Annotated in this window: 54 protein-coding genes, 1 pseudogene and 1 riboswitch (1 of these 56 running past the window's edge); of the genes and pseudogenes, 15 read left to right on the top strand and 40 right to left on the bottom strand. The window is 45.8% G+C overall.

Going from position 1 to position 57671, the window contains the following annotated elements:
* From Ga0451573_RS11090 to thiS, 12 genes are all read right to left on the bottom strand, one after another.
* Positions 1 to 450 carry the 5' portion of an amino acid ABC transporter permease gene (locus Ga0451573_RS11090; protein ID WP_231684187.1) on the bottom strand. Its footprint begins 210 nt before the window's first position, so the window shows 450 of its 660 coding nt (coding positions 1–450); the start codon lies at positions 448 to 450; the stop codon falls past the left edge of the window.
* Positions 451 to 559: 109 nt separating this feature from the next.
* Positions 560 to 1396, bottom strand: coding sequence for a transporter substrate-binding domain-containing protein (locus tag Ga0451573_RS11085; protein ID WP_231684185.1), 837 nt, complete (start codon positions 1394 to 1396; stop codon positions 560 to 562).
* A 582-nt stretch (positions 1397 to 1978) separates the two neighbouring features.
* The gene (ypeB, locus tag Ga0451573_RS11080) at positions 1979 to 3328 is read right to left on the bottom strand and encodes a germination protein YpeB (RefSeq protein ID WP_231684184.1); all 1350 of its coding nucleotides are present in this window, start codon (positions 3326 to 3328) and stop codon (positions 1979 to 1981) included.
* Positions 3329 to 3393: 65 nt separating this feature from the next.
* Positions 3394 to 4092: a spore cortex-lytic enzyme gene (gene sleB / locus Ga0451573_RS11075; protein WP_231684182.1), complete on the bottom strand. Its 699-nt coding sequence runs from the start codon at positions 4090 to 4092 to the stop codon at positions 3394 to 3396.
* Positions 4092 to 4541 (bottom strand): DUF892 family protein, encoded by a 450-nt coding sequence (locus Ga0451573_RS11070; RefSeq protein ID WP_231684180.1) that lies wholly within the window; start codon positions 4539 to 4541, stop codon positions 4092 to 4094. The genes sleB and Ga0451573_RS11070 overlap by 1 nt, the downstream gene beginning before the upstream one ends.
* 189 nt (positions 4542 to 4730) lie before the next feature.
* Positions 4731 to 5573: a 4Fe-4S binding protein gene (locus Ga0451573_RS11065; protein ID WP_231684179.1), complete on the bottom strand. Its 843-nt coding sequence runs from the start codon at positions 5571 to 5573 to the stop codon at positions 4731 to 4733.
* Positions 5574 to 5776: 203 nt separating this feature from the next.
* Positions 5777 to 6652, bottom strand: a complete 876-nt coding sequence (locus Ga0451573_RS11060; RefSeq protein ID WP_231684178.1) for a hypothetical protein — start codon at positions 6650 to 6652, stop codon at positions 5777 to 5779.
* On the bottom strand, positions 6649 to 8196 hold the full coding sequence (locus Ga0451573_RS11055; protein ID WP_231684177.1) for a DUF4179 domain-containing protein: 1548 nt from the start codon (positions 8194 to 8196) through the stop codon (positions 6649 to 6651). Before Ga0451573_RS11055 ends, Ga0451573_RS11060 begins: the two co-directional genes overlap by 4 nt.
* Entirely contained in the window at positions 8189 to 8719 is a 531-nt protein-coding gene (locus Ga0451573_RS11050) for an RNA polymerase sigma factor (RefSeq protein ID WP_231684175.1), read from the bottom strand. The genes Ga0451573_RS11055 and Ga0451573_RS11050 overlap by 8 nt, the downstream gene beginning before the upstream one ends.
* A gap of 169 nt (positions 8720 to 8888) precedes the next feature.
* Entirely contained in the window at positions 8889 to 9992 is a 1104-nt protein-coding gene (gene thiH, locus Ga0451573_RS11045) for a 2-iminoacetate synthase ThiH (protein ID WP_231684173.1), read from the bottom strand.
* A 58-nt stretch (positions 9993 to 10050) separates the two neighbouring features.
* Positions 10051 to 10824 carry a thiazole synthase gene (locus Ga0451573_RS11040; RefSeq protein ID WP_269438236.1) on the bottom strand — a complete coding sequence of 258 codons (774 nt, stop codon included), beginning with the start codon at positions 10822 to 10824 and terminating at the stop codon, positions 10051 to 10053.
* A gap of 2 nt (positions 10825 to 10826) precedes the next feature.
* Positions 10827 to 11036, bottom strand: a complete 210-nt coding sequence (thiS, locus tag Ga0451573_RS11035) for a sulfur carrier protein ThiS (RefSeq protein ID WP_231684171.1) — start codon at positions 11034 to 11036, stop codon at positions 10827 to 10829.
* Between the two features lie 61 nt (positions 11037 to 11097).
* Positions 11098 to 11203, bottom strand: a riboswitch (TPP riboswitch).
* A gap of 194 nt (positions 11204 to 11397) precedes the next feature.
* Here thiS and Ga0451573_RS11030 point away from each other — a divergent pair.
* The 4 genes from Ga0451573_RS11030 to Ga0451573_RS11015 all read left to right on the top strand — a co-directional run bounded on the left by Ga0451573_RS11030 (position 11398) and on the right by Ga0451573_RS11015 (position 14724).
* Positions 11398 to 11607, top strand: coding sequence for an ATP-binding protein (locus tag Ga0451573_RS11030; protein WP_231684169.1), 210 nt, complete (start codon positions 11398 to 11400; stop codon positions 11605 to 11607).
* A gap of 581 nt (positions 11608 to 12188) precedes the next feature.
* Positions 12189 to 12464 (top strand): DUF4212 domain-containing protein, encoded by a 276-nt coding sequence (locus Ga0451573_RS11025; RefSeq protein WP_231684167.1) that lies wholly within the window; start codon positions 12189 to 12191, stop codon positions 12462 to 12464.
* Between the two features lie 2 nt (positions 12465 to 12466).
* Positions 12467 to 14161 carry a sodium:solute symporter family protein gene (locus Ga0451573_RS11020; protein WP_231684166.1) on the top strand — a complete coding sequence of 565 codons (1695 nt, stop codon included), beginning with the start codon at positions 12467 to 12469 and terminating at the stop codon, positions 14159 to 14161.
* A gap of 86 nt (positions 14162 to 14247) precedes the next feature.
* Complete coding sequence (locus Ga0451573_RS11015; protein ID WP_231684165.1) at positions 14248 to 14724, top strand: hypothetical protein; 477 nt, start codon at positions 14248 to 14250, stop codon at positions 14722 to 14724.
* 307 nt (positions 14725 to 15031) lie between these two features.
* Here Ga0451573_RS11015 and Ga0451573_RS11010 read toward each other — a convergent pair whose 3' ends face one another.
* Both Ga0451573_RS11010 and Ga0451573_RS11005 read right to left on the bottom strand, forming a co-directional pair.
* Positions 15032 to 19291 (bottom strand): 2-hydroxyacyl-CoA dehydratase, encoded by a 4260-nt coding sequence (locus Ga0451573_RS11010; RefSeq protein ID WP_231684163.1) that lies wholly within the window; start codon positions 19289 to 19291, stop codon positions 15032 to 15034.
* Between the two features lie 87 nt (positions 19292 to 19378).
* Positions 19379 to 19954 (bottom strand): TetR/AcrR family transcriptional regulator, encoded by a 576-nt coding sequence (locus Ga0451573_RS11005; RefSeq protein WP_231684161.1) that lies wholly within the window; start codon positions 19952 to 19954, stop codon positions 19379 to 19381.
* A gap of 332 nt (positions 19955 to 20286) precedes the next feature.
* Here Ga0451573_RS11005 and Ga0451573_RS11000 point away from each other — a divergent pair, with 332 nt between their 5' ends.
* Entirely contained in the window at positions 20287 to 21939 is a 1653-nt protein-coding gene (locus Ga0451573_RS11000; protein WP_231684160.1) for a glutamine--tRNA ligase/YqeY domain fusion protein, read from the top strand.
* Here the strand turns inward: Ga0451573_RS11000 and Ga0451573_RS10995 are convergent.
* A complete protein-coding gene (locus Ga0451573_RS10995) occupies positions 21929 to 23872 on the bottom strand; it encodes an aldehyde ferredoxin oxidoreductase family protein (RefSeq protein ID WP_231684158.1) in 1944 nt (647 codons plus the stop codon). The genes Ga0451573_RS11000 and Ga0451573_RS10995 overlap by 11 nt on opposite strands.
* Positions 23873 to 24091: 219 nt before the next feature.
* On the opposite strand from Ga0451573_RS10995, the gene Ga0451573_RS10990 reads away from it, so the two are divergent.
* Positions 24092 to 24997: an RluA family pseudouridine synthase gene (locus Ga0451573_RS10990; protein ID WP_231684157.1), complete on the top strand. Its 906-nt coding sequence runs from the start codon at positions 24092 to 24094 to the stop codon at positions 24995 to 24997.
* Between the two features lie 51 nt (positions 24998 to 25048).
* On the opposite strand, the gene Ga0451573_RS10985 is transcribed toward Ga0451573_RS10990, so the two are convergent.
* The 8 genes and pseudogenes from Ga0451573_RS10985 to Ga0451573_RS10950 all read right to left on the bottom strand — a co-directional run bounded on the left by Ga0451573_RS10985 (position 25049) and on the right by Ga0451573_RS10950 (position 34161).
* Positions 25049 to 25888, bottom strand: a complete 840-nt coding sequence (locus tag Ga0451573_RS10985; RefSeq protein ID WP_231684156.1) for a 1,4-dihydroxy-6-naphtoate synthase — start codon at positions 25886 to 25888, stop codon at positions 25049 to 25051.
* Entirely contained in the window at positions 25885 to 26625 is a 741-nt protein-coding gene (locus Ga0451573_RS10980) for a futalosine hydrolase (protein WP_231684154.1), read from the bottom strand. The genes Ga0451573_RS10985 and Ga0451573_RS10980 overlap by 4 nt, the downstream gene beginning before the upstream one ends.
* Before the next feature lie 62 nt (positions 26626 to 26687).
* Positions 26688 to 27059 carry a VOC family protein gene (locus Ga0451573_RS10975; RefSeq protein WP_231684153.1) on the bottom strand — a complete coding sequence of 124 codons (372 nt, stop codon included), beginning with the start codon at positions 27057 to 27059 and terminating at the stop codon, positions 26688 to 26690.
* A 43-nt stretch (positions 27060 to 27102) separates the two neighbouring features.
* A pseudogene (locus Ga0451573_RS10970) lies at positions 27103 to 27252 on the bottom strand (helix-turn-helix transcriptional regulator); the annotation flags it as partial.
* Positions 27253 to 27279: 27 nt separating this feature from the next.
* Positions 27280 to 29175, bottom strand: a complete 1896-nt coding sequence (gene abc-f, locus Ga0451573_RS10965) for a ribosomal protection-like ABC-F family protein (protein ID WP_231684152.1) — start codon at positions 29173 to 29175, stop codon at positions 27280 to 27282.
* Between the two features lie 34 nt (positions 29176 to 29209).
* On the bottom strand, positions 29210 to 30001 hold the full coding sequence (locus Ga0451573_RS10960; RefSeq protein ID WP_231684151.1) for an alpha/beta fold hydrolase: 792 nt from the start codon (positions 29999 to 30001) through the stop codon (positions 29210 to 29212).
* A gap of 55 nt (positions 30002 to 30056) precedes the next feature.
* The gene (locus tag Ga0451573_RS10955) at positions 30057 to 30677 is read right to left on the bottom strand and encodes a TetR/AcrR family transcriptional regulator (protein WP_231684150.1); all 621 of its coding nucleotides are present in this window, start codon (positions 30675 to 30677) and stop codon (positions 30057 to 30059) included.
* A 637-nt stretch (positions 30678 to 31314) separates the two neighbouring features.
* Positions 31315 to 34161 (bottom strand): cytochrome c family protein, encoded by a 2847-nt coding sequence (locus tag Ga0451573_RS10950; protein ID WP_231684148.1) that lies wholly within the window; start codon positions 34159 to 34161, stop codon positions 31315 to 31317.
* Positions 34162 to 34404: 243 nt separating this feature from the next.
* Here Ga0451573_RS10950 and Ga0451573_RS10945 point away from each other — a divergent pair, with 243 nt between their 5' ends.
* On the top strand, positions 34405 to 35499 hold the full coding sequence (locus Ga0451573_RS10945) for an ABC transporter substrate-binding protein (RefSeq protein WP_231684147.1): 1095 nt from the start codon (positions 34405 to 34407) through the stop codon (positions 35497 to 35499).
* A 77-nt stretch (positions 35500 to 35576) separates the two neighbouring features.
* Here Ga0451573_RS10945 and Ga0451573_RS10940 read toward each other — a convergent pair whose 3' ends face one another.
* From Ga0451573_RS10940 to Ga0451573_RS10920, 5 genes are all read right to left on the bottom strand, one after another.
* Positions 35577 to 36404 (bottom strand): FAD/NAD(P)-binding protein, encoded by an 828-nt coding sequence (locus Ga0451573_RS10940; RefSeq protein ID WP_231684145.1) that lies wholly within the window; start codon positions 36402 to 36404, stop codon positions 35577 to 35579.
* Complete coding sequence (locus Ga0451573_RS10935; protein ID WP_231684143.1) at positions 36391 to 37428, bottom strand: 4Fe-4S dicluster domain-containing protein; 1038 nt, start codon at positions 37426 to 37428, stop codon at positions 36391 to 36393. Before Ga0451573_RS10935 ends, Ga0451573_RS10940 begins: the two co-directional genes overlap by 14 nt.
* Positions 37429 to 39462 (bottom strand): formate dehydrogenase subunit alpha, encoded by a 2034-nt coding sequence (fdhF, locus tag Ga0451573_RS10930; RefSeq protein ID WP_231684253.1) that lies wholly within the window; start codon positions 39460 to 39462, stop codon positions 37429 to 37431.
* A 34-nt stretch (positions 39463 to 39496) separates the two neighbouring features.
* Entirely contained in the window at positions 39497 to 39922 is a 426-nt protein-coding gene (locus Ga0451573_RS10925) for a helix-turn-helix domain-containing protein (protein ID WP_231684142.1), read from the bottom strand.
* A gap of 85 nt (positions 39923 to 40007) precedes the next feature.
* Positions 40008 to 40205 (bottom strand): hypothetical protein, encoded by a 198-nt coding sequence (locus Ga0451573_RS10920; protein WP_231684140.1) that lies wholly within the window; start codon positions 40203 to 40205, stop codon positions 40008 to 40010.
* 138 nt (positions 40206 to 40343) lie between these two features.
* Here Ga0451573_RS10920 and Ga0451573_RS10915 point away from each other — a divergent pair, with 138 nt between their 5' ends.
* Both Ga0451573_RS10915 and Ga0451573_RS19830 read left to right on the top strand, forming a co-directional pair.
* Entirely contained in the window at positions 40344 to 40727 is a 384-nt protein-coding gene (locus Ga0451573_RS10915; protein WP_231684138.1) for a helix-turn-helix domain-containing protein, read from the top strand.
* 78 nt (positions 40728 to 40805) lie between these two features.
* Complete coding sequence (locus Ga0451573_RS19830; RefSeq protein ID WP_269438235.1) at positions 40806 to 40934, top strand: hypothetical protein; 129 nt, start codon at positions 40806 to 40808, stop codon at positions 40932 to 40934.
* A gap of 137 nt (positions 40935 to 41071) precedes the next feature.
* Here the strand turns inward: Ga0451573_RS19830 and Ga0451573_RS10910 are convergent, their stop codons facing one another.
* Both Ga0451573_RS10910 and Ga0451573_RS20305 read right to left on the bottom strand, forming a co-directional pair.
* On the bottom strand, positions 41072 to 42271 hold the full coding sequence (locus Ga0451573_RS10910; RefSeq protein WP_231684252.1) for an anaerobic nitric oxide reductase flavorubredoxin: 1200 nt from the start codon (positions 42269 to 42271) through the stop codon (positions 41072 to 41074).
* Positions 42272 to 42308: 37 nt separating this feature from the next.
* Entirely contained in the window at positions 42309 to 42407 is a 99-nt protein-coding gene (locus Ga0451573_RS20305; RefSeq protein ID WP_353740075.1) for a diguanylate cyclase domain-containing protein, read from the bottom strand.
* 201 nt (positions 42408 to 42608) lie between these two features.
* On the opposite strand from Ga0451573_RS20305, the gene Ga0451573_RS10905 reads away from it, so the two are divergent.
* Both Ga0451573_RS10905 and Ga0451573_RS10900 read left to right on the top strand, forming a co-directional pair.
* Positions 42609 to 44375, top strand: coding sequence for a sensor domain-containing diguanylate cyclase/phosphohydrolase (locus tag Ga0451573_RS10905; protein ID WP_231684137.1), 1767 nt, complete (start codon positions 42609 to 42611; stop codon positions 44373 to 44375).
* A gap of 62 nt (positions 44376 to 44437) precedes the next feature.
* Positions 44438 to 44596: a DUF6618 family protein gene (locus Ga0451573_RS10900; RefSeq protein ID WP_231684132.1), complete on the top strand. Its 159-nt coding sequence runs from the start codon at positions 44438 to 44440 to the stop codon at positions 44594 to 44596.
* Between the two features lie 189 nt (positions 44597 to 44785).
* On the opposite strand, the gene Ga0451573_RS10895 is transcribed toward Ga0451573_RS10900, so the two are convergent.
* Positions 44786 to 45784: an Abi family protein gene (locus tag Ga0451573_RS10895; RefSeq protein WP_231684131.1), complete on the bottom strand. Its 999-nt coding sequence runs from the start codon at positions 45782 to 45784 to the stop codon at positions 44786 to 44788.
* Between the two features lie 277 nt (positions 45785 to 46061).
* Positions 46062 to 46541: a 23S rRNA (pseudouridine(1915)-N(3))-methyltransferase RlmH gene (gene rlmH / locus Ga0451573_RS10890; RefSeq protein WP_231684130.1), complete on the bottom strand. Its 480-nt coding sequence runs from the start codon at positions 46539 to 46541 to the stop codon at positions 46062 to 46064.
* Between the two features lie 284 nt (positions 46542 to 46825).
* On the opposite strand from rlmH, the gene Ga0451573_RS10885 reads away from it, so the two are divergent.
* From Ga0451573_RS10885 to Ga0451573_RS10870, 4 genes are all read left to right on the top strand, one after another.
* Positions 46826 to 48166 carry a sensor histidine kinase gene (locus Ga0451573_RS10885; protein WP_231684129.1) on the top strand — a complete coding sequence of 447 codons (1341 nt, stop codon included), beginning with the start codon at positions 46826 to 46828 and terminating at the stop codon, positions 48164 to 48166.
* 15 nt (positions 48167 to 48181) lie between these two features.
* The gene (locus Ga0451573_RS10880) at positions 48182 to 48823 is read left to right on the top strand and encodes an accessory gene regulator ArgB-like protein (protein ID WP_231684128.1); all 642 of its coding nucleotides are present in this window, start codon (positions 48182 to 48184) and stop codon (positions 48821 to 48823) included.
* A gap of 12 nt (positions 48824 to 48835) precedes the next feature.
* Positions 48836 to 48970 (top strand): cyclic lactone autoinducer peptide, encoded by a 135-nt coding sequence (locus Ga0451573_RS10875; RefSeq protein WP_231684126.1) that lies wholly within the window; start codon positions 48836 to 48838, stop codon positions 48968 to 48970.
* Between the two features lie 82 nt (positions 48971 to 49052).
* Positions 49053 to 49811: a LytR/AlgR family response regulator transcription factor gene (locus Ga0451573_RS10870; protein WP_231684124.1), complete on the top strand. Its 759-nt coding sequence runs from the start codon at positions 49053 to 49055 to the stop codon at positions 49809 to 49811.
* Positions 49812 to 49830: 19 nt separating this feature from the next.
* Here the strand turns inward: Ga0451573_RS10870 and Ga0451573_RS10865 are convergent, their stop codons facing one another.
* The 8 genes from Ga0451573_RS10865 to Ga0451573_RS10830 all read right to left on the bottom strand — a co-directional run bounded on the left by Ga0451573_RS10865 (position 49831) and on the right by Ga0451573_RS10830 (position 57544).
* The gene (locus tag Ga0451573_RS10865) at positions 49831 to 50952 is read right to left on the bottom strand and encodes a S1C family serine protease (protein ID WP_231684123.1); all 1122 of its coding nucleotides are present in this window, start codon (positions 50950 to 50952) and stop codon (positions 49831 to 49833) included.
* Between the two features lie 14 nt (positions 50953 to 50966).
* Positions 50967 to 51758 carry an MBL fold metallo-hydrolase gene (locus tag Ga0451573_RS10860; protein ID WP_231684122.1) on the bottom strand — a complete coding sequence of 264 codons (792 nt, stop codon included), beginning with the start codon at positions 51756 to 51758 and terminating at the stop codon, positions 50967 to 50969.
* Positions 51759 to 51761: 3 nt separating this feature from the next.
* Positions 51762 to 52391, bottom strand: a complete 630-nt coding sequence (locus Ga0451573_RS10855) for a class I SAM-dependent methyltransferase (RefSeq protein WP_231684120.1) — start codon at positions 52389 to 52391, stop codon at positions 51762 to 51764.
* Between the two features lie 139 nt (positions 52392 to 52530).
* Positions 52531 to 53811 carry a methyl-accepting chemotaxis protein gene (locus Ga0451573_RS10850; RefSeq protein WP_231684118.1) on the bottom strand — a complete coding sequence of 427 codons (1281 nt, stop codon included), beginning with the start codon at positions 53809 to 53811 and terminating at the stop codon, positions 52531 to 52533.
* Between the two features lie 114 nt (positions 53812 to 53925).
* Positions 53926 to 55176: a UDP-N-acetylglucosamine 1-carboxyvinyltransferase gene (murA, locus tag Ga0451573_RS10845; protein WP_231684116.1), complete on the bottom strand. Its 1251-nt coding sequence runs from the start codon at positions 55174 to 55176 to the stop codon at positions 53926 to 53928.
* 164 nt (positions 55177 to 55340) lie between these two features.
* The gene (locus tag Ga0451573_RS10840; RefSeq protein ID WP_231684115.1) at positions 55341 to 55784 is read right to left on the bottom strand and encodes a BON domain-containing protein; all 444 of its coding nucleotides are present in this window, start codon (positions 55782 to 55784) and stop codon (positions 55341 to 55343) included.
* Between the two features lie 72 nt (positions 55785 to 55856).
* The gene (locus Ga0451573_RS10835; protein ID WP_231684114.1) at positions 55857 to 56741 is read right to left on the bottom strand and encodes a peptidase MA family metallohydrolase; all 885 of its coding nucleotides are present in this window, start codon (positions 56739 to 56741) and stop codon (positions 55857 to 55859) included.
* A 203-nt stretch (positions 56742 to 56944) separates the two neighbouring features.
* Positions 56945 to 57544: a tetratricopeptide repeat protein gene (locus Ga0451573_RS10830; RefSeq protein ID WP_231684251.1), complete on the bottom strand. Its 600-nt coding sequence runs from the start codon at positions 57542 to 57544 to the stop codon at positions 56945 to 56947.
* Positions 57545 to 57671: the final 127 nt, after the last annotated feature.

Genomic DNA, 57671 nt, shown 5'->3' with positions numbered 1-57671 from the left:
GTTTCCCAGAGGCGGAATCGCTCGTTTCAAAGCCTGAGGCAGGATGATGCGCCGCATAGCCTGAAATTGTGTCATCCCAAGTGAGCGCGCTGCTTCCATCTGCCCGATATCAATGGACTTGATGGCCCCGCGGAATATTTCCGCTATATATGCACCATTATGGGTTCCGAAGGCAATTACCGCAGAAGGAAAGGGGTCCAGCCTGACAATCTCAGACAGACCGAAATATACGATAAACAGCTGTAGAAGAATAGGTGTTCCCCTGATAACTGTAATATACAAAGTGGCCGGGTAGTAAAAGAGTCTTGACTTTGAAATCCTGCCAAGAGCAACAACCAAACCTAAAATAACCCCAAAAACAATTGATGTCGCCGTAATTTTAAGAGTCTGCACTGCTGCCGGGATAAAAATCGGAAACTTTTCTACTACTATGCTAAAATCATATACCAAAAAGCACTACCTCCTATTTGAAGCTCACCACTTATACCTTCAATCAACAGAGTTCCTGCGCCAGACAAAAACCGGGTGCACAGCACCCAAGCTGTGCACCCCGGAATCTCTATTTCAGGTTCTCTGGCCCGGTAATGGTTGAATCCTCCCGGACTATCAACTGTGCCCCAGAATAATAATAAGGATCGGTAAAGTCAACAACCTCCAGTCTCTCATCGGTAATTGCCATACTGCCGAAAATACCGTCATAACGACCGGCCCTGAGACCCTCAAGAATCCCGCTCCAGTCTGTGGTTACCGGCTCATACTCGACCCCAAGCCTCTTGGCAACTTCTTTCCCGACCTCAACATCAAAACCTGTCAGTTCATCATTTTCAGTAAAATAGTTGAATGGGGGATAGCCACCGCTCATAGCAAACTGCAGCTTCCCTGCCTCTTTTACTCTGTCCAGGCTGTCGTCTGCAGCGCTTTCTTCATCAGGAAAAGTCTCTTTATATTCGATACCTTCCATAATATCACGGCCAAAATATTTTTTGCTTATTTCTGCATAAGTACCGTCAGCTATCATTTCTCCAAGGGCTTCATTAATTGCCTGCCTTAGGGAATCATCCTCTTTTCTGACAGCTACCCCGATAGTTTCGGTATAGAGCAGGTCACCCGCCAGTTTAAGGTTGTCATAGCCTCCCTCTTTGATCCCTGTCAGCCCGACCAGCTTGTCCGTAATCACACCGTCAATCCTGCCGCTGGACAGTTCCTGAAGGGTAAAGTTATCATCCTTATATAATTTAACCTCATCCACCTTGGAAAATTTGTTTGCTTCCTGCTCAAAAGTTGTCCCGGTAACAACTCCTATTTTAATCCCGTCATCACTGCATCCTGCCGCCAGAACCCCTGTCATCACAACCAGCAAGGCCAGGCAGATATATCTGAAATACCTTTTAAACATTTTGTTTATTCTCCTCCTTTTTCATTTTTATGTGTTTTCCCCTCCGCTGTGGCTCGGCTATTTCCGAGAGCGGGCGCCATTTATCCCTCCTTTTCATAAAAAATAAAAATGGGCACTCTGACTCTCTTCTATTAATAGAAGAGAGTTAGAGTGCCCAGGTTTCGCCTCACCGACTCACCCCAGACCATTTGCATGATCTATCTTTAGCCCTGTTTATTCAGAACTAAAAAAAGCCCCAGCTCTCAGGTTTTAGCTGATTTTTCGATTCCGGGTTCGGTGAACCGGTAACAATTTCGACTTAGGGTGTTATCACTGTTATATCTAAACACTTACAGATATCCGCTCCAGTCAAAGCATATACCTGCTCGCATTTACACCTACTGCCCGGAACTACTTCACCATCTCAAGCCGCTAAAATTTAAAATTAAGCCCTTGTTGGGATAGTACAATTATAGCTTGTTTTTTTGGGAAAGGCAAAAATGCTAAGAGGGGTTATGCGCGCGAAACACCGGATGAACCTGAACCCACGCCCAATACCCCCCAAATACCTATGAATCCTCGTCCTATGGCCTTTTCACTGTATTACATCATCATTGGTCCACCATTGGTTTCAATGACTTTGAGTATTTGCTCCTCATCACCTGTCATAGCATTAATGTAAATAATGAAGCTGTCTTCCTCGAGGGTGCCCTTGAATTCATATACCAGCACTTCCTCCAGGTTTTCCCGGGGAATCACCGCCAGCCTTTTGGAACTTATTTTCAGGTCAGGATTTACTTTTGATAGGGCTTCCCGCTCACTCAATTTCGGTTTGGGAAGCTGCCTGTTTTGGTGATTCATCAGAAACCCGGTGCCTTCGAAGCCGACTATTTCTCCGGTATCCAGAGCGACTTTTACTTTCATCAGGTCGGGGTAAATCAGTATCCCGTCCTGTTCATATTCAAAAATAACTATTCCCGTATTTTGCTGTTCAATAAAGTATGTCGGCGCCATATTATCTATATTCCGCTTTTCCAGAAAACTCCGGGCCAGTGAAACAGCCTTATCGGAAGATGTCGCGGCCTTGTTAACCACTCTGTTGTTCAGCATAAACAGCGTATGTCCGCCTTTTTTGGATATATCAACCGTTACCGATGGTTTTACCTGCCGCTGTGAAGCCAGATAAATCCTGTAGGCAGGAATGATGCCATTAACCTCTTCAGTATTTACCACCCTGAATTTTTTGGAAGTCCCTGTCTCCACGAATCTCCGGGCAGCGGTCCCGGCCTGATCCCTGCTGACTGCGCTGCCGGTAAGACTCTGGGGCTTTCTATTGATAATGTGGTCTGAAAATGGACCGTCATAAATCAAGGTGGGAAAGTCCTCCATTTTCCGGTTAATATTTTCAAGTCCCCTGGGAACATTGACATCTTGGCCCATATCTTCAGACTTTGACTTGATTTCCCCCCAGGTAAGCCTCCTGTCAGCAGCCATTTTCTCTATGTTCTCCAACTCAGCGGCAAGATACCCGGCTTCAGTATGCAGCCTGTTCAGTTTGTCGATTTCTTCAGCCTTGATCTCATCACCCCTGACAAATCTCTTGGCCAGTGACCAGACATAATCTCCGGTCTGGGTAAGGAAGGTAGAGGTTCGGGTCAGGCTGGGTCCTGTGACCGGTATCTGTGCCAGGGTTTCCCTGGCTGCATAGGATTCCTGCCAAACATCGGAAAAAATCATCATCCGCTGTGAGGGTGAGTTTGAGACCAGGCCCTTGGAAAGCATGACCTCCATATTTTCCACATGGTCCACCAACTGGTAGAACGCCCTTTGGTTATTGTTGTTCATATAAGTGACAATCTGGTCCCTGTCCTGAGCTAATCCGTATCCCCAGTATGCCAGCCCGCCTATGGCCAGCACAGCAGCCAGGGCAGGAATCATCCACCATTTCCTCAAAGTAAAAGTCCCCTTTCTAACTCAAATTATTGACAGCCTTAGGCGCTAAACCTTAACTCCTGGCTTTACCTGGCGAACACATGACCTCCTATTTCGGTTATAATGGGCCTTGACCATATCCAACTGCTCACGGGTTTCGCGGGATTCCAAAAAAACAATGCCCCCTGAGAAGGATCCCATCCATTCATGGCATCCTGAGCAGCCTTGACCGAATCCTGGGAGGGCTGCGCATTGGCTATTCCATTGGTTATGGATTCAAAGGCATGTGGCTGGTAAATAACCCCTGCCAGAGTATTGGGAAACTTATCGCTTTCGACCCTGTTTAAAATCACTGCTGCCACCGCAACTTTTCCGAGGTGTGGTTCATTTGCCGCTTCCCCGTTGACTACCCTTGCCAGGAGATATATATCATCCCTGGCGGAAATACCCCTTGAAGGCTGGTATCCGTCTGGACGGCTTACAGTAAACCCCAGGGCTTCCCATGTGGCAGGACCAACTATCCCGTCTGCAGCCAGGCCGTTTTTGGCCTGAAATTTTTTTACCGCATTTACAGTACCACCGCCGTATACCCCGTCAACCGCCCCTTTGTAATAACCCCAGTCCCTGAGTTTTGTCTGGACCTTGGAAACATCAGCTCCGGAGGAACCCCAGTTCAGCTTTGGAGTCTGGGCTGAAATAGTCCGGGAATATATTAATCCTCCCGAAAAAACCGTCAACACCAGCAAAGAAACTACTAATAACCTACTAAGTTTAAACTCCCGCATCAATGACCTTCTCCTTTCATTTTCATCAATTCAGCATTCATCCACGATGTATGCAGTTCCTCATCAATCATATTGCTCCAAAGGGTCTCCCTGATGTCATCATCACCAACCAATCTCATTAACGCCTTATAATCGGATATTGCCTTTGTCTCCAGGGCAATATTAAACCTTAATGTCTCTTCACGGGTCGGAAGACTTGAAAGGGTGCCTGTAACAGCGCCGGATATCTCCCCGGCAATTTCCCATAAAAAAGATGGGTTGGCCCCCAGCCGCTCAATTGTGCTGCAAATATTTTCGACATGACCCTGTTCAATCTCGGCAAATTTGTTGAGCGCCCTGGCAAGATGCGGGTCTTCAGTCTTTTTGCTCTGCTTCCGGTACATATCCACCTGATTAATTTCCAGGGAATAAAACCAGTTAAGCTTCTCCAGCAAACGATGTTTGTCCATTAGCACACTCCCATGAAACCCTCTTATAAAATATGGTTTCCCTTAAAGAGTCCATCTATGTATTTTCCCCTGCTCATTTATTGCCGCCAAACGGCTAAAAAAGCAGGAAAAAACCTCCAGGACACCGTTGGACGCCCTGGAGGAAAATTATACTCCTTGCTTTAAATTTAAATATCATAATCTATCAGGTTATTTGGATAGTTTCCCCTTCGATGTATGCAGTAGTTTATACCCCCCAGCCAGGGGCAGGATTACTGCCAGAAAGACGGTATACATCAGGAATCTTGCGGCTCTGCCGGGCAGCATCACAGGTTTCCGGTCCTCCCGCACCACCATTTGTATCGCGTTGTGGGGGCAGTTGTCAAAACAGTTTCCACAGCCAAGGCACTTCGCCGCATCAATTGTTCCCTGATCAATATCAATGGCGTCTTGGGGACACTTATCCAGACACCTGCCGCATTTGAGGCAGCTTCCGGTATTGATTTGAGCCGCATAAAACCCATCCTCCACGGCGCTTCTGATGCCATACTCGCTTCTTAGCCTGTAAGGCACACAGCAGCAGGTACAGCAGTTGCAGATAACGTATTGGTCAGGTAACACACAATGGGTGATTGACCTTATCAGACCATGGTCCGGTGCTTCCCTTACAATCCGCACTGCTTCCTCTATCGAAACAAGCTGCTCTTTTCTTAGGCTGCCCAGGACTTCAGCCCCGGTATTTATGGCGATACAGGTCCTGATCGGTTTATCACAATTGTCGTATTTAACCCTGCAGGAACAGTCCATAATAGCAATCTGTCGTGCCCCTGCCAGCACCCCGATACATTCATCTGCCGTTGCCGCCCTGCCTCCGTGCATATATTTGCCGTATTGTTCCGCAAAAAAATGCACCACCCTGCCGATCAAAGGAACCCTGGTCATTCTCCCCAAAAAGAGGTAATAATCCAGAGTGTCATCTACCCATTTCCCGTAGGCAAGCAGCATCAGCTTTTTCATCCAAAACGGTTCCCTAACCGTATGTTCTTCACACATGTGTCATTGCCCCCTGCTAATTTGGTTGTGTACCCTGCTAATAGTTACCATAAGCGCCGTAAAGCCCCTAGCTTTAGCCATGGGGATATAAGGCACAGTGACCGAGGGTCGATGCCCCGAAAGTTGCTATATTATTTTAAAGGCGAACATATTTTCCCCGAACATAGGTTTTGTATGGTATAATATTCCTATGGAGGGGAGGTTTAATCACCCAAGAATCCCCTGCCTTTAGGTATGGGAAGTGTCAACACACTGATCTGCTTTTTAACAGTACCTTCCTTGCTGCGGACCTTAAGCTCAACAGGGCCTTCCGGCAGTGGTACGGGGTCCTCAAATGCTGCCTCCCCGGTATATTCTTCCCCATCTCCGCTCAGAGAGCCAAATGCGCTCCGGTAGGTTTTCCCTGTCGTTAAATCAGTAAGGGTGAATTCCATGTCCCGCCATGCAAAACTTGACCGGGTTTGGTATTGGACAGCCGTATAGGTCAGCCCAAAACTGATTTCCCGGATCTCCAGCCGCTTCCCCTCAAGGTCTGCCTTCCAGTTAACCGGAACCACCTTTACTTTATCCTTAAGGTTTTCTTTAACCGGTATCTCCAAAACTACCTTCTCACCTGGCGAAGTATAAAACACCATATTAAATCCCGGCTGACTCAGGTCAAGGCCATGGGGAAACCTGACAGAAAATCTGTCACCCGCCGGATGCCACCACTTCCCGCCCGACCAAAGCCCGTGCATTCCCCACTCCAGTTCCGTACCCGGCAGCGCTTTTGGCTGCTGCCCGCTATCGTTGACTTTATCAGCTGCTTCGGGGTCATTCTTGTCGGTTACTTCCAGGGCAACAATTTTTTCTTTACCCCTGACAGTGCCGTTGACATATATGGTATTAAGGTCAAGAAATACTTCCGTGACCGTTATCTCTAGCCCTTCAGCCTTGACAGTGCGGTTTATTTTCTGTAAAAACTCCCGACGGGTTTCCGCGTCAACTGTCTGTAAAGCAATATTCGAGGCAGGCAGCAACTGCAGCATAAAGCCCAAGGCAAGCACAGCCAGGACTATAATCAACAGTCTTTTTTTCATCTCTCCCCCTCCCGTCCCAAAGGAATAGCAACTCTCCATGTGCTGTCTATATTAATGTTTGCCTCCCGGATGACCATGGTAAACCTACCCGCTGGGTCTGCAGCAGGGGTATTGAAAACGATTTCCTGTACCATCCCTGTTTGAACCCGGTCACCGGTCCCAATCCTGACCTTGTCGACAAAACTCATACTCACGGCGTTATATTGTTTTCCGGCGGTATCTGTTAAAAACACCGAATAAACGCTGTTTACGGCTCCGTCACCTGTGAGGATACGAACCTTCAACTGCCCGTCGGCAGCAGCGGCGCTGTCAATGGTCACAGTGCCGTCCAAAAACTCATGTTTCATAGGGTATTCAACTTTAAGGTCCAGAGGCACAAGCACTTCCATACCGGATTTATCTACTGCAAACCCGGCTCCTTCCAGGTTAAGCCGACCGGCATCAGAAAACAGGACCGGGCTGAAGTTTAACACTCCATTACCGGTAATTTTCCCCAAAGCAGAGGAAGTTCCTCCCCCTCCCCCCAGGCGGCTGTATTCCCTGCCGGAATCATCAATCAGTTTAACCTGGCGCAGCAACTCTTCGCGATGCCTCCATTCCCTGCCGGCCCTATCAGGCTCTTTAGATTTATACTCATAAAATACTGCAGTCTGGCTGGGAGCAAGGACTGCCTTGGTAAAGTGAATATCCACCCCGTCAACAGAAAACTCCCGGTCAATTTTGATCTCTCTGGTTACCCTTTTGGCAAGCAGAGGGTCAACTGCGAAATCAAATTCCCAGTTTCCCAAAATATAATGTTGTTCTTTGTCTCTGTGTATATTAAGCGCCGTTGTCCGGAAGGTCAGTTTCCTGGCCCAGGTCTTCAGCGGCGGGAATTCCAGAACACCTGAAATCTCTTTTTTTTCTGTGGAGGCTTCAGCCGAAGCACCGCTGAACCGGTATGAATAGCCAAACTGGTCTTCCAGGACAACATCTTCCGGCATCCCGCCATCAAATTCAACATACTCCGGCAGTTTTATCCGGAATAACAGCAGGGTTCTGGCCTGGTCAATGATAACTTCATCCACCATAAAAGCGGCCCCGTTAATGGTCCTGGTTTTTCCCACCCGCTGCCCAAAACCCTCTTCATGTGCCACCAGGGCCCCTTCATCCACAGTAGTGAATACCTGGCCAAGGACGGGAATTTTGGAGGCATAATAGGCTGCGGTCGGGGAAATATATGTGCTGAAAAAGAGGATTACCACAACGGCACAGGCTGCAGCATATTTCAGGCCAAAAACTTCCCGGAACACGGGCAGCCGGAGCCCCCGTCTCCTGTATTCCGGCAGTTTTAGGTATCCAGCGCCTGCCGGAATTGGGATACCCTCTTTCATTTGCCCGAAAAAAACGTTACCGAAACCATACAACTCCCGGAGCCGCTCCTTCTCCTGATTGCATTCCGGACATTCCCGCAGGTGCCGGCAAATACGTTGTGTTGTTTCATCATCCAGTTCTGCCAAAGCATATTCCGGCAGCAAATTTTGCACTGACCTGCAATCAATCACAGCCAGCCCTCCTTTCAGCTTTTTCCCGGAGTTCCCTGAGCCCGTAGTTTAAACGCGATTTGACCGTACCCAGGGGACATTTCAGTATTTCACTGATTTCAACAAGGGTATATTCTCCCAAGTACTTTAAAATTAGCACTTGGCGGTACTTTTCATCAAGGGAATCAAGCATACCGGTTATATCAGCCTTGGCTTCAGCCAAAATGAAATTCGGGTCAACATAACTTCCTGCGGGCTGCCCTCCATCTAATCTGACAAATTTATACCTTCTTTTTAACTGGCTGCAGCATAGATTTATCAGAATTCTGGTCAGCCAAGTAAAGAAAAATTCAGGGTTCTTAAGCTTATTTAAAGACAAGTATGCCTTTAAATAGGCCTCCTGAAGCATATCCTGGCAGTCAGCTTCATTGCCCACATATGCTAAAGCAATCCTGTAGAGATTCTCCCGCTTCATTTCTATAAGCCTGGCATAAGCCTGTTCGTCTCCGGCCCGGGCCATTTTTACCAGTCCTGTTATATCCATTGCCACACCACCTGACTGCTGTCTATCTATTAGACACCATATCCCCTGAAAACGGTTCGAAAATTCTAAAAAAAACAGGTCTGCCCCACAAACGGCTGCAGCCGCCGAAAAACAGTCCCATTACATTGATTGCTGACCACTTATACTCAACTCAATTTATCAGCCGGTCTTATATTATCAGCCAGTCTTTGGAGACAGGTTGGTATCCGTGTTGTAAAATAGCAGCCTTCATTTCGGCCACAGAACGCGTATCGGAAATTTCAAACTGACCTTCATGGCCATCCCCATCCAGCCGCCCTCCCACTTCAGTGCAGGAACCGGCAGACATTTTGGTTACCCCAAGCCTGATGAGGTTGTCCCGAAAATCGGAGTTTTCTCTTGTAGAAAGGGTAATCCCCGCCCGGGGCAAAAACAGCCTTATCGCTAATATCATCTGAACCAGTGCCCGGTCAGTTACCTCTACCGCAGGCCGGAATTGTCCGGCTGCGGGCCTGATGCGTGGAAATGACACACTGATTTCGGTATCGGGGTATTTATCCTGAAGGTATTTTGCATGAAGCCCAAGGGCAAAAACCTCGCTTCTCCAGTCTGCAAGCCCCAGCAATGCCCCCAGGTTGACAGTCCGCATGCCGGCCTGACAAGCCCGCTCCGGTGCATCAAGCCTGAAGAGATAGTTTTTCTTAGGCCCTTTAATGTGGAGCCGGTCATAAATTTCCGGGTCATATACCTCCTGGTAAACAGTCATTCCATCAACCCCTGCGGCAACAAGGGTCTGATATCCTGCTGTTTCCATGGGATATACTTCAATAGAAACTGAGGAGAAGTACTTCCGCAATCTCCCGGTACACTCGGCCAGGTATTCCACAGATGCCTGGCGCGGCGCTTCTCCCGTGAGGATAAGCAGGTGTCTCAATCCCGTTCCGGCAATCATCCGGCCTTCCCGTTCAACCTCTGCAACACTTAGAGTCCTGCGGCGCATAGGGTTTTTGGTATTAAAGCCACAGTAAACACATTCGTTGGTACAAAAGTCCGAAAGATACATCGGTGTATACAGGCCGATTACCCGGCCAAAATTCTTTAAGGTCAGGTGATGTGCCTTCCGGGCCATAGGCTCCAGCCTTTCGCCGGCAGCCGGAGACAACAGCCGCAGAAACCCGGTATCACTAACCGTGTTTTCCCCGATTACCCTCTCTGCTTGCTGAACTGTCACCTCTTTAAGCAATCCGGCAAAGTCTGTATCTTTAATTTCATTATATATTTCATAAAAGCCCATCTGTAATCATTCCAATCAATTTCAATAATTTATCAGACATAAACTTTCTTTTCATTTGTTATTCAAAATCCCGCAGGAACCCGGTCAGAGGCGATGAAGCCTCTGCATACAGCTTTGCAGCCCCAGGTCCAGCCAAGTAACCCTGACGGCCCGCCTTTACTGCCATACTGAAGGCTGCAGCCATAGATACAGGATCATCAGCCACCGCAATTGCGGTATTCACCAGCACTGCAGCAGCGCCCATTTCCATTGCTTCTGCGGCCTCCGAAGGCCGGCCAATCCCAGCGTCAACAATTATCGGAAGGTCAATTTCATCAATAAGTATCCGCACCAGTTCCCGGGTTTGCAATCCCCTGTTGGAACCTATGGGCGAACCCAGGGGCATAATAGCTGCAGCCCCGGCATCCCTCATCTGACGGGCTGCCATCAGGTCCGGGCTCATGTATGGGAAAACCGCAAACCCCTCACGGGCAAGGATCTCGGTTGCCTTCAGGGTCTCAGTATTATCAGGAAGCAGGTATTTGTTGTCTTTTATGACTTCAATTTTAACCCAGTTACCACATCCGGCAGCCCGGGCAATCCGGGCAATCCTGACTGCCTCATCAGCGGTCCGCGCCCCTGAGGTATTGGGCATCAAAACACATTCCTTATCTATATAATTCAGCATATTATCCTGCTCGTTTTCAAAATCAACCCTGCGCAGAGCAACAGTCACCACCTGCACCCCGGAAGCCTTGATCACATCAGGAATGAGCGCATCTGAAGCAAATTTCCCTGTGCCCAGAAACAGCCGGTTGTGAATTTCCTGCCCTCCAATTTTTAAGATGTCCATTATTAGCCCCCCCCTACAAAACGAAGTATTTCCAATTCATCATTTTCTTTAAGTACAATTTCGGTCCAAAAGCCCTTATCAACAATATCCCCGTTGTACTGGACAACCACTGCCCCCGACTTAATCCCGCGGGTCTGCATGAGGCCGGCAAGAGTCAGCAAAGGCTCTATTTCCGTCACCTTGCCATTAATTTTTAGCTGCACAATTACCATCACCCTATTAATTTATTCGCTGAAAACAGCTGCAGGCTTACCAAATGGCAAGCCTGCTTTGTTAACAAAACACTAGCTTCCCTTCGCCGGTATTATCCGGGATTCAGGTTCCAAGGGTTGGTTTCTGACAAAACCTCTCAGCCTTTTGGGCACCCCTAGCTAAAAACAATTTGAGTCTCTGTTATTATTTAATTATTATATAATTTTTTAACGGGTTTGTAAATGAAACTTTTTTCTGCTATACTGAGTATACCCCCCTAGGGTATGTTGTATGGTTTTAATTATACTTGGTTTGATAGCAGCCTATTGTTGATTTGATCTAAACTGTTGATTTGATATTACTTATATGGAGGTTTTTGAATTGGCAAAGAAGAAAAAAGCTGTACTTAATGAAAAACTGTGTGACCATTCACCGTTCTGTGCCGCCAAAAGAGTCTGCGGCCTTGGGGCTATCACCCAAAAAACGCATTGGCTCTTTAAGGCTGAGGTCCCCCAAATCGACGGGGATAAGTGTGTCGGCTGCGGAAAGTGTGTTGCTTACTGCCCCCATCGTGCCATCAAAATGAAATAGGTGATAACAGTAGAATCCTAACCGTTCGCCAATAATCTGCTGTTTTTTAAAGGCCCGGACCTTGCAAAAAGGTTCGGGCCTTTACTGTTGAGGGCATTGGCAGTGCTTTCGGCTCTTCGGCATTAATATCTAAAATTTCTGAAATTTTGCTATTTTACCGGCGTGGACGGTCTATATTAACCGCCAACGGTTCTATCATCAGGTAAGCAGTCAAAGGAGTTATTGAAAACAGCCCCTAATAAATGCTTTAACCAATAAAAGAATTATATCTCCAAACGGATGCTTTTTTTGATTCCTAAAGGATTTTTTAATTATTATTTCCCCGACACCCCTTACAATTAGAATAGGAATTACCATCAGACATATTAACCAAAGGAGGTGATTCAGGCTCTGTCCTGGATAAGATGACATGGGGGGATAAGAGAACAACAGATAAATCCTAGGAAGGGAGGAATGTTAGTTCAATTCGCTTTCAGGATTACGGAAGAAACCTTTAGAAAAAGATCAGGTAAATAAAACCTGACAATTAGAATTTGGAGTTATTCCTATTAACTTTTGAACCTAAATTAAGGAGGATGGGTATGAACGAAGAACGTTTAAAGGTCTACTGGAAAAAGAACCTCACCCTAATTATCGGCTGCCTGATTGTCTGGGCAGCAGTAAGTCTCGGTGCTGCAATTATCTTTGCTAACCCTCTATATAACATCAAGTTGGGCGGTGTCCCGCTTTCCTTCTGGTTTGCCCAGCAGGGTTCTATCATCATTTTTGTGTGCCTGATATTCTTCTACTGCTGGAAAATGGACAAAATGGACAAAGAATTTGACGTACAAGAAGTCAAATTGAAGAAGGGGGCATAAGGATGAGCGTTGAAACCTGGACTATTATATTTGTTATAATCACTTTTAGTCTGTACATTTACGTCGGCTGGATGTCCCGGGTTAAGGAAACGGCCGGTTTCTATGTTGCCGGTCGGGGTGTCTCCGCATTAGCCAACGGCGCCGCCACCGCTGCAGACTGGATGTCGGCTGCCTCCTTTATCGGTATGGCCGGTAGTATCTCGGTGCTCGGTTATGACGGAGCCGTATATCTGATGGGCTGGACCGGAGGCTATGTGCTCCTGGCTCTGCTCCTGGCTCCTTACCTGCGTAAGTTTGGCCGGTACACAGTTCCCGACTTTATCGGTGACCGTTACTACTCCAAGTACGCGCGTGCCGTTGCCGCCGTATGTACCGTGTTTGTATCCATGACCTACATTGCCGGCCAGATGCGCGGTGTTGGTATCGTTTTCAGCCGTTACCTGCAGGTTGACATTGTCGTCGGAGTTCTTATAGGTACGGTTATCGTCGCCTTTTTCGCCACTATCGGTGGTATGAAAGGGGTTACCTACACCCAGGTTGCCCAGTATGGCGTACTTATGTGTGCCTATGCAATCCCGGCTATCGCTATCTCCCTCAAGCTGACCGGCAACCCGATTCCTCAGCTTGGCCTGACCTTTACAGATATTGCCCAGCGCCTCAGTGACCTCCAGTTAACCCTGGGCATGAATGAATACATCAAACCCTTTACCAACCTGAGCGCACTTAACGTGTTTGCCATTACCCTCTCACTGATGGTAGGTACTGCGGGACTGCCTCACGTTATCATCCGGTTCTATACAGTTCCAACTGTACGTGATGCCCGTTACTCAGCAGGCTGGGCCCTCCTCTTCATCGCCCTGCTGTATACCACAGCTCCTGCAATCGGCGTTTTTGCCAGGTACAACCTGATTGATACTCTTGCCAACAAGCCCCTTGCCGAGGTCCAGAAAATTTCCTGGGTTGAGAAATGGGGAGCTGCAGGACTGCTCAAGCTAGAAGACAAAAACGGTGACGGCATGATTAATATGACCAATGCCAAAGACCCTGCCAATGAAGTTACCATTGACAATGATATGATCGTTCTCTCAACCCCTGAGGTTGCCAAACTGGCTCCCTTTATCGTTGCCCTGGTGGCCGCCGGCGGTCTGGCAGCAGCCCTCTCGACAGCGTCAGGCCTGCTGATAGCGATGTCCTCTGCGGTATCCCACGACCTCTATTACCGTATCTTCAGGCCTGATGCCTCTGAAGCACAGCGGATGAAGATAGGTCGGGCCATGGTACTGGTCGGCGTATGTTGTGCCGCCTGGTTCGGTGTTCACCCGCCGGGATTCGTTGCCGAGGTGGTGGCCTTCGCCTTCGGTCTTGCGGCAGCTAGTATCTTCCCGGTTATTATCCTGGGTATCTTTGATACCAGAACGACCAAGGAAGGCGCTATCGTGGGAATGATTGTCGGTCTTGTGTTTACACTCTCCATGATAGTAATGATGCAGTCAATGAAAGTATTAGGTACCGAAGCCCCACTACTCACCGATTTCATGGGTGTCAACGCCCAGGGTATCGGAATGGTGGGCATGATCTTCAACTTTGTGCTGACCTTCGTAATCTCACGGCTTACCCCGCCGCCGCCGCTTGAAATTCAACAGCTTGTCAATGACGTACGGACACCGTCCGGCGTAGGGGAAGCACAGGCTCACTAAAACAATGGTTCAATAACAGGTACTTTACAGCCCTGGGGCCAGGTTACCGCCCCGGGGCTTCCTTAAAAAAGGGGGGAGTTGAAACTATGACTACCGGTATCGCAATTGGGGGGAGATATAAGTTGAATTCCGCAATTATTTTATGGATTGTACGCAGGGCCCTGGGGATCTCCTTTTTCGTTGACCTTTTCTACCTGGCAGGCCATTATATCTGGGGTTGGGACTTCCCCACACCTTTGGTTCTCGCCCAGATATTAATCACCGTTACCCTGGGTCTCATTATCGGGGCCATCTTTGCCAAGATATGGCCTATTCCCCGCCAAAAAGGTTTTGAACGGGTCATTCGCACACTTCTTATCAGTATTCCTGCTGTAGGCCTGGGTTTTGGAGTTAACTTCATTCTCCAGGGGTTGGTGCTTACCCACGCACTTTGGATGATATTCGCTGTTTCGGCCTGGCTGGGGTCAGGAATCTTTATGAGGACTGTCGAACAAGAAAGAGAAGAACAGGAAAGAAGAGCAGCACAAAAGGCAGAAAGAGAAGCCCGCAGAAGGAAGAAATAAAAAAAACAGGCGGCTCCAATTCACTTATTGGGCTGCCTGTCTAAATTTAACCAATAAAGGCCAGGAAGCGGTAGATAAATTCCTCCAGGATGGACCCCCAATCCGTTACCGAAACCCCGGCTCTTCGAAAGCCGCCGTTTCGACGGATTGGGGGGTCCCCCGACAACTCAGTCGGCTTGCCACTCGCGCAAAGCGCTCGTGGGCCGACTGACGTCAGACTCATCCTTCCGGAAAATATCTACCGCTTCTTGCTTTATGACTTCAAATTAGAACACGCACCCCATAAGTTGCGGAGCTGCCTGTTTTTTTATCCTATTTCGGTACTCATTACTGTACCTGATTCCATGTTTTTTACAGCAACAGACAGCATCAGTTTAATCCGGTTGAGCTGATTGACTTCACTGGCCCCTGGGTCATAATCAATTGGGGCAATATTGGCCATGGGATATGACCTCCTGAGTTCCCTGATCATACCTTTCCCGGTAATATGGTTTGGCAGACAGGCAAAGGGCTGCAGGCACACAATATTTTGTACGCCGCTGTGAATAAGTTCAACCATTTCACCTGTCAGGAACCACCCCTCACCTGTCTGATGTGCCAGTGAAAGATGTTTTTCCGCGAACCGGGCTATTTCTTCAATGGTTTTGGGTGGGTGAAAACGCCTGCTTTTAGCCAGGGCCTTTTTCATGTCCTTTCTGAAATACTCCATAAATTTGATGGATACCTGGCCGGAAACCATGTTTTTGAAGCTTCCTGACAGCTGCTGATACTTAATTTTACTGTCAAACGCACTGTAGAACAGGAAATCTGTCAGGTCCGGGACTACCGCCTCCGCCCCTTCTGCTTCCAGTAGTTCTACTATGTTGTTGTTGGCAGTAGGATGGAATTTGACCAGGATTTCACCGACAACTCCCACCCTTGGCTTGACCATATCCTCATAGATTTCAAAATTATCAAAATCGGCGACAATTTTATAAATGTTTTCCTTAAACTGTTTTCTCCCGCCGCTCCGCAGTGATTCCTGGCATCTGGCAGCCCACTTTTCGTACAGGCGGTTGGCGGAACCGGGTATTTTTTCATATGGCCTTACCCGGTAAAGCAGTCTCATAAAAAGGTCTCCATAAATCAGCCCCATCAAAAGCTTATTCAGCATCGGCAGGGTCACTTTAAAACCAGGATGTTTTTCCATGCCGGAAGCATTAAGGGACAGTACCGGAACGCGCTCCATGCCGGCATCCCTTAAAGCCTTTTTAATAAAAGAAATATAGTTGGTAGCCCGGCAGCCCCCTCCGGTCTGGGTAATAATCACAGAAGTACTGTCCAGGTCATATTCCCCTGACCTCAAGGCCTTCATTAGCTGCCCGACCACAATAATTGCCGGGTAACAGGCATCATTATGAACATACCGCAGCCCCTCATCAATTGCCGATTTATCTACTGATGGGAGAACTTCAACATTATATCCGGCAAGCTCAAACCCGGTCCTCAGGAACTGGAAATGTATCGGTGACATCTGGGGAGCCAGGATTGTGTGGGTTTTTTTCATTTCTTCCGTAAATACAGCTCTTTGTTGTAACTGGACACGTTTTCCCGGCACAAACTTTCTTTTATCCCTTTCCCTGATAGCGGCAATCAGGGAACGCAGCCTTATCCGGGCAGCGCCCAGGTTATTTATTTCATCTATTTTTAATAACGTGTAAATTTTTCCGTGATTATCGAGAATTTCTTTTATCTGGTCTGTCGTTACTGCATCCAGGCCGCAGCCAAAAGAGTTAAGCTGAATCAGCTCTATGTCGGGCTGTGTGGCCACAAAGGAAGCGGCAGCATACATTCTGGAATGGTACACCCACTGGTCAACCACCCTGAGCGGTCGTTCCACTATGCCCAGGTGCCTGACGGAGTCCTCGGACAGGACCGCAAAACCATAGGAATTGATCATCCCCGGAATACCGTGATTTATTTCAGGGTCGATGTGATATGGCCTGCCTGCCAGCACTATCCCCTTGAGATGGTTTTCCTTTATATACCTAAGGGTTGCTTCCCCTTCTTTGCGTACATCTTCTTTGTACCGTTCCAGTTCAAGGTATGCTTTGCCAACTGCCTGTTCAAGCTCTTTCCTGGGAATACCTTCAGGAGCAAGTTCTTCGATCAGCCGTTTGACCATCCTTGGCGGCATATCAAGAGGCAGGAAGGGATGATAAAAAGTAACTCCACCTGCTCTGGTTACATCCATGTTAGCGCTGATTGTTTCCGGATATGAGGTAACTATGGGACAGTTAAACATGTTGTTGGCTTCAGGGTCCTCTTTTATGTTATACGGTATGCAGGGGTAAAATATTTTACGGACACCTTTATTGAGAATCAGGTCTGCAATGTGGCCATGGGTTATTTTGGCCGGATAACACGCTGACTCGGATGGAATCGTTTCCATCCCCAGTTCGTAGATATCCTTTGAGGAACGTCCTGAAACCACAACCCGGTATCCCAATTCTGTAAAAAAGGTATGCCAGAACGGATAATCCTCGTAAATATTCAGCGCCCTGGGAATTCCGATAACCCCTCTGTGAGCTTCCGTCTCAGGCAGCGACCTGTAATTAAAAAGCCTTTTGTATTTATATTCATAGACATTGGGAATGTTGTTGTCAACCTTTTCTTTCCCGGCGCCGCGTTCACACCTGTTGCCTGAGACAAACTCACTGCCGTTGGAAAATGCCTTTACCGTAACCAGGCAATTGTTCCCACATAACCCGCAGCGTCTCATTGATGTATCTGTTGTGAAGGATTCCAGCTCCTCTGCGTGAAGAAGGCCGGAAGCATATCCCTTTTCATAACGGTTCCTGGCAATCAGGGCAGCGCCGAAGGCCCCCATGATTCCCGCAATGTCCGGGCGGACAACTTCAGCCCCGGTAATCTTCTCCATTGCCCGGAGGACAGCTTCATTGTAAAAAGTACCTCCCTGGACCACAATCTTCCGGCCCAGGTCATCTGCATTCCTCAGCCTGATAACTTTAAACAGGGCATTCTTGATAACTGAAATGGATATTCCTGCAGAAATATCACTTATACCTGCCCCTTCCTTTTGGGCCTGTTTTACCTTGGAGTTCATAAAAACAGTACAGCGGGTTCCCAGGTCTACAGGGTTCTCCGCCCTGACTCCCATGGCAACAAATTCTTTTACATCCATTTTCAATGAATTGGCAAAGTTTTCGATGAAAGAGCCGCACCCTGAGGAGCACGCTTCATTTAACATAATGGAATCAATAACCCCGTCACGAATGACCATGCTCTTCATATCCTGCCCGCCGATATCGAGGACAAAGTCTACTCCCGGCAGAAAGAATTCTGCCGCCTTATAATGGGCTACAGTCTCAATCTCCCCTATATCAATTTTGAGGGCAGCCTTTATCAGGTGTTCACCATAACCCGTAACAGCAGAATAAACGATGTTGGTCTCTTTATTCAATTGTTTATAAAGCTTTTTCAGCGCTGCAATAGTGGATTCCAGAGGGCTTCCCTTATTGCTCCCGTAATGGGAATACAAGAGGTTCCCCTCGTTGTCGATGAGCGCAATCTTTGTTGTGGTAGATCCGGCATCAATGCCTAAAAAAACATCTCCCTGGCAGCTCTCCAGAGGAACTCTCTTCACCCTGTGCCGGGAGTGCCTGTCAGCAAATTCACGATATTCCTCATCACTGGCAAAAAGCGGCTCCATGTGCCCACTTTCCTGCATGTCAAGCAGTGATATCATGGGAGACCTCTCATAAAGACATTCAAAGGCTAATGGCCGCTCCTTCCGGGAAGATAAAGCCGCTCCCAGGGCCACAAAATACTGTGAATCTTCAGGGAAGACAACACTTTTGTTGGTCAGCTTCAGGGTATCACTAAACCGCTTCCTCAATTCCGACATAAAATGGAGCGGCCCTCCCAGAAAAGCAACATTGCCGGAAATTGGCCTTCCCTGGGCCAGTCCGCTGATTGTCTGGTTAACAACCGCCTGCAGAATGGATGCCGCAATATCTTCTTTTGCCGCACCTTCATTGAGCAGCGGCTGGACATCTGTCTTGGCAAACACACCACATCTTGATGCAATCGGGTAAATATTGCGATGACTTTTTGCCAGTTCATTCAGCCCCGCCGGGTCAGTCTGCAGCAGTGATGCCATCTGATCAATAAAAGCGCCTGTTCCCCCGGCACAGGTCCCGTTCATCCTCTGTTCAACCGAATCGCCGAAATAGGTGATTTTGGCATCTTCACCGCCAAGCTCAATAGCTACATCAGTAAAAGGAATCTTGCTCCTGACCGCATCCAGGCTGGCCATAACCTCCTGAATAAAAGGCACCGCCATTTTCTGGGCAATACCAAACCCACCGGAACCTGTGATCATGATGGTCAGCAGACGCCGCTCCAAAACCGATTTGGCATCCTCAAATAAAGATCCGACTGTACTTTTTATATCTGAAAAATGTCGCAAATACTTTTTATATACAATTTTGTCCTCTCCGTTAAGGACAACCATTTTTACCGTTGTTGAGCCTACATCCAGCCCAACATTAAGTATACCGTTCATATCAGCCCTCCAATGTCAGTTAAAGCACACTAATAAGTCACTACTAACGTACGGCATATAAAAATTTAACCGGGTTTTCAGGGAAACTTAACCGGTTACCCCTTTAGTGATAATTTTTACAAAATTAGAGATACAAGAGTCCAGGTCTGTATTCATAGTTAATCTCTTATTTATCAGGTAAGTCATAAAAAACCCAAAGTTAACAGCCAAAATACTGACAGCCAAAACCTCGGGATTTTCTTCCAAAGCGCCTTTTTCCTTCATTCTGTTAAGGTAATCAACCAGAAGTTTTTTGAGTTCATTGGGGTATTTAAAGAGAGGGGATTCGGGTTTATAATCCAACCCGTCATTCTTAAAGTGCATTAAAATAATTTTCTGGTTCTTATGTAATGCATCCTGGTAATAATAGCTTATTTTCAGTAAATCCTTTTCCAGATCCCAAACCAGGCTGTTCTCGAATAGAGCTTTAAACTTGGGAGAAAACATAAACCTTTCGAGGGCCTGTTCAAACAAATTACGTTTGTTTACAAAGTATCTGAAAACAGTCATCTCACTGACCCCGGCCTCTTGCGCAATCTGTTTCGTGGTCACAGAATTATAGCCTCTTTGTGAGAAAAGGGCCATTGATGCATCAAGGATCTTCTCAGAGGTATGGCTATTCATTTTTCCCTCCAGACAGAAAGTTGCAGATTGATTTAAAATGTTAGCATCTGCTAACACTATTCTATCAAGTTATTGTTCATTATTCAATAGCTCCACAGCCTATGATTTGTCTTTTCACCGTACGGGGATGAGAAAACGCGCCAGGTTTCCCATATGCGGAACAGGTATAAAAAACCCTTTACCGGGACAGTCTACAATGGTTAAGGGAAAGGCTTGCCAAAGTGCGGCCTGATTAAAGAAAATAAAAAAGTTGCCGGGAAACAAAAGGGTTTTTATAATATATATACAAATAATCAATATTACGGAAAAAATATAATAGAAAAGGTGATCACATGGAAAATAGGCCTGCTCCTTCCAATTTTATAAGAAATATTGTTATTGATGATTTAAACTCGGGTAAGTCCAAAGAAATCGTGACCCGTTTTCCTCCTGAACCCAATGGCTACTTACATATCGGGCATGCCAAGTCAATAGTGCTGAACTTTGACCTGGCTGATGAATTTAACGGGAAAACCAATTTGCGATTTGATGACACCAACCCGTTAAAAGAGGAAACCGAATATGTCGAATCAATTAAAGAGGACGTAAAATGGCTGGGTTATGAATGGGATGGCCTGTATTTTGGCTCAGACTTTTTTGAGGAGATGTTTAACAGAGCGGTAATTTTGATAAAAAAAGGCCTGGCTTACGTATGTGATCTGTCAGCAGAAGAAATCAGGCAGACGCGGGGTACCCTCAAGGAGCCGGGAAAGGAGAGCCCCTATCGCAGCAGAACAGTGGAAGAAAATCTGGAGCTTTTTGAACGGATGCGAAATGGCGAATTTAAAGATGGCGAAAAAGTGCTCAGAGCTAAAATAGATATGGCCTCCCCCAACCTTAATATGCGGGATCCGGTGCTGTACCGGATTGCCCATGCCTCACACCATAATACCGGGGACAAATGGTGCATTTATCCCATGTACGACTTTGCCCATCCCCTGGAAGATGCCCTAGAAGGAGTTACCCATTCCATCTGCACCCTGGAATTTGAGGACCACCGGCCTCTGTATGACTGGGTAGTCAGGGAATGTGAGATGGACAACGAGCCGCGTCAATATGAATTTGCCCGGCTCAATATGACAAATACTGTCATGAGTAAGAGAAAACTCAAGCTTCTGGTGGATGAAAAGCTGGTTGACGGATGGGATGACCCCCGGATGCCGACCATATCCGGATTAAGGAGAAAAGGCTATACACCCGAGGCCATTCGCAGCTTTGTGAGGGAAATCGGGGTCGCTAAGAGCTACAGCACAGTGGATGCCCAGATGCTGGACCACTTTGTCAGGGAAGACCTGAAGCTGAAGGCCCCCAGGACCATGGCTGTCATCAGACCGCTCAAGGTTGTTATCACTAACTACCCTGAGGGAGAGGTAGAATGGCTGGAGGCCGAAAATAACCCGGAAAACCCCGAAATGGGTACCAGGAAAATCCCTTTTTCCCGGGAAATCTATATTGAACAGGATGACTTTATGGAAGATCCGCCCAAAAAATACCACCGGCTGTTCCCCGGGAATGAAGTAAGGCTGAAGCATGCTTATTTTATAAAATGCCATGAGTTTGTCAAAGATGAGCAGGGTAATATAACTGAAATTCACTGTACCTATGATCCGGCAACCAAAAGCGGTTCCGATTTCACAGAGAGAAAAGTAAAGGGGACCATTCACTGGGTTGATGCCAATAGTGCAGTGGCAGTGGATTTCAGGCTGTATGAACCCCTGATTCTTGACGAAGAAAATGAAGACGGGACAGATTTCACGAGCAATATAAACCCTAATTCACTGGAAGTATTGCAGGGTTTTGTAGAACCTGCCCTTAAGGAAGCAAACCCCCATGATAAGTTCCAGTTCTTCAGGCACGGTTATTTTAATGTTGACCCCAAACACTCAACAGCCGGCAGGCCGGTGTTTAACAGAATAGTTTCCCTGAAAAGTTCGTTTAAGCTCTAGTTTGTCCGTTCGGGTAAGCAGACACCGGCCACAATGGCGGACCATCCCAGGTGCGCACCGGCCCGGCTTCCAAGGCATCTGCGGCCTCACCCAGGTCCAGACCTTCCAACGCAGAACGGGTCGGTACACCGGTGACCGGGTCACAACCCCGGCGCCGGTAATATTCGGTCAGCATCTCCTCATGCTGCCGGCGCTGTTGCTCCCCTTCCGGGGTGTCGCGCAGCTCAGGGCGCTGTACCACGCGGTCGGAGGTGCGGGTGACACCGCGCCGCGCATTGAGGGCCATTTCCAACAGGTAGACCCGCCTGCCGGCCAGGGTCAGGTCGTTTTCATTAAATGAAACACCGGTGGCTGCAGTCATCATTTTGGCCAGACCCTTATACAGGGGATGTTTCCAGACCAGTGGAATAGCATTAACCCAGGCATTTACTGACCCCTTACAGCGTCCGAGGCAGTCGTTCAGGGCACAGGCCTCTTCACTGGCTAACAGCTTGCCGACATCGTCAGATGGTATAAAACCCTGTTCAATCAGTTGAGAAAACAGGTCCCCATCATTCTCGCCAAAGGCCCAGCTCCGACCGCGCAAGTGGTCTGCCCCGCGTGTCGAAGTGGCGTGTGCCAGGGCAAAAATACCGGGAGGGAAATGTCCCCGGCCGGTCCCCTTGACCTGATCGCTATAATCCGCGGAGCCACGACCAATCAGCCTGGCTGCACCTATTTCTCCTTCCGCAAGAATGCTGCCAAACCCCTTCCGCAGTGCAATCCGGTGAATTAATTCTATTTGGGCCTCTTGATTGTCCCAGGACAGGTCAAGTCCGTCCACATCTTCAGGTGAAAGAATGCCACGGGCAAACAGGTCTTTGGCAAAGGCAAGGTTGTTCCCCAGGGGAATAACACACATACCGTATTTATCTGCCAAATTCTGCATCACCATTATGGGAGTCGGTTCCTCCACACCGCAATTTATTCCCAGGCAGTGGATGCCTTCATATTCCATTGCCGAACCTGTTTCCCCTGCATATGGGCCCTCAGGTATGGTATAAACGTCTTTACAAAACGAAGGACAGGTGTGACAGGCAGTACGCCCGGTCTGAAACTTAGTCCATGCTTCAGTATGAATCTGTTGGGGAACTTCGTCACTGCTCAGGTATTTGGTATTATTACGCCAGCCCGGGAACCAGTTCCCCAGCCCATGATGTGTGCCCACCCGGGATACGGTCTCCTTCTGGAACGGATTGGTGAGAAAATAGCGCCGGTCCTCCCCGGCTAATAACTTAAGCTCACCCTCATGGGCAACCGGAACACTTTTGCCGCCACGTACAGCTATCGCCTTAAGCTGTTTGGAACCCATGACAGCCCCGGCTCCGCGGGCCGCCGAGCTGTGCTTGTCAAGTATTACACTGGCAAATCTTACGAGGTTTTCACCGGCCTGGCCGATACAGGCTACACCGATATCACTGCCATGGACTTTCTTCAGGACATCGGTTGTCTCCCAGGTGTTCATGCCCCACAATGCAGATGCATCACACAACTCCGCCTCATCGTTGTCAATCCATAGGTATACCGGCCGTTCCGAACTGCCGGTGACCACAATCTGGTCAAGCCCCGAACACTTCAGTCTATAAGGAAATATATTGCCGCCGTTACCGTCGCCAAGAATATTACTGTGAGGACCAATGGTGCTTACTTCACAGCGGGAATTCATGGGTACAGCCGTGCCGGTCAGCGGTCCGGGGGCAAAACAGATTACATTCTCCGGAGCCAAAGGATCTGCATCTGCCGGTACTTCCTGAAACAATACCCAGTCATTAAGACCGCGCCCGCCGATAAAGGCACGCAGAACCTGATCCCCAATATTTTCACGCTGTACACTGCCTGCCGTAAGGTCCACCCGCAGGCGACAATCAAACCAGCCATACATCTTATAAATCATCTCCCTCATGAATAGAATGGTATGTCAATTTCCATATTTCCGCTCTGATCGCATGAATACCTTTTGAAATACAGATTTTTTTGGCAATCTTGTTTTTAGATAATAAATATTGTATTATGGCAATAAAATAACCGCAGTATCAACTAAACGTTTGCGGGAATATATCAGTCAACCTGACGTAAGAACTCTGTTGATATTCAGGAAGGAAGTCTTGGAATAATGAAAACATTTGATATTTATAATATTTCCGAAGAACACGAAGGGTTAACCGTCGAGAACTATTTAAAGCAGATTCTACAATATTCCGGCCGAAAAATTCAAAAACTGACCAGAAAAAAAGGGGTTCTTCTTAATGGGAAAACCGTATTCCTGCAAAAGAAGCTGAAACCGAAGGATAGTTTACGTGTCCTTATGCTGGAAGATACAACCTACGGGGCTCAGCCGGAACCGGGAGAAATTGATGTGCTCTATGAAGATGAGTACCTGATGGTTTTAAATAAACCTGCATCTCTGCTGGTTCATCCAACGGGGCGGACAACCGGCGGCACACTGGCAAATTATCTGGCATACCACTTGAAACAACGCAGCATAATGAGCACTGTTAGACCTTTACACAGGTTAGACAGGGATACCTCGGGGTGTGTGGTTTTTGCCAAGGATTCCCAGAGTCAATTTACTTTGGAGCAGCAGTTAAAAAACGGTGATCTGAAACGTACTTATTGGGCTTTGGTTCAGGGAACAGTTTCACCTGCCTCGGGAACTATAGATGCCCCCATCGGATCCCACCCTAACCGGCCCAACAGGCGGGCTGTCAACGAAAACGGGGAACGAGCCGTTACTCATTACCGGACCATTCAAAGTTTTACAGAGGTTTCTCTTTTGGAATTACGTCTGGATACAGGGAGAACCCACCAGATTCGCATCCATTTGGCCCATGTGGGACACCCGGTTATTGGAGACCATATGTATGGCAAAGCCTCTCCTTATATTAACAGACAGGCATTACATGCCTCCTCAGTCATCTTTACGTGTTTAAGGGACAAACACGAGGTCACGGTTAAAGCTCCACTGCCTGCGGACTTTAGTCAGGCTGTTGATTTCTTTGCCAAACCACTTAAACAATAACCAAAAAGCTCTTTACCAAGCCTGGCCCATATGAATTTAGGAGAAATATTCTCAAATACCACTCCCCAAATCCACCTTTGGGACCAGACCTGCTTTCGCAGCCCGGTTCAGCAGGGAAGTTACCGCCTGATAACCCGCCTCACCCAAGTTCTCACTGAATTCATTTACATAAAGCTGAATATGGGCTTGAGCCACTGCCGGGGACATTTCCTGGGCATGGCTTAAAACGTACTCCAGGGATGCCTCCGGATGCTCCCAGGCATATTTGACCGAAGCTCGAATCCATCCGGCCAGTGCAGGCAGGTCCAATGAGCGTCGGGCGATGATGGCCCCCAGCGGAATCGGCAAGCCGGTATCCTCCTCCCACCAGCTGCCCAGGTCGGCCATAAGGTTTAATTTATACATATGATACGTAAACCGGGCCTCATGAATCACCATCCCGGCATCAACTAAGCCGTCGCGAACTGCCGGCATAATCTCATGAAAAGGCAGGACAACTATTTCACCCACACCCCCCGGCACTTTTTGAGCCGCCCACAACTGGAACAGTAAATAGGCTGTTGAACGTTCACCTGGGACCGCGACTCGTCGACCGCTCAGCAGCTTCGGGTCAGCGGCAGCGCCGGCCCCGCCGGAAGTCAGTACCAGCGGTCCACAGCCTCTGCCCAAAGCCCCGCCGCAGGGCAGCAGTGCATATTCGGCTAACACCCAAGGCAGGGCTGCATATGAAATTTTGATAATATCCGGCCCGCCTGAGCCGGCTGCCAGGGTGTTAGTAATATCAATATCGGCATAGGTGACTTCAAGCTCCGGTGCACCCGGAATTAATCCATGCACCCAGGCATGAAAAATAAATGTGTCATTGGGACAGGAAGAGAATGCTATTTTCATGGTAATACCTCCAACAATGCCGAGCCGGCAGCTTCCAGAACATCCAGAGCCTCTTTAATGCGCCATTTGGTCAGGTCACGCGGCCCTATTAAATTTGATATGGCGCGGATTTCCAATATGGGGATGCCGCAGTCCGCAGCCGCTACCGCAGCGCCATAGCCCTCCATAGCCTCAGCTGCCGCGCCCGGTATCCTTCGGGCCAGTACTGCAGCACCGGCGGTTGTTCCTGTTGCAGTCGATACGGTGAGCACAGGTCCGCTGACAACCGGGAGCTTTGTTGCACGGAAGGCCTCAGTCAAGCAGTGTACCAGTTGACTGTCAACCTGTATAGTGGTTGACCCAAGGCCTAGTTCGTCCAGGCTGATGAAACTTTCCTCTGTCTCCACTCCCAGATCTGCAGCCACAATTCCGGTAGCTACAACCAGGGAACCAACCTCAGCGATGCCAGGAAAGCCTCCACCAATACCGGCACTCACTACCAGGCCATAACCAGGCCCGGTATCTGCAGATACCTGTGCCAGTAACCGTTCCTGTGCCTCCGCCAGAGCCCTTGCTGTGCTGGCTGCAGCTGCAGCCGGGCCAACACCTGCCAGCAGCACATCAAACCTTTTGTCACCATTCAGTCCGCGCAGTACAGCCTCTCTTTCTGCCGGTACAGCAGTCATCACCAGGATACGCCTGGCAGGGTTTTCCGTAGACAAAGTACGCGGAGTACCTGTGTTTAAATCATATTTCATTTGGTTTCTCCTTCGGTAAACTCATCTCTATTTCTCTTGGTGATATTATCTGACACATCTGTCTATTGGTGATACTGAACAAATTCAATACTCTCACCATTGGGACCGCTAAAGAAAAATATCTTCATCCCGCCTAAAACCTCCCGGGGTTGGTCACCAACCAGCTTTACTCCCCTTTCATGAAGACGGCTGATTTCCCTCTCTATATTCTCTACAGCAAAGGCAATGTGACTGATTACTCCTTCTTTTCTCTCCTTTTCGTCGCGAGGGAATTTCAGCAGTTCAATCTCCTGATTATCTGACCTCAACAGGGTGAACTGAATGTTTTCGTCCCGATGCTGTTTGTGGATCTGACAGTCCAGAACTCTGGTATAAAAGTCCACCGATTCCTCCATATTTTCCACAACTATTCCCACATGAGAGAAACGATACATATTGACCCCTCCCTTAATTTAATTATCTAATCCTGTGCTGATATTACTCTTCCCAAAACAGGTCATTTAATGTCTTGGACAGGGCCCTGCATATAGCCACACAAAGGCTGAGGGACGGATTGTATTTGCCTGATTCAATCAGACTTATGGTCTGCCTGGATACTCCCACCAGGTTGGCCAGCTCCTCCTGTGATTAAAGTCCCAATTCCACAACCTTACTTCAACTCCACTCACTGTACAGCCTGTCAATTTCTTTTACTAGCTCATCATATTCCTGATATTTTTCTAAGGGAGTTGACGCATCAAACGATCCTTCCATCTCCTTAATTTTAGCCTCAAGAGTAATTATCCGAGCTTCAACCTCCTGCCTCTCTTTCTCCATGGCTTTGATTTTAAAACTGTTTACATTCTTATCAGGTTTTCTGTTATTGTAGTTCTTATTATTCAAAACCTTGTCTTCGGCAGCTTCCTCATCAGTGCCGAATTTAGTCTGTTTGTAGAATTCATAGTTTCCTTGATAGGTATTTATCTTTCCGTTTTCGATTTCAAGTATTTTTTCCACACAATGTGTGAGGTAGTATCTGTCATGGGTAACAGCTATAATGGTCCCCTTAAATTCCTTTAATGCCGCTTCCACTGCATCCCTTGCCGGCATATCAAGATGATTGGTAGGTTCATCGAGGATCAGACAGTCTGCATCCTCCAGCATCACACATGCCAGGTAAAGCCGGACACGTTCTCCACCGCTTAAGACCTGTATTTTTTTATTAACCTCATCCCCGTAAAACTGGAACCAGGCCAGATGGTCCCTGGCCTCCCTCTCCTTCATCTCCTTTTGGGATAACACAAGCTGCAGCATGGTCATCTCATCATTATCAAAAAGTACTTCCTGACCCATATAGGCATATCTTACCCATTCACCAAGCCTGAGGAAGCCTTCATAATCTTTATCCTTGCCCAGCAGCATGTTAATAAGTGTGGATTTCCCACACCCGTTAGGACCGATGATACCGATTCTTTCTCCCCCTATTAAATGGAAAGCGGCACCGGCAAACAGCGTCACCTCGCCAAAGCTTTTCTTCAGATTATCTGCCCAGGCGATGTCCTTGCTGACATGCCTGACCTTCTTGAATTTTATTTTAGGACCCGCCGCCCGGTGAAGATGCTCCTGCTTTTTAACTGCTTCCAGGTTCGTTTGCAGCTCCTTATTCAGCTTTTTTACCTCTTTTTCCCTGCTTTTGGAGCCCTTTATATTGCCTCTGCTTTTGAGTCCCTGTGCAGTTTCTTTTGCATTTCTGATGGTCCATCTCAGGCGTTTCTGTTCACTCAGCACAAACTGGCCAAGCTGCTTTTTATGCTGAATGTAGTTTGAATAGTTGCCGCTCCTGATACAAATACTGCCATTTTCAAGCTCTGCGACTCTGGTAGCCACCCGGTCCAGGAAATACCTGTCATGGGAAACTAACAGTATGCCGCCCTTGAATTTTTTGAGGAAGCCTTCAAACCACTCAGTTGCCCGGATATCAAGGTGATTGGTAGGTTCATCAAGCAGCAGCAAATCCGGTTCCTCTAAAAGAATCCGGGCAACCGAAACCCGCATTTTCTCTCCCCCGCTCAACCTGCTAAGCGGAGTACTGAGAGTCTCTTTGCGCAGACCCAGGCCAACCAGCATCTTACGAATTTTGGTTTCGATCGTGTATCCATCCATGGCCTCATATTTGATCAGGATTCTTGAATACTCATCCATTAATCTCCTGTATGAGGTTTCATCTGAATTTCCACTGTGCTCAGCCATTTGGTGTTCCAGTTCCCTGAGTCTCCTCTCAAGTATAGAGACCTTCTCATAACGAACGATTGTATCTGCCGTTAGCTCAGAACCCTCGACATCTGCCAAATCCTGACTGAGATATCCCACCTTGATATTCCGTGCCATGTTGACAGTACCGCAATCACTGTTCTCAAGGCCCATGGCAATCTTAAGCAATGTGGTTTTACCGGCGCCGTTAGGACCTACCAGAGCTACTCTTTCACCTCTTTCGACCCTTAGACTAACACAGTTTAACACACATTGATTGCCATATTCTTTTACTATGTTTTCGAGTACCAATAAACTCATGATAATACTCCTTGCCTATATCTCCTAAATGTAATTAACCACGGAGAAATTCAATAATCAATTGCCATGCCGCCGGATCAAAATACCAGCTGCCATGCCCGGATTCAAACAGTTCATAACGCGCCCCCGGAATTTGGTCAGCCAGCGCCCGGGTTATCTCAGGCGGATTACTGCCATCATAGCGCCCGCCGAAAACAAGGGTCGGGGCAGTAATCTGCTGCAGGCGGTTAAAGGTGTCATGCTGTAAAACGGCCTGCACTTGGTTATTGAAGCCCCGGAAAAAATCCGGGTTGCCCTGTAAGGCCTCCCTGGCTGCCCTGGACTGTTCCTCGAAACGGGTGACCATCTCCGGGTTGGCAGCAGCCCAAGCCTCGTCTTGCCGGGTATCGGACAGTTTCAGCTTCTCAGCTGTAGACATTTGATCAAGCTTATCTATCACCTGTGGTCCGGCATTAGCGCCTCCTGCATTGGTAACTCCAAGGACAAGCCTGTCAACCACATCAGGATACCGCAGCACCAGCTCCTGGGCCACCATCCCTCCCATGGAGGCACCGAGAACATGATACCGGTCCCAGCCGACAGCTGCCGCCAGACCGGCGGCGTCTTCGGCCATATCAGCAATGCTGAAAGGTTCAGCGGGGCTGTCCGACTCCCCCAGACCGCGGTAGTCAAAGGCGAGTACAGTAAACTGCTGCGGCACCGGAGAATTGAAAATACCAACAAGGTTCTTTAGGTCCGCACCTATACCGTGAAGAAAAAGGACGCGGGGTCCGCTGCCACGGATTTCATAATGGAGGTTAATCCCATTAACTTTTATAAAAGACATAAATAATCACTCCTATTATAATATTATCTGGATGCTTTTGAATCAAGCATTCCAGTTAATCTTCTGGTCTGACCGCATAAATAAAGAGGTCGACACACTGTTCAATAGCTTTACTGGCATTAAACTTATCAGGATCAAAATAAAACTGCTTCACTACTTCAATAAAAGCAAATTCGAGTAAATCTTCCAGTATGTATAGCGGTAAGTCCTTTCGGATTTCGCCGTTTTTTTGTCCCAGTTCAATTATCTTGGATGCAATCAGGTAAAACCCGCTTTTCTCGCTTTCACCAACCCGAAATGAAACCATGTTCTGCATCCGGTAAACAAGATACTTTTCAAAAAATTCTTTGCCGGCCTGTACACCTTCCATCAACTCACTGAAAATAAGGATCATGCGGGACCGGGTATCAGGCATTTCCCGGCACTGTTGCATTCTGTCCGGGTTTTTTTCCCTGAAGGACCGCTTAATAAATTCGTCAATTATTGCTTCCTTGACAGGAAAATAATTGTACAGGGTTCCTTTGGCAATATCAGCCTCCCTGGCTATCTGTTCCATAGTGGTAGTATCAAAACCCTGCCGCTTAATCAGTGTCATGGCAACAGCCATAATCTTTTTCCTGGTCTCTTCCTTTTTTCGCTCAACCCGGCTTCCACCGGAAGTTTCCTTAAAACTCATTATTTCACTCCTTCTGAACCCGGCCCAAAACTCTCCGGTGTGGAATATAGTTGTGTTTGGAATATGATTGTGTTTGTACTCCGTACAATTTTGCCCCCTGTTCAATTTATCACACTTACGCCTCTTTGGCAATACGCCAGTGATATCTTTTTTTAAAAGTCTAAAAAATAAGAGAGACCAGGGAAGTTTCCCCAATCTCTCTCATAGCTGTATACTCTATTTGCGCCAAAAGCCGAAATCATTACAGCTGATTCAGCAGCATGCAGGCAAATTCAACTCTGGTGACATCTCCATCGGGTGCAAATTCCCGCCCGGATAACCCTGAGCAATATATTTAGACTTAACTGCAGAGAAAACGTCACCGGTTTGTTAAAGGCTGTTATCGTCCCGGACTGCCGGCTATCGCCAGCTTCTGCTTTAATCTCAAAAGCAGTCCCAGTTGAATTGACACCTTGAGGCGCCTTCACATCCCTTAACAACGCAGCAGCGGAGAATGTATCATTTACATCACTGCACTGAATTGCAGTTCCTCCAACCGATGCGTCATACACATCCCAGTGGTTGGATAATCCTGACAGGTCTGCCACGCCTTTAAGGGCATGGACTTATTTCTTATTATCCTTATTATTATTTTCTACTACTTATACCATATTTCCAGCCTTGATCCTGCTGGAACCGGGCTGCCCTCACCGGCTCGGCCTGCAGTGTTGAAGAAGTATATTAAGACATTACGGCTTCCTTTTTTATATTGTGCAGCGAAGCGCTGACCATCATCTGATACCGTGTACGCCGTACTTTCCCAACTATTTGATGTAAGGGAGTCATTGTAGAATTGGCGCACATTATCCAGATTCAGGTCTGTGCGTCTGTTTGACATAACCACCTGACCAATCAGGTATTCTGCCGGAATACCGGCTTCACCAGCAAATATCTCGGCTTCCATTGGCGTGGTCCACTCAAAGGATTCGTAAAGCGGAATGTCAGCTGGTACATCATCAGCAAAGTAAACATCGTGTCCTTGAGTATGACAACTGGTACAATTACGCCTGTTTGTCTCAATGGCCCTGACAACTTGTTTCTTGCTGCTTACATGGCAGGTCTCACAGCCATAGCCCTTGCTCCCGGTAGTCTTCTCATTATTCATATGCTCAGTGGTCAGGCTGTCGCTGTGGCATTCTCCGCAGTTACTATCAATACTGCTGACATGTAAAGCCTCATGATCCGCACTTTCATGGCAGGCCGTACAGCTTAAGTCTTTTGCTGTGATTGCGCCCTGCACCGCTGGGTCGGTACTCTTATGGCAGGTATTACAGTTAATCGCCCTGCCTGCTTTGTCAACCCTGCCATCCCGTGCGTGTTCCCTGGTCAGCGACCTGGCGTGACATTCAAGGCACGACTCGGTGTTCGTTGTCAGGGGTGCAATATGAAGCTGTGGAATATCGTGGTTGTTCAACAGCCTGTTATTTCCCCAGGTAGGTCCCGTCTTAGTGCCTGCTCCGGGCTGGTGACAAATGATGCAGTCCCATTCCTCCCTATTGGTGGTCACCCTTAGCGGCTCTGAAGTGCTCTGCCGTTTTGGTGAGTATTTTATCCCCGGATATTCGTTGTGTGGCGGGAACGGCTCGGGAAGTATCTGTCCGGCATAATGACACCCGCTGCAGACATCAGGTATAGTAACATAAATATGGCAATTATCGCAGCTATTCTCATGGCCCTGAAACAGAAACTCTGGGTGTATCGCCTCATAAGGCGCCCGGCTGCTTTGATTCTCATGACAGGCCTGACAGCTTGTTACATTACCGTCATACATGTCAGGATAAGTGTTCACCGTAAATTTCCAGGTGCTGTCGGCAGTCAGGCCAATTCCGTCTACAGCCGACACACTGACTGTATAATTAGTCTCATTTGCCAGCGGTTCAGCAGGAATATAGGTGAGCTTGCCAGTATTTGAGTCATATTGATAATCAACATCCACCCCATTTAATTTCATCACAATTGATGCCAAGTGATCATTTTCACCGATAACAGCGGAAATAACCGGCTGAAGATCAGTCACACCATATTTTAGCGGTGCTGCATTAGTTATGGTGGGCGGTGTCAGAACATTAAACGTCCAGGTCCAGGTCCTGCTGTAGCCATATTTGTTTTCAGCATACAGCTCCAGGGTTAAGTTTTCGCCATCAATAACTTTTTTCTCGTATGAAACATAGGCTTCTTTTCTTGACAGAATTATGTATTGACCGTCATCGGAACATGTATCCGTATAACCCTTGAACTTAAAGTCAATGTCCAGAGGAACGCCGTTTAGCTTTAGGGTTACATTATCATTTATATCTACCGAGTCGTTTAACTTGGCATAAAACTTCAACACCCCATTAGTTATGGTCATGCCGTCTGAGAAATACTGCAGGGCGGTCAGTTCCGAAGCTGTCGAGCTGGAAATGAAGCTCCAGGTGGCAGTATTCTGGTTGCCATTCATGTCAACAGCCACAAGCTTCACCTGATGGTTACCCGTGGGAAAATCATAATTGGCGCTGAACTCACCTGTCTCTTCATTATGAGTAAAAGCAGTTTCATTATTATTGATGTACAGCTTGACACCGTCCCAGTTAACCGCAGTATTATCCTTGATAACTGCAGAAACCTTGGTCACTCCTACATTCTCAGAGCCATTTACGGGGTACAGGCTGGTAATTACCGGCTTTTCCGCTACAGTAAAAGACCATGCTTCATTTACCTTATTTCCGGCTTTATCGGCAATTGCCATTTCAACAGTATTAACCCCGTCTTTAAGTCCCGTAGGGTTAATTTTAATCGTACCTTCTTTATAGCTCGTAATGACCCAAGTATCGGTGCAGGCATCATTGTAGCCCCTATACTGCAGGCTGGCTGCAACAGGTTCGCCGTTCAGCTTGGCGCTTATCGACTGGGGGTTCAGGTCAACAGCCCTGGCCGCAACATATAGTGAAATAGCAGGATTCGCAGTTGCAATAGTACTGTCTTTGGCGGGAGTCCACTTGCTTGGCAAAGGCAGGGCATCCACTTTGAAGGACCATTGTTCGGTTAACACATTACCTTTAATGTCGGCAATACTTATTTCAACAGTGTTGACGCCTTCCGGCAGCCCAGAGGTGCTGAAGCTGATGGTTCCTTCTTTATAGCTCTGAGTAATCCAGGTTTCGGTGCAGGCGTCGGTATAGCCTTTAAATTGCAGGCTGGCTGCAACAGGTTTGCCGTTAACTTTAACAGCGAGAGAATTGGGGTTCAAATCATCAACCGTGTCTTTGACATATACAGAACCATTCGGATTAGTCACATTCACTGTACTATCCTTGGCCGGAACGTGGCTGCTGCAAATAATGCCGCTGCCCTCAGAAGCAATAAGGACAGAACTGGTTAGAAATATTGCGGCAAAGCTCAGCACGATACCAATTTTCAAGTTAGTGCTTAGTTTTGAGTAAGCCTTTTTTACTTTCTCAGTCATCTTTGCGCCTCCTTTTTTGAGGTTTCCCTCTAATTACACTATGACTGCACTTTTATTCTAATAGTAACTACTAACTATATTAATATTCTAGGTCTAACTTTATTTTCCTTTTAACACAGCAAGAAAACTACTAATTAATTTAGTTTTACATTTCCACATTCTACATGCATTAGTTTATTGACGTGATTAGTTAAGCCTGATAAACTCATAATGAAAACATTTTATATTATGGAGGAAATTTCTATGAAGAAGAAAATTGGTATGCTGGTGGTCTTAGTGTCATGTATTCTAATATTATCCACTGCAATTTTCACCGGCTGCGGGGGCCAGACAAAAGATGCAGCATCTCAAAACACCGACTTGGAACCGCCGAAAACAATTACAATCGGTTATATTGCCATGACCCGCTCCTCGCCTCAGGCTCTGATTAACCGTGAGAAAAAGATGTTTGAAAAAGCATTTGGGGATGCCGGATATGAGGTGGAATGGGTAATCACCCGCGGCAGAGATAATGTAGGTCCTTTGATGGAGGAAGGCAAATTTCATTTTCTATATACGCCGATTAACAATTTCACTGCTTATTTCACAGAAACCTCACAATTTGCCGCCGGAAACAATTATCGCATCATCGCAGGAAGTCAGGCCGTACCTGAAGGTTCCATCCTGTTAGTCAATGAAAACATCTCTGAACTCAAAGACCTGGACGGAAAAGTTATCGGGATTGTAAATAACAGCTATTCCCATGAAATGCTCTTAAACCTACAGCTATCAAAAGCGGGACTGGCCACCGAAACTGTCGGCGGTTCAGTAAAGGTGCGTTTTCAGGATTATTTAGCTGAATTCTACGAGATGTTCAGAAACGGGGAATTCGATGCCATTATAGCCCGCGACACAGAAGAGCCGAATTTGCCGGAACGGTTTCCCAATGCCAAAAAACTGCTCTCCTTAAATGACGGCAGCGCCGCAGGTGATACAATTCCCAGCGCCTGGCTGTATGCCAGGAGCGATGTTCTGGAAAACTGGCCCGACTTGGCTAACATCATGCTGAAAACCCATATTGAACTAACCGCCGCAGCTGAAGAGAACAGAAAAGACCTGCCCCGGCTGGCCACTGATGCTCTGGACTATTATTATCAAGAAGTTGTGGGAGCTGTCGATTATGAAAAAACTCCAATGGAAGAAATCGCCGCCCAATGGGATGAAATTCATATCACCTATGACCCTAATGAGGAGTTTGTCAAAAATCTGCACACCTTTATTTTCGATGCCGGGTATACGGACAAACCATATAACAAGTTTGCCGACTTCCGTCCGCTAAAAGCCATTTTGGAAAAATAACCTGAGACAAACACTAAGGGAATTGGACGCGTCCAATTCCCTTTTACATGTGCCGCTTTTGGCTGGTTGTTTAAACTCTACCCAAAACCTAAGTCCTTCATTTGACTGTATTTAAAAACAGGTCCTTCCATACAGATGAATTTTCCACCCAGCAGGCAGTGTCCGCACTTGCCTACTCCGCACTTCATGTAATTTTCCAGGGTGCTGATAATTTTATCTTCCCTGAAACCCAGTTTGAGCAAGTCTTTAATTACGAAGGGAATCATCACCGGAGGACCACAAACAAAAGCTGAATAACTTTCCGGTGTCAGTTTGATTCTGGGAATCAGAGTGGTTACCAGCCCCACATTACCCTGCCAATGTTCATCCCCTCTATCAACTGTGACCAGCACTTCTGTTTCCGGCATCCCGCTCCACCGGTCTAACTCCCCTGTAAAAACCAGTTCCCCGGAATTTCTGGAGCCATATAGTATTTTTACATCTCCATAATCGCGACGATTATCAAAAACATAGTTTATTAGTGAACGAAGCGGCGCCAGCCCTATTCCCCCAGCCACAAACAAGATGTTGTCACCACTGACATCCTCGAAGGGAAACCCATTGCCATACGGACCCCTTATTCCGACTATACTGCCGGGAGACAGAGCATGGATAATTTCGGTCAATTGTCCGACCCGCTTAATGCTGAGCTCCAAAAAACCTTTCCGCGAGGGTGATGACGTTATCGAGATAGGGGCTTCGCCAACTCCCAGTACTGATATCTCCACAAACTGCCCCGGTCGGTAATTAAAGGCATCCTGGTCCGCGGGATTAGTAAAAACGAGGGTGAAGGTTTTTGTATCACTGGTTTCCTGGGTAATGTTCATTATCCGGGCCGCTTTAGGAGCCAGTTCATTTTTTGCCATCTGTAGACACCTCCTCCGCTAACTGTTTAATCATAGACATCATTCCGATATTCCCGGGGCAGGTAACTGTACAACGGCCGCACCCGGTACATCCCATATAGCCATACGTTTCCGGATATTGATAAAGCTTATGGGCAAACCTCTTTTTCAACCTATCCTGCCGGGTTTTAAACATATTATGGCGCCCTGCCATACGGGTAAATCCCTCAAAAACACACGAATCCCACGTCCTTACCCGCTTACCCTGAGAAGCCCTGTTCTGCCTGTCGACCACATTGTAGCAGAAGCACAAGGGGCATACATATGAGCAGCTTCCACAGCTAAAGCATCGGCGGCTGGCTTTTTCCCAAAACCCGTCATCAACTTTAGTAAAATCAGGCAGCTTAATATTTTGCGGCATGTTAAAATTGAGTCTGCTCAGGGCTGAGTTCTCTTCAAAAAATATATCTTCTTCGTCTTCTTCTGAGGCCTTTTCAAAGAGATAGGAGTAATCTTCAACAGCAGCCGTGCCTTTTGGTGTTTGGGCCGTGACGGCAAAACTGTGCCCCAAATCTACCATGAAAATGTCCGCCCCGTCTTTATAAAAAGGCCCGATACCCATTGTATGGCAGAAACAGTTGCTATCCGGGTTATTACACCCGATAACCATTAATAACGTCTGCTTGCGCCGGTGATCATAGTATGCGTCCTGAAACCCTTCGTTAAAAAATCTGTCAGCCTGGGTTATCGCCTTGAGATCACAAGGCCGGAGGCCGAAAAATATCCTGGGAAATTCGTCAAATACTTCTTCAAGTGTGTTCACAGAGCTATCATGAAAGGTAAATAGGGTTTCTTCCTGCGGCATAAAATACGATTTCACTGAATATAACGGCTTTTTAAATTTCAGCAAGACATTTTCAGGCGTAAAAGCCTCTTTAAAAACCACATCCCCGCCGGCCAGCTCAGTTGGCGCTACCAGGACTCCCTGCTTGATCAGTTTTCTCAGCCAGACTTTAACAAGTCCCTTTGTTATGAGATGATACATTTAATCTACCCCCCTTATCCTGACGGCGCAAACCTTGTATTCCGGAATTTTGGCGACAGGGTCAACTGCGCTGTTGGTTAACAGATTGGCTGCAGCTTCGGCAAAGTGGAAGGGCATAAATACTGTCCCCTGCGGCAGGCTGTCAGTAACAGACACCCGGCAGATGACCCTGCCCCTGGGCGAAGATACCTCCACCGGCCAGCCTTCTCTGACACCTATTGATTTTGCGTCATCAGGGTTAATTTCGATAAACCCGTCAGGGTCTTCCCTTAGCAGAACTGCGACTCTTTTGGTCATCGTAGCCGTATGAAACTGATAAGCTGTGCGACCGGTTGTCAGCAGGAAGGGGTACTCTTTATCCGGCAGTTCCATAGGCCTTTTATAATCAACAGGATGGAACTTCCCTTTGCCTGAGTTGAATTTGTTTTTATGCAGGAACTGTGTTCCCGGGTGGGTCCCATGAGGGCATGGCCATTGAATCCCTTTATTGTGTAATCGTTGATAACTTATGCCGCGGTATATCGGAGTCAATATGGATATCTCCTCCATGATTTCCTCTGGAGCTTCATAACCCATCAGGTAACCCATCTTACAGGCCAAAGCCGAAATTATTCTCCAATCCTCACGGGCGCTGCCCTTGGGTAAGACCGCCTGCCGGACCCTTTGGACCCTGCGTTCTGTATTTGTAAAGGTCCCGTCCTTTTCAGCAAAACAGGCGCCTGGCAGAACTATATCTGCCATGGATGCGGTCTCGGTCAGAAATATATCCTGCACAATCAATAATTCCAGCTTTTTAAATGCTTCACGCACATGGTTTAAATCCGGGTCACTGATCAAGGGGTTTTCTCCCATGACATACAGGCATTTGAGCTTACCCTCGGCAGCTTTACTAATCATTTCCGTCAGACTTAGGCCGGTTTTTGCGGGCAGCTCCACCTGCCAAACCTGTTCAAACCGGTGTCTGGCTTCCTCGTCCTCCAGCTTTTGATATCCCGTCAGTACATTGGGCAGAGCGCCCATATCGCACGCTCCCTGAACATTGTTCTGTCCCCGCAGGGGGTTTACCCCTGTTCCGGGTTTCCCAACATTTCCAGTTAACATGGCCAAATTGGCACATGTTCTTACATTATCTATACCGGAAGTAAACTGCGTGATTCCCATGCAATAGAACATCATGGCTCTGTCAGTATTAGCATACAACCTGGCCGCGCTGACTAAATCATCAGCCGGGATACCCGTTATATCCTGAACATATTGCGGGGTATATTTTTTAACCACCTTGGCAAGGTCCTGGTAATTTTCTGTTCGTTCAGCTATAAAATCACGATCACATATCTTTTCTTCGATGATTACATGTGCTAAACCATTTAACCAGGCAACATTAGTACCTACTTTTGGCTGTAGATAAATATCCGCAAAATTAGCGAGGGGTATCCGGCGGGGGTCGATTACAATCAATTTGGCTCCATGCTCCACAGCTTCAAGAATTTTAGAACCAATCACGGGATGTTGCTCTGTGGTATTGGACCCGGTAACCAAAATCACCTTAGCATTGGCTATTTCAGCGATGGAGTTGGTCATCGCTCCGCTTCCAAATGATGCCGCCAGCCCGGCGACAGTGGCGGAGTGTCAGAGACGGGCGCAGTGGTCTATGTTGTTTGTACCCACCACTGCCCTGGCAAATTTGGCAAACAGAAAATTCTCTTCATTGGTACACTTAGCGGAGCTAAAGAACCCCACAGCATCAGGACCGTATTTTTTTATGATTTCCTGCAATTTAGCGGCGGTTTTTTTCAAGGCCTCATCCCACGTTGCTTCCTGCAAAGTTCCTGCTTCCTTAACTAACGGGCTTAATAATCTGTCAGGACTGTTTACAAACTCATGAACATTCCAGCCCTTGACACATAACTTCCCCCGGCTGACCGGATGTTCGCGGCTTGGAATAACACCCGTAATTTCCCCGTCCTTATCGGCAATCAGGTAAAAGTTGCACCCACAGCCACAATAGGGACAAGTCGTTAAGACTTCGTTCATTTATATTCCTCCTCTTTGGTCAACTCTAATTTGGTCAACTGTCTTTTTTCGGGTCAGGCACAATTCCGACACCACAGGTATATTCCATCATCTTTTTACAGTTTTTTCTGGCCTCCGCGGTACACCCGACAGCCGTTAATTGCTCAATGGTAAGGTCTCTGCCGGTGGCAGCCAGATCACAGTAATAAACCCAGCCGTTCATAGTTGGATATTCTCTACGGTATTTACACATCTTGAATTCCCCCTCCATACAATCCTCAAAGGAAAACAACTCGACTTCCTTAACCCCTAAGACTTTGGCCAAAGCACGGGTAAGCCTTTTCGTTGGATTCATTACCCGGCCTCTTTCCAATGCCGAAAGATGACTGGGGCTGATCTCCCCATTAGTCTGCTTACACAATTCCCTTAAGCTCAGGTTCTTGGTTAAGCGCAGGTTCCTTATTTTAGGACCATTCAGCATATAAATCTAGCCTTTCAAAATTTTTTTAAATTTAATAACAACTCCGCGGGGTTAACTGCATATGTTATTGTTAAAAGAAAAGTTTTCAACCTTCGTCAACAGGTTCCGGAACAATGCCGACTCCCACGGCAAGTTCCATCAGGCTCTTGCAGATTTTTCGCTGTTCTTCGGTGCACCCGATGCTGTCTAAGTCTTTGCCTGTCAGCTTCAAACCAAAGGCAACAGCATCGCAATAGTAGTACCAGCCATTGATATTCATACCTTTTCTAATATATGGACACATTAGAGTTCCCCCCTATCTGTTCGTTATAGCGAACAATTTTATCAAAAAATAAAATTGTTTCGCTTTTTGGTACATTATATGTTCGCTATGTCGAATAATGTCAGTCCAACAAAAATTATTTAACGGAGGCTCGTAACCATGTCCATTGGCAAAAAAATTAAGCATCTATTGTCACTTAGGGAAATGAGCCAGGCGGATCTTGTTAGGCAAACCGCTATTTCTAAGGCCACCATCAGTGACCTGATAAACGACAAGCAGAAAAATACTTCCCTGGAACTCGTCAAGCGAATATCTAAAGCATTGAGGGTTTCGCCGCTGTATTTCCTGGATGAAAATGCGGTTACCCCTTTTGAAGCCATACCCAACCTGCCACAGGAAATCCGGCAATTTATCCTTAACGAAGAAAACATGGATTACCTGGTTTTGGCCCACAAGATCAAGGTCCTGGACCTTCCGGCAGAGGCAGTTGAAAAAATAATTGAATCCTATGTATATTTAGTTAAAAAAAGCTCCATGAAATAATTTAATATTTCATGGAGTGTTTGTGATAGTTGGTGCATACTATATATTAGCAAAGCCTTCGTATTGAGGGTGCTGATTATGAAAATAAAAGTTGTAAATTTCCACGGCGCTGTTAAATGGCTGGTGACCAATCAATTAATCTTTGTAGATCCCTTGTACTTAAACGAACTATACAGCCGAATGCTCCCTACCAGGAAAAAGGCATAAATAGCAGATATTCTTAATTACATTTGGGCAAAGTTCTTTGCCTGATTGATTGTGCCCTTGCTTGGCACACCAAAATAAGAACCCAGGGGATTCCCTGGGCTTTTTTACATCTTTTACGTCAAACGGCCATTTATCTCTTAAGGGCCTTCCTGAAGGCCCCGGGCAAACGTTTCGCCAAATTTGAAACAGTTTTCCCTGGCCTCACTGTCAGGAAACCAGAATTCCTTTATGCCTTCATTTAGAACCATAAATCCGGCTTCTGACAGTGCAGCACTTAAAAGCTTTACAGATTCACCGCTCCAGCCGTAAGAACCAAAAGCCGCCGCCCTTTTGTTCTTAAAGCTCAGTCCTTTGATTTCCTCCTTTATCCCGCCTATCGATGAAAGCAGCCCTTTATTAATTGTGGGGGAACCCATCAAGATTGCCTTTGATTTAAAAATTTCGGTAATGATATCACTTCTGTCAGAACGAGCCGAGTTAAATAATTTCACTGTGACTTGACTGTCCCCAGATTTTATCCCCCGGGCAATTTCTTCAGCCATCATGCGAGTGCCGTTCCACATGGTGTCATAAACAATTGTAATCTGGTTTTCCTGATAATCCTGGGCCCACTGCATATATTTATTGACAATCTGCAGAGGGTCCTTGCGCCAGATAATACCGTGACTGGGACAGATCATGCTGACAGGCAGGTTAAAGGAAACCACTTCATTAATTTTCTTTTCAACTAACTTGCTGAAGGGGGTCAGTATATTGGCATAATATTTAACAGCCTCCCCATAAAGCTCATCCTGGTCTACCAGGTCGTTGAACATATGCTCTGTGGCATAATGCTGCCCAAAGGCATCGTTACTGAAAAGTATGTTATCTCCGGACAGGTAGCAAAACATACTGTCAGGCCAATGGAGCATCGGCGCTTCCACGAAAACGAGGTCTGCTGCACCCAGGCTAAGCTTATCTCCGGTTTTCACGATTTGAAAATTCCAGTCCTCATGATAATGGCCTTTTAAGGATTTAACCGCATTGGCCGTACAATATACCGGGGTTCCGGGTATCTCCTTAAGGAGCTCCGGCAGCGCCCCGCTGTGGTCGGTCTCGCCATGGTTGGCAATAATAAAGTCTATCTTGGATAAGTCTGTCTCCTTTTTGAGATTTCCTACGAACTCCTTGGCAAACGGCCCCCACACAGTATCAACCAGCGCCGTTTTTTCGTCTTTAATCAAATAGGAGTTGTAAGAAGACCCGCGATGGGTTGATAATTCTTCACCGTGAAACGTCCGCAATTCCCAGTCAATCTTTCCTACCCAGGTAACATGTTCACTGACTTTAAACGACATCATCATTCCTCCTCAAAATTGTTTTTTGTTTTCAAAGTTATGACAACCTCTTCATGTTAGTATCCCCCAAAACTGCCGCAAATTCCTCTCCACCATATCGGGAAACCAAATCACCATGCCTGTTGCAGCATTCCATTAATGTTCCCTGCCCTCTTTCCTTTAGAATAATATACCACACAAATTTAGATTTTCCCGTGAACTTTATCACAGATGATACAAGTTATTACTTGTTGTATTAGAAGGAATTTTGCCAAAAACTGTCGAATGGCTAAATACTGTCACCTGCTTATTTACGGGTGACTAACCATTATTTGCACTTTTAAAAGAGAGGGTCAAGATGAGCTTCATAAATTCATTTAAAGAGTTTTTAGATTTTTTACCAACAGCCTCATTCGTTCTGCAAAATGGTTTGGTGCAAACAGCCAACTCCAAGATGGCGCATCTAATGGATTGCTCCCAAAAAGAGCTGGGCAAATTCCCATTTATAGAGTTAATTCACCCTGAAGATAAACCAAAGTTCACCGCCGAAGTTTTGAACTGTACGACCTGCAGCCTCTTTGGTGACTACGAATTTAAGGTCGTTACCCGAAATGGCCGAAAATTAAATGTTCTCTGGTCCTTTTCTTTTATCGAGTTTAACGAAAACCCCGCTTTACTGGGCCAGCTTATAGACATCACCCAGCTAAAAACTTTGACGGAAACGGTACTGGAAAACAATATTAAATACTCAGAAATTCTGGATTCGCTGCAGGATACCATCTTTGAAGCAGATGTTGAGGGTAAACTTACCTATGTAAACCGGCGGGCTTATGATTTCCTGGGTTATACCCAAGAAGATTTTAACAGGGGTTTTAACGTTATCTGGGCGTTACCACCGGAAGACCAACGGAAAGCCAGAGAAAACATTGCCAAACTCTATATAGGTGAATATCTGGGCGTTTCCGAATACACTATTATCCGTAAAGACGGCAAAAAAGTACCTGTTATCATACATTCGGTACCGCTTTTCCATGACGGCAAACCGGATGGCATTAGGGGAACCATAGTTGACATCAGTGAGCGTAAGCGCTCAGAGGAGCAGATGAAATACCTCAGTATGCATGACAATCTTACAGGGCTCTATAACCGTGCTTACTTTGAACAGGAACTTCAAAGACTCCAGCAGGAAAAATGTTATCCTTTGGCTATAATTGTCTGCGATATCGATGGGCTTAAGCTGGTAAATGATACCCTTGGGCATGAAAACGGAGATGTCTTGCTTAAATCAGCCACAAAAGTAATCTTTAGTGCGCTGAGAAAGCAGGACATAATTGCCCGCATAGGAGGAGACGAATTTGCCATACTGCTGCCCTTTTGTAACAGAAAAGAAGCAGAAAAATTATGCGGCTCCATCCGTCACCTTATGAACGACTATAACGAAAAAACCCCGGAGCTTCTCCTGAGTCTTTCTGTCGGTTTCTCTTCCAGTGAAACATGCAGTGATATTGACGAAATGTTTAAAGAAGCAGATAACAACATGTACCGGGAAAAGCTGTACAGGAAACAAAGCGCACGCAGTTCCATAGTGAGTACACTTGCGAAAATGCTTGATGCCAGAGATTACATCACGGAAGGCCACGCGGAACGTTTGGAAAATCTGATACTAAAACTTGCAAATAAATTTAACTACCCCGCTCATATACTAAACAACCTGCGCCTGTTCGCTCATTTTCACGATATTGGAAAAGTAGGGGTGCCTGATAAGGTTCTCTTTAAGCCGGGTCCCTTTACCCCAGATGAACTGGCCATTATGCAGCAACACTGCGAAATAGGTTACCGTATTGCCATGTCAGCACAGGATCTGATACCCATCGCTGAATGGATTCTGTACCATCATGAATGGTGGAATGGCAAAGGTTATCCATTAGGCTTACAGGGAACAGATATCCCTCTGGAATGCCGCATCTTGGCTATAGCAGATGCCTATGATGCAATGACCAATGACCGGCCCTACAGAATGGCCATTTCGCAATCAGCTGCCCTGGCAGAAATAGAGAAATGTGCGGGAACACAGTTTGACCCCGCTCTGGTCAGGAAGTTTATAAAGGTGCTAAGGAATTTTTAGGTCTAACCAACTCTCTGTTTCCAAATCAACAGGAACCTCAGTACCGGTATAGGAGGTGTCTCATGACAAATACAAAAATTTCTACCTCCCCATATCCTGTAGCCTTTCACTGTCGTGAAAAATTCGGTCGGAAGTATGAGGAATGGGACGGATATGTAAAACACATTCAAAATCATGGCAGTCACTATGAAATACATATTGAAAGCCACCGTCACTTATGATACGGTTCACCGCACCATTGCATCGGCGGTTTACACTCAATGGTAATATAAACCTTTATTTCAAAGGAAATTCTTGACATAAGAAAAGAGAGTCGAACGTATCCGACTCTCTTAAGCACAAGTCCGCAAACTTGCGCCTCAATTCCTTCTTATATTGTACCATTTTATATACAAATATTCAATAACTTGTTAAGTTCGTATAAAAGTTTTTAGTGTCCCAATTTTATTTAAAGTATCTGGATGTACAACCATGTTGAACAAATTCACAGGCAAACGTGACTGTAAAGAAATAATCTCATCTTCAAAACCACTTATAAAACTCAATATCTTACGTTTAGAAACTAACAATTTTTTCATAAGATAGGCAATCAAACTAACATAATCAACTAATGATTTGAAATTAGCATAAGGTAACCCAATTTCATGCGTCATACATATTTTCAAAGGAGCACGGATATCGGTTTTCCGAAATCGTGTATCGAATATAATATCATTGTGCGCAACTGCGTTTCTTAAATCTTGAATGACAAATATCATATCTGATAACAATGTACGGTTTGTGTCTCCTGATAAATCCAATCTTAAATTTCTTGAAATTCTATCCCTTAATCCGATATTAAGATTAGATACGAAGTTACCAAACTGCCCTAAGGTGATAACTTCAAATACTGCCCATACAGGTACATCATTATATGCTATCTTATCATAAAAATTAGAAACAATTTTATTACTGTAACTATAATCATTAAGGAGTGTCCCTCGGAATTTATGTATACATTTTTGCTTCTTTATCTCTAATTTTTTCTTCGTTTCAGCATTTGCACCAGCTGGTGCTGCTCTCCTTCCAGGCATTGACCTAATAAATATCTGATTGATTTCATTAGTACCTGCATCAATAAGTATATACTCGATTGACAAATTTTTTAATGCAGTTTCAATAAACATTAATTTCGAATAGAACAATTCTTTTAAACTGTTATCATATTCGATTATATCCACAAGATGTTTAAAATCAGCAAACGGTATCCTTCTCTTTGGGTCATGAAAGAATCTATATCCTTTATAACCATGGTAATAACCATAATTAATCAACAATCTCTTTTGATGACTGCCATTTATGACAATACCACAGCTACGAAGATAACTCATTAACCCATTTGTAGTTTTAAAATTGCGATTATTCGGCATAGTATTTTCTCCATTTATTTCAAAACAAATACTATCATAACCCGCTACATATTATCAATAAATTATCGACATAATACAATTCATTTTTTATTGAAGTATGTACTAAGAAATCTTAGTTGAAACCAATCCACACCAAAACTACAGACACCCTCGATACGCTTGCCCTAACTATATAATCGACAAACTTAAAAGGGGAACATAATTTTCTACTAATGAACATTCTCCCTTTTCCCCCAAAATCCTTCTATATTGTTAAATATATACATGAAAACCGCAATCACTTATGATACGGTTCACCCCTGTTTATCTTAAATGCCCGGTATATCTGTTCCAGCAGGATCAGCCTCATAAGTTGATGCGGAAATGTCATCTTTCCGAATGATAATACCAAGTCAGCCCTGCCAATAACTTCACTGTGCAGTCCCAGCGAACCCCCGATAATGAAAGCAAGATCACTCTTACCTGCCAGGCCCCACCCGCTAATTTCCTCAGCCAGCTGCTCAGAAGAAATCATCGAGCCTCTGCTGTCGAGTGCAATGACCACCTGCCCCGGTTTAAGCAGCTTCAATATCCGCTCGCCCTCCCGGGCTTTTACCTGCTCCGCTTCCCTGGCGCTGAGTCCTTCAGGGACTTTATCGTCAGGCACTTCCTTTACCTCTACACAGGCATAAGGCCTCATCCTTTTCAGGTACTCCTGCAGTCCATCAGAGATATACTTTTCCTTCACTTTTCCAATAGCGAAGATCTGTATATTCATTTCCTATCCCTCCTGAAACAATAATCATTCTAGTGCAAGGATTTTGTCTATTTATGTCGAATATGGTTAACGTTTAGGGTTTAAGGGTGTTCAAAAGATATATACGTATATTGTTTGGAATTTTCCTCCATTTATGGGAATTGTCCTTGGTTTGTTTGAGCAATTCTGCATTTTAACCCACGAAACCCGCATTTCATCCCACAATTACCGTATTTCAAACCCATGGAGAAGGATTCAAAAATGTATTGTAGAATACGATTTTAAAGGAAGGGGATACCATAAAAATGGAGAAAATGCCGATTCTTGTTCTGCTTTTATACTCCATCCCTGAAAGTACCATTCTGATTTCATTAAGTGCTGCCATTTATGGATACAAGGTTAAGGAAAACTTTTACCGGATTGTTTTATTGGGAACATCTTTAGCTGTGATCACATACATTGTGCGTGCGTTACCTGAACTGAAGTTCGGTTTGAATGTATTAATAGAAATTCCTGTATTTATCATACTAACTGCAAAATATCTTAAAATTTCTTTTATTAAATCCTTTTTCTACATATTTACCGGGTTCATAATTATAGCTTTGCTTGAATACATCACCTATCCCGTAGCATCTCTTGTCTTTAATATGCCCGTTAAGGAAATTTTCTCAAATACATTATACCGTCTCATTACAGGATGGTCTTATCTTTTATTAATGATAGCGGTCACAGTTATATTATTAAAAAAGAAGGTTTCCCTGGTTTCAGCAACCAGCTTCTTTTATCCCAAAACCAGAAGCAAGAAAATAAACTTGGTGCTTATAAGTCTGGTTATGCTGCAAGCCTTCCTATCCGGAGTAATGAACATGATTATTTTCAACCAGGAATATAAATTATGGCCATTGCTTGACAACATTGCCTTTACCAGAATTGCCGGTTTACTCCTGTTTACCGTCCCTTTAGTTTCTATATTCTTAGTGAAAAGACTGTTTACCCTTTCTGAGCAGGAAACTATAACTGAAACCCAGGAGGCTTTTATTGACAATATTAACAAGCTGTTTACCACAATACGGGGACAAAGACATGATTTTATCCATCATGTTCAGGTTATATATTCCATGCTGCAGAATGACCAGCTTCAGGAAGCCAAAAGCTATATGGAAAACCTTCTCGGGGAAATCCAAAGTGTCAGTAGGGTAATTAAAGTAAAAGACCCTGTTCTCAGCGCTTTATTTAATACCAAAACAGCGGTCGCTGAAAGGCTCAATATTATCCTCGACGTCAGGCAGGAAACCCCACTGGAGGGCCTGAAGCTCAAACCTTACGAAGTGGTCAAAATCCTTGGCAATCTTATTGATAATGCTCTGGAAGCGGTAGCTGATGAACCACCAGAATTTCGCACTGTAAAGGTCAGTCTCAAGAAATTTTCCTTTGTCTTCATTTTTGAAGTTGTTAACCAACGCCCTCTAATAGATCCTCTGGATATTGACAAACTCTTTGAACCCAATTATACAACCAAGAAAAATCACAGCGGGCTGGGGTTGGCAGTTGTTAAACAAATTGTGGATCAAATCGGGGGAGAGATAATAGTTAAAAGCTCAGAAGAAAAAGGAACCAGTTTCTCTGTTATTATTCCGGTTAAATAAGGAGTATTGATATCAATGACAATCCACGGCTTATCTGAAAGAACCGGCCGTTACCTGGCTGAGAAGGCAGGGAAGCCGGAACAGCTTCCTGTGCTTACTTATGGTCTCGAATTAATCATCGGAGAAACCATTAAATTATTATTGCTTGTTCTTATTGCATACGTTCTGAATCTGCTGTTACCAATGTTATTCGTTTTCTGTACCTCTATTCCTCTTAGGGTTCTAACAGGCGGACAGCACTGCTCTTCCAGTCTGCGCTGCCTAATCGTATCTCTTATGGCATATATCGCTTTAGGTTACCTGGCTGTATACCTCTTAAGCATCATGAGCCCGGTTAATCTTCTGATAACTGCTTTTCTGGCATCTATTGTTATGGCAGCCACCCTGGACAAGTTCGGTCCGGGTTATAGTGTCAACTATTCCAGTAGTTCATCCAAACCCACAAAAACAGTAACAAAGCTGAGCTTTCTATTCCTTGCGGTCTGGTTGGTAACAATTTTAGGTGTTAATATTACTGTCGGTAATCAGGCCTTAAGCTCAACAATTATAATCTCGACTGCTCTGGGTATTTATTGGCAGGCTCTGATGATTACCCCTTGGGGACACAAAATCATTAATACGGCAGACAAAGGTTTATGCTTACTAAAAATACGTTAAGGAGGTGAAATTATGTTTAAAAGGTTTAACTCCATGTTTATTCTGACAGCTATTACACTTATTTCCCTCATCGCATCAGCTGGCGCTTCAACGTATTCCTGGTTACTCAGCTACCAGCCGGAAGCTCCGCAGCAACTGAAGAAGTAACAAAGAACTGAAGAGTCAAACATTAGTAAGAAGGGTAGGACAACCTACCCTTCTTACTAAGTTGAAAGGGGATTTCCATAATATGTCCCAAAAGCTGATAAAAGTTATAATTGCCGAAGACCAGCCAAATAACCGAAAATTCTTAAGAAACATTCTGGAAAAACACGATGATTTTAAAGTCGTTGCCGAAGCCGCTGACGGACGGGACCTGATTAATCTTACCAAAAGACACATGCCTCAGGTTGTCTTTGTTGATATAGAAATGCCCAAGGTCAATGGCATGGCAGCAGTAAAAACTCTTTTAGATTATAACGAAGACCTGTTGGTTGTTTTTGTGACCGGTCATTCTGATTTTGCCGTTGAGGCATTTGAAGTTTCCTCTTTTGACTATATTCTAAAACCGTATAATGAAGACAGGGTTTTAAAAACTCTGGATAAAATCCGTGGGTTCATTAAAGAACGGGAACTGGACCTGCAAAAACTCTTCAACGTTTTTAAGTCAACTGACAAGCTATATGTGAAGTGTGGCTATGAGCTTCACTTCATTGACGCTGATTCGATTTTCTACATGGAAAAGGAACGAAAAAAAACCGTGATTCATACTGTTAAGGGTAAGTTTGAAACCCATGAGCCGCTAAATGAAATTGAAAAAAGGTTAAATCCCACGAACTTCTTCAGGTCTCATAAGTGTTACTTAATTAACCTGAAAATGGTTGAGAAGATCTTGCCGTGGGGAGATAACTCATACCTGGTAAAATTTTTTAACACAAGCAATGATGCCCTGATGAGCAGATCAAAGGTCAAAATGCTGTACGAAATGCTGGACGTAGGCTCAGAATAACCTTTCACTGGGGTTTAACTTATTCCTCAGGCATTTGTTCCAGCTTTACTTTGATGCTATTTTTATTTGCACCACGCATCACGACAAGCTCTACCTCTTCTCCTATACTCTGCTTGTCAATATATGTGCGCAAATCGCCAAAGTCCTTGGTGTCCTGCCCATTAAAGGAGATGATGACATCCCCGCTTTTAAGACCAGCTTTAGCGGCAGGTCCCGCCGGGGGCAGCTCGCTGACAAACACTCCTTTATCAACGGCAAGCCCAAAACGTTCTTTGATCGCAGGGTTTACGTCCCCCCCGATTATCCCAATCCAAGGGCGGATGACCCTGCCATTTTTAATTATTGACTCAACTATAGGCTTTACCGTATTACTTGGTATGGCAAAATTAAGGCCTTCGACATTAACATCAACAATTTTCACACTATTGATTCCCACAACTTCACCTCTGGAGTTAACCAGAGCCCCTCCACTATTTCCGGGATTTATCGCAGCATCTGTCTGTATAAGCTGGAATCGTTGTTCATTAACATCAACAGTCCTGTTCAGGGCGCTGATGACACCTGTTGTTACAGTGCTGGCCAGTTCCTCTCCAAGCGGATTTCCGATAGCCACAGCAAGTTCCCCGACCTTTATCTTATCCGAATCTCCAAATGCCGCGGTTTCCAAGCCTTTCTCATTAATCTTAATAACAGCCAGGTCAGTCCTCCTGTCTGCGCCAACAAGCTTGCCTGATACCTGCTTGCCGGTTGGAAGGGTGACAATCAATTGGTCTGAATCCTGAATCACATGATAATTGGTTACTATATAGCCTGCCTCATTAAATATGACTCCCGAACCGGTTCCCCGTTCTACCTGTTGATTATTAAAAAAGGAAGAAACGTCAACACGGTTGCTTATTCCCACGACAGTTGGGCCAACTTCTTCTGCAATTCTGACCACCGGTGACTCTCCCGGTGTCTGCACCGGAGCAGGACTCTTTTTATCCTGAGTGTTCATTTTTGTGGGGTTATCGAAAAGACCTGCTGTCACAAAAGCAACAATCATGCCTCCGATTACTGCCCCAATTAATGCAGCAGCTACATATGATATCAGACTGGGGCGGCGATGTCCCATATAAAAATCATGGTCATCATGATACATAGGTAACCTCTCCTTCACACCATATCCCAGATTGTTCCCGGTCCAAACCTCGGAGCCACCTCCATAACGAGATCCTGCCCTGGCGTTAAACCGGATTCCTGCAATACATCGGCAACTGTTTTAAAAGCCAGCTCAGGAGTATTATTATCCCTGCTGAGATGAGCTAAAATTACTTTATTAGTCTTCCCGCTGATAAGAGAAGCTAAACAGTGCCCTGCCGCTATATTGGACATATGACCCCTGTCACTTAAAATCCTCTGCTTCACACTCCAGGGATATCTGCCGCTTTTAAGCATATCAAGGTCATGATTGGCTTCAAATATCAACAAATCGGAGCCATCCACGTGTTTTCGCGCCTGTCTGGTTAATAATCCGGTATCAGTGGTTATTCCGACTTTCACCCTCCCGCTGGCGAAACAAAATCCAATTGATTCGGCAGCATCATGTGATGTCTCGAAACATTCAATCTTAAGATCCTCAATTTCCAGATAGTCCTCCCTGCGCAGAACCCCCCTATTGCAGTCCTCAATATTCCCTACAGTGGGCAGCATTTGTTCCCAGGTCATTGCTGTTGCATAAATCTTTAGATCATACCTTCGGGAAAGAATACCTGCACCCTTAATATGATCCAGGTGTTCATGGGTAACCATGATCCCATCCAGGTCCAGAGGATCGACACCAATAGTCTCCAGGCCCTGTTTTATTGCTTTCCCGCTTAGTCCGGCATCTACCAGCACTGAAGCCCCATTCCCCTCAATATATGTACAGTTTCCGGAACTTCCGCTGGCTAAAGTACAAACCCGCATAAATTAACCTCCGCTTTTGTTCAAAAAATAAATAGATACACAAATCCTGCGCCCAGTCTCAAATACCTCTTTGGTAACTGTATTAGTCTGATACCCTTCGTTTTGAAGCATGCTGATAAAACTTTTGGCATCATCCCTGCCCGGATCAGCAAGAACCACTGTCCCGCCAGGCTTGAGATTGTTTTGAAATATTTCCTTAAGAAAAGGATGCAGGGTCGGTTCATAAAGAATATCCGAACCAATAATCAGGTCAAAACGCTCATCCAGCGGGAATTCTCTCCAGTCTGCCAGAACTCGTTGGATTTTACTTATACCGTTAATCCGGGCATTTTGCTCTGCTAGCTGCAATGCCTCAGAAATAAAATCCGTCTGTACCACTTCAGCTCCTTTAGCTGCGGCGACTATACCCACCAGACCGAGTCCGGCGCCAAGTTCCAGAATACGTTTTCCGCCAAAAGCGGTATTTTGCCAAAAATACTCCGCCATCCCAAGGGCAGCAGGCCACAGCACTGCCCAGAAAGGAACATCATCATCTGTTTCCACCAAATCAAGGAGGTAGTCGACATCTTCAACCACATTAATTTTAAATGTCTTTCCCGGAAACATTACCGTTGTTTCCGATGTATAGCCCATAATAACACCTTCTATTGCTTTTACCGAAATTACTCTTACTGTCTGACGCATCAACCATTATTAATAATATCAGCTATAACAAACTACCGCAACAAAAAAGCCATGGACCTAACCCATGGCTTTAGTATGTCAGAATGATTTAAACTCTGAACTTACCTATCCGCTCCTTAAGCTCTGCAGCAAACTGAGCCATTCTGGAAGCATTTGCATTAACCTGCTCATTGGTATTGGTTTGCTGCTGAGTTGATGCCGAAACCTGCTGAGTAGCCACAGATACCTGATGGGCAATATTGCTGACCTTATCAATGGACTGGACCACCTGTGTAATTCCTTTGGACTGCTGCTGGGCAGCAGTGGAAATTTCCTGCACCATCCGTACGGTCTTATTAACGGTATCAACTATTTCACTTAATGCTGTCTGTGCCTGTGATGCGACAACAACACCTTCTTCTACCTCGTTACTGCCAACAACCATTGCATTCACAGCAGTGGAAGTCTCCTCCTGAATTTCCTTAATCAATTCGCCAATCTGCTGTGCCGCCTTTGCCGAACCCTCAGCCAGCTTCCTGACTTCATCAGCAACCACAGCAAACCCGCGACCGTGTTCACCGGCCCTGGCAGCCTCTATAGCCGCATTTAAAGCAAGGAGATTAGTCTGATCTGCAAAGGAGGTAATCACATTAACAATATCATCAATTTGCTCTGACCGTTCATTGAGGGTTTTAACCACCTGTACAGAATCGGCTACAGTATCTGAAATGGTATTCATCATCACAACGGCCTTTTCAACTTCTCCGGCCCCTTTGACGGCAAGTTCCGAGGCATTTAGGGAAGCAGTGTGTGCTGCCTGGGAATTAGCGGCTATCTGTTGTACTGCGGCAGACAGTTCTCGCGTAATCTGAAGGGTTTCGTTTAACTGATAAGCCTGTCCCTGGGTACCTCCCACTATTTGCTGAATTGCCGCAGATATCTGCTGGACCGAAGCTGTTGCCTGGTCGATGGCTATGGAAACCTCATTGGCCTCAGATGCCACAAGATGTGCGGTCTCCTTGTTCTGTCTGATAGTCTGCCTGATATCCTCAACCATTTTGTTAAAGGCTTTAGCCATCCGCCCAAACACATCATTGGTTGGAAAATCTATTTTCTGAGTCAGGTCCTTATCAGCAACCTTGCTGATAACATCCAGGAAAATCTCAAATATTTTTACAAGCAGCCGGTTAACCAACAGTAACAGCACTAAACCAAATACGATTCCGATTGGTCCCACCCACATAAATAAAGACTTGATTTCATCAGGTGTAGCCCGGAAGTAGTAAAGTAAAAATGCAGTCCAGATAAGTGTGCCTCCGCCTGTGATGCTGATAAATATTATGCCAAGCTGAACCAGGGGCTTTATCTTAAATACTTGCCTCTTTGACATAATAACACATCCTTAGACAAATTTAGCTGTTTTTATACTTCGTCTTACCTTACCTGTTTTCCTGCTAAAAAACTATAAAATTTTGGTAAAAATCAACCACTGCATTTGACCTGATCAAATCCTGCTGATACTTGCACCCAGTGAAATTAGTTTTTGCTCAATTTTTTCATATCCCCTGTCAATATAACACGTGTTACAGATTTCGGTATCCCCGTCTGCTATTAAGCCGGCCAGTATTAGGGCTGCACCCGCCCGTAAATCCGACGCTTTCACCTGAGCTCCCTGAAGCCGCTTGACACCCTGGATTACCGCCGTGCGGCCTTCAACTTTTATCTTGGCGCCCATTCGCTTAAACTCATCAGCTACTTGAAGCCTGTTTTCAAAGACGTTTTCCACAATGACACTGGTGCCTTTAACAACCGTAAGCATAGCCATCACCTGTGACTGCATGTCAGTAGGAAATCCGGGATATGGCAGTGTTTTAATGTCAATAGGCCGGAGTTCGTCCCGGGCAATAACCCGAATCGTTTCATCGTCTTCAATTACCTCCACATTTGCCTCACGCAGTTTTGCTATCAGGGGCTCCACATGGGTGGAAATAATATTTTCGATAGTCAGGTCGCCATGGGTAGCCGCAGCAGCAACCATAAAGGTGCCTGCCTCAATACGGTCAGGAATAACCGAATAGCGGCCTCCCCCTAACTGGTCGACCCCATCAATCTTAATCACATCGGTCCCGGCGCCCCTGATTTTAGCCCCAAGACTATTTAAAAAGTTAGCCAGGTCCACTATCTCCGGCTCTTTAGCGACATTTTCCAATACCGTCTGTCCTTTAGACAAAGCGGCTGCCATCATGATGTTTTCGGTAGCGCCAACACTCGGAAAATCAAGATATATTTTAGACCCCGACAGTCGGCTGCAGCGGCCCTTAATGAAACCGTGCTCAAGGCTTATATTTGCCCCCAGAGCCTCGAAACCCTTGATGTGCAGGTCCATTGGCCTGCTCCCTATATTACAGCCTCCCGGAAGGGCAATTTCCGCATTGCAGAACCGTGCCAGCAATGGTCCCAGAAGTAGATTAGATGCCCTTAACTTTTTAACCTCACGATAAGGGGTTTTAGTTGATATACGGTCAGGTGTCGTAATTTCGACAACATCCGGTCCCTTTCTCACTACATTTACCCCTAAATTTGTTATAATATCAAGCAAGACATTAACGTCTGTTATGTCAGGCATGTTCTCCAGGCAAACAGTGTCTCCTGCCAGTAATGAAGCACAAACTATGGTCAACGCAGCATTTTTGGCTCCACCGATTCTTACTTTCCCTTCTAGTGTTTTGCCGCCTTTTATGTACAATTTTTGCACCCTTTAACCTCCCATGGCATATACCACAAATCAATTATTTCGGTCATAAACCTGCATTTATTGTATATTCTATCTCAAGTGCATTATTCCTGCATAGACTGTAAAGGTGAAAATATTTCAGGGCAGATGTTTTAACACCTGCCCTCTACCCGACATATTTATTCTTATTCCGGCACGCCAATGTGCAAAATTGACACAACATCCTTAACTCCCGGGACTCCTGCGGCAGCCATTACTGCTGCCTCTTTTACTGCCAGGCTCTCTGCCTGACCCCGAATACATACAACACCATCATTAACCTCTGCAGTCAGCTCATGAAGGTAGTTTCTGTCTGCAGCACAGAATTTCTCCCTGACCCCTTCTCCGACATCGCTGTCATCAATGGGCCCATCTACTGCCACGGTAAGGCTGTTATCAACAGATGTTACTCCCGGAACCTGGGCAACAGCAGCTCCGGCAGCCCACTTTTCCGCTAAAACGTCAACAAAACCAAACAGTGTAACTTCACCATTCCTGGTTTCAATCTTTATATCCGCATTCCGCAACAGCCGGTTGTTTTTAAGAACATTTTCAACATTTCTTTGGATTGAAGTATCATCACTTATCAAATTCCTGCCTCCTTCAAGGTTTTTTTTATTTTTCCCAAACCTATGAAAAAATAAGCAGGATCTATTATTAAATTACCCAATCACCCACTCACCAAAATCCTGTTCAAATTGTTCCAAAGATATTCCCAGAACATCCTTAAAACTGGCTTCCATCGACCGTCCACGGCCCAACTGTTCCAGGATATCCCGCAAACTGTCTTCGCCATAGAGTTCTACCAGATAATTCACTATCTGGAATGACTGCAAATAAGCCATATTCTGGTCATTCAGACTATCAAAATCTCTGTCCATACGGGACAGGGGATATATTGCGTCATAATCACGGATACTCCGGTAATCCATTCGGTATCCGGTAACCTTTGCCTCAATATACTGAGCAATCCCCTCGGTAAACCATCGCGTATAATTCCCGCCTGTCTCGTAGTCTACCAGCAGATGGGTAAATTCATGAGCCAGCGGGCCATCATTATTAAACACCTCTTTAACTACCTCCGGGTCATCCTCTTCAATCCAGGCGCTGGGTGAAAGCACCCTAATCACCCCTGCCCAGTAAACCCCCATAGCGCTTTCATCGGCAGCCCAACCAAAGCTCCGTCCCAGTGAATCCTTGGTAGGATATACAACTACCAGTATCTTTCCCCGGTATGAACCGGCAAAATTTCGGGTAACAGGTTCATAGCTCTGTTCAGCAGATTCAAGAACCATTTCGGCTATACTGCTATCCTGTGCAGTATAACGGACTACAAAATTTGAACTGTGCACCTCACTCCAACCCCGGGTCTGCCACATCATCCTGTGTTTAGATAGCTCCCTAAAGCCTTTGTAAATCTGTGATTTTGCCACACCAGGCTGAATAATAGAAAAGATCACAAACAACATGGCCGCAGCAAACAGTATTCTCCCCGATTTTTGCAGTACCAGGCCAGAGCTCATGGTAGGCAGCGCAAAATTATCCATGACTCATCCCTCCGCTAAGATCTTGTTCCATCTTATCTTTATCTCTCTATCTCTCTATCTCTTTATCTCTTTATCTCAAACATCTTAAATGTATCTCTGTTTCCATTATACAGATGTGCATCAAATAAACCCACCGGAAATAACTAGAAATGCTTTCTACATAAAAAGGGTGCGATCGATTCGCACCCTTTTATGCCTGATATTTATTTCTTCCCTTCCGGAATTTCCAGTTGTGGTTGATTGCCTTGGGGTAATGGAGGTTGTGAATTGGCGCTTTCTATCTCCTGCTTCAACCGCAGTACATCCTGATAATAACTGTCGCTTTCCTCAATCTGCTCCAACTGTTTTATAGCGTTATCAACATCGTTTTTGCCATAAAACAGGTATCTGGCATAATTTAGCCTTACCGTCGTGTATTTGGGTTCAATCTCCAGCGCCTTTTCTGCATAGTAAACAGCCTTGTCTACATTTCCCGAATAAAAATATGTCGTGGCCAGGTCACCCAAAACCGGTAAATTCCCGGGGTCAGATTCTAATACCTGTTCAAAGCCTTTGATAGCAGATGCAAACTTCTCACCGGCAGCATCAGGCTTTTGCTGCTCCATCAGCTTCACACCCTCAATATAATCCTGAACCGCCCTATCTTCAGTCGACCCGGATAAACCTGTAGTCCCCTGATTGCTGTTCCCCAGATAGTCTCCAATATAGGAAAAGCCCATTGGAATGGTAGTCCCCAAAAGCCCTACAGAAATTAACACTACAAATATGATAATTATTCTCTTGTTTCGCTTTCTAGCATTCATGAACGCCACTTTTATCTTCCTCCTTCATAAGGTTGTTTTCCAGGATATAATTATAACATAGCAAACCCCGCATTTAAAGGTAAAATCATCGGTAATAAACCCATTTAAAGGAGGTTGTCCAAAATAA

The sequence above is a fragment of the Phosphitispora fastidiosa genome, assembly GCF_019008365.1.
GTDB lineage: Bacteria > Bacillota > Thermincolia > Thermincolales > UBA2595 > Phosphitispora > Phosphitispora fastidiosa.
The sequence above is the reverse complement of the archived record's forward strand: the minus strand, read 5'-3'. Positions and strand labels throughout refer to the sequence as shown.

What these genes read in the sequence shown, in the direction of transcription:
- Ga0451573_RS11085 (WP_231684185.1), bottom strand. Translation starts at nt 1,396, where the DNA reads ATGTTTAAAAGGTATTTCAGATATATCTGCCTGGCCTTGCTGGTTGTG.
- sleB (WP_231684182.1), bottom strand. Translation starts at nt 4,092, where the DNA reads ATGCGGGAGTTTAAACTTAGTAGGTTATTAGTAGTTTCTTTGCTGGTG.
- Ga0451573_RS11070 (WP_231684180.1), bottom strand. Translation starts at nt 4,541, where the DNA reads ATGGACAAACATCGTTTGCTGGAGAAGCTTAACTGGTTTTATTCCCTG.
- Ga0451573_RS11065 (WP_231684179.1), bottom strand. Translation starts at nt 5,573, where the DNA reads ATGTGTGAAGAACATACGGTTAGGGAACCGTTTTGGATGAAAAAGCTG.
- Ga0451573_RS11060 (WP_231684178.1), bottom strand. Translation starts at nt 6,652, where the DNA reads ATGAAAAAAAGACTGTTGATTATAGTCCTGGCTGTGCTTGCCTTGGGC.
- Ga0451573_RS11050 (WP_231684175.1), bottom strand. Translation starts at nt 8,719, where the DNA reads ATGGATATAACAGGACTGGTAAAAATGGCCCGGGCCGGAGACGAACAG.
- thiH (WP_231684173.1), bottom strand. Translation starts at nt 9,992, where the DNA reads ATGGGCTTTTATGAAATATATAATGAAATTAAAGATACAGACTTTGCC.
- Ga0451573_RS11040 (WP_269438236.1), bottom strand. Translation starts at nt 10,824, where the DNA reads ATGGACATCTTAAAAATTGGAGGGCAGGAAATTCACAACCGGCTGTTT.
- thiS (WP_231684171.1), bottom strand. Translation starts at nt 11,036, where the DNA reads ATGGTAATTGTGCAGCTAAAAATTAATGGCAAGGTGACGGAAATAGAG.
- Ga0451573_RS11025 (WP_231684167.1), top strand. Translation starts at nt 12,189, where the DNA reads ATGAACGAAGAACGTTTAAAGGTCTACTGGAAAAAGAACCTCACCCTA.
- Ga0451573_RS11020 (WP_231684166.1), top strand. Translation starts at nt 12,467, where the DNA reads ATGAGCGTTGAAACCTGGACTATTATATTTGTTATAATCACTTTTAGT.
- Ga0451573_RS11015 (WP_231684165.1), top strand. Translation starts at nt 14,248, where the DNA reads ATGACTACCGGTATCGCAATTGGGGGGAGATATAAGTTGAATTCCGCA.
- Ga0451573_RS11010 (WP_231684163.1), bottom strand. Translation starts at nt 19,291, where the DNA reads ATGAACGGTATACTTAATGTTGGGCTGGATGTAGGCTCAACAACGGTA.
- Ga0451573_RS11005 (WP_231684161.1), bottom strand. Translation starts at nt 19,954, where the DNA reads ATGAATAGCCATACCTCTGAGAAGATCCTTGATGCATCAATGGCCCTT.
- Ga0451573_RS11000 (WP_231684160.1), top strand. Translation starts at nt 20,287, where the DNA reads ATGGAAAATAGGCCTGCTCCTTCCAATTTTATAAGAAATATTGTTATT.
- Ga0451573_RS10995 (WP_231684158.1), bottom strand. Translation starts at nt 23,872, where the DNA reads ATGATTTATAAGATGTATGGCTGGTTTGATTGTCGCCTGCGGGTGGAC.
- Ga0451573_RS10990 (WP_231684157.1), top strand. Translation starts at nt 24,092, where the DNA reads ATGAAAACATTTGATATTTATAATATTTCCGAAGAACACGAAGGGTTA.
- Ga0451573_RS10985 (WP_231684156.1), bottom strand. Translation starts at nt 25,888, where the DNA reads ATGAAAATAGCATTCTCTTCCTGTCCCAATGACACATTTATTTTTCAT.
- Ga0451573_RS10980 (WP_231684154.1), bottom strand. Translation starts at nt 26,625, where the DNA reads ATGAAATATGATTTAAACACAGGTACTCCGCGTACTTTGTCTACGGAA.
- Ga0451573_RS10975 (WP_231684153.1), bottom strand. Translation starts at nt 27,059, where the DNA reads ATGTATCGTTTCTCTCATGTGGGAATAGTTGTGGAAAATATGGAGGAA.
- abc-f (WP_231684152.1), bottom strand. Translation starts at nt 29,175, where the DNA reads ATGAGTTTATTGGTACTCGAAAACATAGTAAAAGAATATGGCAATCAA.
- Ga0451573_RS10960 (WP_231684151.1), bottom strand. Translation starts at nt 30,001, where the DNA reads ATGTCTTTTATAAAAGTTAATGGGATTAACCTCCATTATGAAATCCGT.
- Ga0451573_RS10955 (WP_231684150.1), bottom strand. Translation starts at nt 30,677, where the DNA reads ATGAGTTTTAAGGAAACTTCCGGTGGAAGCCGGGTTGAGCGAAAAAAG.
- Ga0451573_RS10950 (WP_231684148.1), bottom strand. Translation starts at nt 34,161, where the DNA reads ATGACTGAGAAAGTAAAAAAGGCTTACTCAAAACTAAGCACTAACTTG.
- Ga0451573_RS10945 (WP_231684147.1), top strand. Translation starts at nt 34,405, where the DNA reads ATGAAGAAGAAAATTGGTATGCTGGTGGTCTTAGTGTCATGTATTCTA.
- Ga0451573_RS10940 (WP_231684145.1), bottom strand. Translation starts at nt 36,404, where the DNA reads ATGGCAAAAAATGAACTGGCTCCTAAAGCGGCCCGGATAATGAACATT.
- Ga0451573_RS10935 (WP_231684143.1), bottom strand. Translation starts at nt 37,428, where the DNA reads ATGTATCATCTCATAACAAAGGGACTTGTTAAAGTCTGGCTGAGAAAA.
- Ga0451573_RS10925 (WP_231684142.1), bottom strand. Translation starts at nt 39,922, where the DNA reads ATGCTGAATGGTCCTAAAATAAGGAACCTGCGCTTAACCAAGAACCTG.
- Ga0451573_RS10920 (WP_231684140.1), bottom strand. Translation starts at nt 40,205, where the DNA reads ATGTGTCCATATATTAGAAAAGGTATGAATATCAATGGCTGGTACTAC.
- Ga0451573_RS10915 (WP_231684138.1), top strand. Translation starts at nt 40,344, where the DNA reads ATGTCCATTGGCAAAAAAATTAAGCATCTATTGTCACTTAGGGAAATG.
- Ga0451573_RS19830 (WP_269438235.1), top strand. Translation starts at nt 40,806, where the DNA reads ATGAAAATAAAAGTTGTAAATTTCCACGGCGCTGTTAAATGGCTGGTG.
- Ga0451573_RS10910 (WP_231684252.1), bottom strand. Translation starts at nt 42,271, where the DNA reads ATGTCGTTTAAAGTCAGTGAACATGTTACCTGGGTAGGAAAGATTGAC.
- Ga0451573_RS20305 (WP_353740075.1), bottom strand. Translation starts at nt 42,407, where the DNA reads ATGGAATGCTGCAACAGGCATGGTGATTTGGTTTCCCGATATGGTGGA.
- Ga0451573_RS10905 (WP_231684137.1), top strand. Translation starts at nt 42,609, where the DNA reads ATGAGCTTCATAAATTCATTTAAAGAGTTTTTAGATTTTTTACCAACA.
- Ga0451573_RS10900 (WP_231684132.1), top strand. Translation starts at nt 44,438, where the DNA reads ATGACAAATACAAAAATTTCTACCTCCCCATATCCTGTAGCCTTTCAC.
- Ga0451573_RS10895 (WP_231684131.1), bottom strand. Translation starts at nt 45,784, where the DNA reads ATGCCGAATAATCGCAATTTTAAAACTACAAATGGGTTAATGAGTTAT.
- rlmH (WP_231684130.1), bottom strand. Translation starts at nt 46,541, where the DNA reads ATGAATATACAGATCTTCGCTATTGGAAAAGTGAAGGAAAAGTATATC.
- Ga0451573_RS10885 (WP_231684129.1), top strand. Translation starts at nt 46,826, where the DNA reads ATGGAGAAAATGCCGATTCTTGTTCTGCTTTTATACTCCATCCCTGAA.
- Ga0451573_RS10880 (WP_231684128.1), top strand. Translation starts at nt 48,182, where the DNA reads ATGACAATCCACGGCTTATCTGAAAGAACCGGCCGTTACCTGGCTGAG.
- Ga0451573_RS10875 (WP_231684126.1), top strand. Translation starts at nt 48,836, where the DNA reads ATGTTTAAAAGGTTTAACTCCATGTTTATTCTGACAGCTATTACACTT.
- Ga0451573_RS10870 (WP_231684124.1), top strand. Translation starts at nt 49,053, where the DNA reads ATGTCCCAAAAGCTGATAAAAGTTATAATTGCCGAAGACCAGCCAAAT.
- Ga0451573_RS10865 (WP_231684123.1), bottom strand. Translation starts at nt 50,952, where the DNA reads ATGTATCATGATGACCATGATTTTTATATGGGACATCGCCGCCCCAGT.
- Ga0451573_RS10860 (WP_231684122.1), bottom strand. Translation starts at nt 51,758, where the DNA reads ATGCGGGTTTGTACTTTAGCCAGCGGAAGTTCCGGAAACTGTACATAT.
- Ga0451573_RS10855 (WP_231684120.1), bottom strand. Translation starts at nt 52,391, where the DNA reads ATGGGCTATACATCGGAAACAACGGTAATGTTTCCGGGAAAGACATTT.
- Ga0451573_RS10850 (WP_231684118.1), bottom strand. Translation starts at nt 53,811, where the DNA reads ATGTCAAAGAGGCAAGTATTTAAGATAAAGCCCCTGGTTCAGCTTGGC.
- Ga0451573_RS10835 (WP_231684114.1), bottom strand. Translation starts at nt 56,741, where the DNA reads ATGGATAATTTTGCGCTGCCTACCATGAGCTCTGGCCTGGTACTGCAA.
- Ga0451573_RS10830 (WP_231684251.1), bottom strand. Translation starts at nt 57,544, where the DNA reads ATGAATGCTAGAAAGCGAAACAAGAGAATAATTATCATATTTGTAGTG.